The organism is Dyella sp., assembly GCF_035486915.1.
GTDB lineage: Bacteria > Pseudomonadota > Gammaproteobacteria > Xanthomonadales > Rhodanobacteraceae > Dyella_B.
In genome coordinates this window covers 1-42187 of record NZ_DATHMR010000105.1, presented here as the reverse complement: position 1 = coordinate 42187, position 42187 = coordinate 1, and the positions used below count along the sequence as shown (strand labels likewise).

The window sequence follows — 42187 nt, the reverse complement described above, 5'->3', positions numbered from 1 at the left end:
CTCCATGGCGATGGCCTTGAAGAAGTTGGCGTGACTGTCCATCCATGTTGTCACTTCGTAGGTTTGTCCAAGCGAATTGGCCAGTTCCAGGGCAATCGAGCGTGCATTGTCGAGATTGTCCAAGCTCAGGCGAATACCCGTAGGACCCATGATGCTTTTCAGCTTTTCGGCATTGCCGATGCTGATAAGACCCAGGCCAGAGTCGAACTCCTCCATGCCCATTTCGAAGATGCCGCTAACGGTAAACGCGCGGATTCGAGGTGTAGCGCCCGTGAGCGGGTTGGAGGTGACTTGCGGCACGACGAGGATAACGCGATCGCCAAGGCCAACACCTAATTGCAGCGCCAGATCCTTACCGAGAATGATGTTCCAGCCGTCGGAGTTCAGCGAATCGAACGATCCGTCCACCATGTGCTGGTTGATGTTGGAAACTTTCGGCTCTTGCGACGGATCGATACCGCGCACGATGGCGCCCGTGGATCGCTGCGCCTGCATGAACGTTTGAATCTCCACGTACGGCGCAGCCCCCTTCACATGAGGGTTGCCGTCAACTGCCTTCATGGCAAACTGCCAGTTCTGCAGGCTTTCGCCGCCGACGCTGGACACCGTGGCGTCCGAGATCGCACCAAGAATGCGCGAGCGCAGCTGGTAGTCGAAGCCATTCATCACCGACATCACCGTGATCAACGCCATCACGCTGATCGTGATGCAGATAATCGATACGGACGAAATGAAGGAGATGAACTGGTTGCGCCGTTTGGCGCGGGTGTAACGCAGGCCTACGAAAAGCTCGAGCGGTCGGAACATGGAGGATTCGCTTGTGGAATTCGGGTGACGGGCCGCCCGGATGCCCGATGATCAGCAATCATCGTGGAATCCCTGAGACCACGCCGAGCGCGCAGAGTGCCCGAAGCGCGGTAACCCGGCAACCGAGCGGTTACGCCACGCCTTCCCCCGCGGCCGCCTTCATGACCGCAAGACGCATGCGCAGGCGACGGCGGATATCCGCATCGCTGTTGTCGGGCATCAGCCAAAGGGTAAGTCTGCCATAGCGGGGGCTGCTAAGCCGCAGCAGAACCAGCGTGCCCATTACCTTGAAGGAGCGCAGCGACGCCGGTTCATCTGTGGCATCCACACCGCGCAAGGTCCAGCCGCTGGAATGGGCCCAACCGGCGGCACTCACGGGAGTGTGCAGTCGACGTAAGGCGCGCGTGCAAGCGATCGCGACAGCCAGAGCCACGACGACTTTCGCCCATGACGGCATGCCAGCTAAAGCCACCGCCAGAACGGCTATCGCACTGCCAGTAAGGAACAAACGGGCGGGCCAGCGCGAGGGCCGGTATTCAAAGCCGATGGCGGGCGCGGATGTCATCGATGATGGTTTGCCAGTCGGCTCGGGGTGCCTGGGCGTGTCCCATTACCCAATCCCACAGATCGGGGTCCTGCGCGTCGAGTAATTCTTCGAACGCCTGGCGTTGTGCCTCGTTGGCAACAGGAAAAGAGGTTTCAAGCCAACCGCCAAACAACGAATCGAGTTCGCGTGTACCGCGACGCGTGCGCCAGCGAAGACGTTTGATGCGATCGGCATCCATAAGAAACGCCTCAGTAAAAGCCCCTCTCCCGTTGGGAGAGGGGTTGGGGTGAGGGTACGAATCTTGAGACGACTGACAATCCACTCGTCGAGGGCGCACCCTCATCCGCCCTTCGGGCACCTTCTCCCGGAGGGAGAAGGGAAAAGCAGTTACGCCGAGCGGCGCTCCACGATCAACTTCTTGATCTCCGCAATCGCCTTGGCCGGATTCAAACCCTTCGGACACGTGCGAGCGCAGTTCATGATGGTGTGGCAGCGATACAGCTTGAACGGATCTTCCAGATCGTCCAGACGTGTCCCGGTGTCCTCATCGCGAGAATCGACGATCCAGCGATATGCCTGCAACAGAATGGCCGGGCCGAGGTAACGATCCCCGTTCCACCAGTAGCTTGGGCAGCTGGTCGAGCAGCACGCGCAAAGAATGCACTCGTACAAACCATCGAGCTTCTTGCGATCGTGCGGCGACTGCAAACGCTCACGATCCGGCGCAGCGCTTTGCGTGCGCAGCCATGGCTTGATCGATGCGAATTGTGCGTAAAAGTGCGTAAGGTCCGGCACAAGATCCTTCACCACCGGCATATGCGGCAGCGGATAGATCTTCACATCGCCCGCGGCGCATTCTTCAATGGCCCTGGTACAAGCGAGCGTATTGGTGCCATCGATGTTCATTGCGCACGAGCCGCAGATACCTTCGCGGCACGAACGACGCAGTGTCAGCGTCGGATCGATTTCGTTCTTGATCTTCAGCAAAGCGTCCAGAACCATCGGGCCGCAAGCGGCCAGATCGACTTCGTACGTGTCGATACGCGGGTTCTGGCCATCATCCGGCGACCAGCGATAGATGCGGAACGTACGCGGTTTCTTCGCGTCTTTCGCCGGAAAGTGCTTGCCCGGCTGGATCTTCGAATTCTTGGGTAGCGTGAACTCGGCCACGATTGCCTCTCCAGTCGGTAATGCTTAGTAGACGCGCTTCTTCGGCGGCACAACCTCGACATCTTTGGTCAAGGTGTACATGTGCACCGGGCGGAAATCGAAGCTGCTTTTGCCGTTATCGTCGACCTTGACGAGGGTATGCTTCATCCACTCGTGATCGTCGCGGTCCGGGAAATCTTCGCGTGCGTGCGCACCACGACTCTCATGGCGCTGTTCGGCGGACTGCATGGTCGCCACCGCCTGCGGAAGCAAGTTCGACAGCTCCAGCGTTTCGATCAGATCGGAGTTCCATACCATGGAACGGTCGCTGACCTTCACATCCTTGAACGAATCGTAGACTTCGCCGATCTTTTTGCTGCCTTCCTGCAGGGTTTCGCCGGTACGGAACACCGCAGCATCCTTCTGCATGGTGCGCTGCATGTCCATGCGAATCTGCGCCGTCGGCGTACTGCCATTGGCGTTACGCAGCGCATCGAAGCGCGAGAGCGCCTTGTCGAGCACGCTGGCGGGAAGATCTTTTTGCGACGAGCCCGGCTTGATGATCTCCGCGCAGCGATGTGCCACGGCGCGGCCGAAAACGACCAGATCGAGCAGCGAGTTGGAGCCCAGACGGTTGGCGCCATGCACCGAAACGCAGGCGGCTTCGCCGATGGCAAACAGACCCGGTACGACGGTGTCGACGTCGTCACCCTTCTTTTGCACCACTTCGCCGTGATAGTTGGTGGGAATACCGCCCATATTGTAGTGAACGGTTGGCAGAACGGGGATCGGTTCCTTCGTCACGTCAACGCCGGCAAAGATGCGTGCCGATTCGGCAATGCCCGGCAGGCGTTCGTGAATCACTTCGGCACCAAGGTGCATCAGGTTCAGATGCACATGGTCCTTCTGCTCGCCCACGCCACGGCCTTCGCGCACTTCGAGCGTGATGGCACGGCTGACGACGTCACGCGAAGCGAGGTCTTTCGCACTCGGCGCATAGCGCTCCATGAAGCGCTCGCCCTTGGAGTTGGTGAGATAACCACCTTCGCCACGCACGCCTTCGGTAATGAGCACGCCAGCGCCGTAAATACCCGTGGGATGGAACTGCACGAATTCCATGTCCTGCAGGGCAAGACCGGAGCGCAGCACCATGCCCCCACCGTCACCCGTGCAGGTATGGGCAGAGGTTGCGCTGAAGTAAGCACGGCCATAGCCACCCGTGGCCAGCACCACGGCCTGACCACGGAAGAAGTGCAGCGTACCCTCATTCATGTCGAGCGCGAGTACGCCGCGGCAAACACCCTCCTCATCGAAGATCAGATCGATGACGAAGTATTCGACAAAGAACGTGGCGTCATGCGCCAGCGCTTGCTGATAGAGCGTATGCAAAATCGCGTGACCCGTGCGGTCTGCCGCCGCGCAGGTACGTTGCGCCGTACCCTTGCCGTAATGCGTGGTCATGCCACCGAACGGACGCTGATAGATGCGGCCGTCGTCGGTGCGTGAAAACGGCACACCGTAGTGTTCCAGTTCGTAAATGGCCGGAATGGCTTCGCGACACATGTATTCGATGGCGTCCTGGTCACCCAACCAGTCCGAACCCTTGATCGTGTCGTAGAAATGAAAGCGCCAGTCGTCTTCGCCCATGTTGCCGAGCGCTGCGGCGACACCGCCCTGTGCGGCCACGGTGTGCGAGCGCGTCGGGAACACCTTGGTAATACAGGCGGCCTTCAGGCCCTTCTCGGCCAGACCGAACGTGGCACGCAGACCGGCACCACCGGCGCCGACCACGATGACGTCGTATTTGTGTTGTTGAATTTTATAGGCTTCCATAGGCCTCAGGCTCCCAATGCGATGCGCAGTACAGCCAGCGCGCCAGCCAGCACGCTCAGCACCGCGAGGAACTTAATTGCCACCATCAGGAAGATCTCCTTCCAGCGGGTGTGCACGTAATCTTCGATCACCACTTGCAGACCGAGCACGGCATGCCAGAACGCGGTGACGATAAAAGCTACCAGCAGAACGGCATTCCACGGCTTGGCGACGGTGGCGCGCGCTGTCGCGTAGTCGGCGTGCAACAGACCCAACACCAGGATGACGAACCACAATCCAAGAAGGATGAGACCGACAGCCGTGACGCGCTGCGTCCACCAGTGGCTCACACCGAACTGGGCCGAACCGAGCCCTCGCGCACGCTTGAGCGGGTTCTGCAAATCCTTGGGCAAATCTTTCGCATTCGTGCTCACGCGGCACCTCCGGCTGTCAGCACATAGGCCCAGACAAGCAGCGTCAGCACAATGCTGACGATGATGGAGAGCCAGCTGGAGCGCACAAATTGAGCGATGGCGTAACCGGCGCCGGCATCCTGGACCAAATGACGGATGCCGTTGCACAGGTGATAGAAGAGCGACCAGGTCCAGCCGATCATCAGGATCATGCCGAGCGGACTGCCCGTGCATACCTTGAACTGATTGAAGGCATCTTCGCCAGCGGCCAGCGAGAGCAAGCCCCACAGAACCATCAGCGTGCCCACCGCCAGGGCAATGCCGGTGGCACGATGCAAGATGGAAGTCACCATCTGCACTTGCCACTTATATATCTGTAGGTGCGGAGAAAGCGGTCGTTGCGTCTGTGCCATGGCGGCTATCCTGGGGTGGAATCGCTATGCCCACACCGCCACCTGTTCCCCTGCTGTCGCCGCGTCCACAACGCGGATCGCGCAGTGGATCAGAAGTCGATGCAGCGTCCGTTCTTCTCCCAATCGCCGTAGCGCGTGGGATCCGGTGCCGGTCGCCCGTCCTTTTCCTTTTCCTGCGATGGCGAAACAGGCGTGACAGCACGCTCCGTCTTGGCGGGATCAGAACCGGTTACGGGTTTGGAGGAAGTGTCGGGCATGGTTGGTATCGCTAAAAGCGTAATACTTGCGGCATAGCGGCACAACCAGTTGACGCGCGGTGCCAAGCGTTGCATGCCCTGGCGTGCGGCCTTGCACCATCGGCAAACCGACCCCATCTGCCCATACGCATGCCTACATCCAACCTCGCCCACGTTGTTTCGATCGAAGGCCCGGACGCCCTGGCCTTCGCGCACAACCAGTTCACCAGTCCGGTGACCAGCCTGTCGAATGGCCAATGGCAATTCAGCAGTTGGCTGGATGCACAGGGACGCGTGCGCGCACTCTTTCATCTCGCGCGATTGAGCGACGAGACGTTACTGCTCGTTTTACGTGGTGGCGACGCCCACGAATTTGCCGATGCATTGCGACGTTTCGTATTTCGTTCGCGCGTTACGCTGACAGCGAAAGAGGAAATGAAAATCGAACACGGCGCTGCGCTTCCGATGCATGTCGTCGATGCAGAAAACAATGTTTTTCGTTTCGGGTGTGGATCGCATTCCATGCACATTGGAAACGACGTTGCCGATGACGACACATGGCAAATCGCACAATTGCACGAAGGTTGGCCATGGCTTCCAAACAATGCATTGAACGAGTTGACGCCACCTTCTTTATCGCTGCATCGACTTGGCGCGATTGCACTCGATAAAGGCTGTTATCCAGGACAGGAAATTGTTGCGCGCTTGCATTATCGCGGCGGCAACAAGCGACACTTGCATCGCATCGAACTTTCAAAACACATGACTGATGGCACGCTATTGCAACGCGAAGATCGCGAATTTGTGCGATTGCTAACTGTTGTATCGCACAGTGAACGCATCGAATCACTTGCTGTCATAGCAGATGACGTTGCGCAAAACATCGCATCTCATTCAGAAAGCACAAGCGATAACGGTGTTGCGATAACACTGCTAAATGCTTGGCAAGACTGATAGTTACGATATTTATCGCATTGCCACGGCGTGATTGAAATGTGAACCAAACAGTGCGGGCACTTGCAAAGACAAAAATCCCCCACTAGATTTCGCCAAACTTTTTCCGGCACCCATCCAAGCCCGCAGGGTGCTGTTATACGCGACGAACCGGAGGGGTCCGGATCGGCGCGACCCGGCAGAAATTTTTGCCGGTGGACAATTCGCCGTATGCGCGAACACGCTGCAAGTAAGGGCTCATAGCCCGCAGCGTCAAAGCCAAATCAATGCCGACCGACATCGGACATGTCGGTCGATTTCGCTACGTTGTCGTAGCTAACCGTATGCATCACAAGTTTCGGTGCATGCGATTAATCCAGGTGGCACGGTCTGCCCGCCCGTCCACCGCAACTGCGCTTTGGCAAGCATGTTTTTGCCTCAAGCGTGACTGCAAGTTGGAGGCAGGTATGAAACTTTCCATGCTGTTGTGGCTGATGTCCGTACTGCCCCAACCGCTCGCAGACCAGACTTGTCTGGCGACCACCGTCTATCTGGAAGCACGTAGCCAGTCGACGATCGGTCAGATGGCCGTGGCAGAAGTTGCCATGCGTCGACGCGAACGCGGTCAATGGGGTGGCACGGTGTGCGATGTGGTGAAATCACCGCATCAATTTGCACTTACGACGACACCGCAATCCCAAGATGTCGACAATCTCCAGGCTTTCCAGAAAGCGTGGGACATTGCAGGTCAATCGATCATCAACTGGGGGCGCCCCGCTGACGAACGTCGCTTTTTTGTGCCGCGCGCCGATCACTTCGCCACCGTATCGGTATCGCCCGCGTGGTCGCGAAATCGCAACGCCATCACCATTGGCGATCACAAGTTCTACGCGATCAACTGACGGACTCAAGCAAAGCGCATAAAAAAGGCCCTCTTTCGAGGGCCTTTTATTTGGACGTCTAAACGGCTGATTCGAATCAGCGCGGATAAACCAGATTGTTGTTGATATAGACGTAGTCGCCAGGCCGCACCCCAGGATTTGGCATCTGGGTTACCGTTGCGTACTGGCCATTGTCCAGGCGAATCACAATCTGAAATGCCACCGAGGTGCCGCCCGGCTGGCTGTTTGCCGCACCAACCTGATTGCCGACCACGCCACCGACCACCGCGCCGCCAACGATAGCGGCCGTATTGCCGCGACCATGGCCAATTGTGCTGCCGAGGAGGCCGCCAGCCACTGCACCGATCACGGTGCCTACACCGCTGTTATTGGTGCCTTGTTGCTGCACATATACCTGCTGGACGCTCTGCACCACACCACATGTCGTGCAAACGTTCGGCGGCGGACCATATTGCGTCGAGCCACGGTAAGGCTGCGGCGTCTCGCATCCGGAAAGGGCCGCCAGTCCCACCATCAAACCTGCAAACAAACCCCACCTGATTGACTTGATTTTCACGACGACCTCCTGGTTGTTCGATTAATGCGCGTCCGGAACGGCGACACCGGTTTGGTCAACCTTGACCACGTTGCCTGGATCCTGATCCATGCGTGTAGTGCGCGTAACCCCGTTGTACACGTAAGTCACGTCATACGCGACGATATTACCGCCGGAATTTGCAACGGCGCTGCAACGATGTACGACAACGTTTTCGACCTTTTTATCCTGCTCGCTTTTCTCGATACGGTTGCCTGCGTAGCCGCCACCCACCGCACCGGCCGCGGTAGCGACCGCGTTACCCTTGCCGCCACCAACTAGGTGGCCAAGCAAGCCGCCTGCCACGGCACCGATGACCGTTCCTGCGATACGGTGCTTGTCTTTCGGGGGCACCTTCTTTTGAACCACTTCGTCGTGACAGACCTGTTGCGGAGCCGCAGCAGGATCGTTTACTGGCGTCACACTGACGACTTGCGCGAGCAACCCTTCATCGCCTGCCGGCGCCGCCTGCCCGCTGGCCACCACGCTGCTCGCCGCCGCAGCGGCTGCGGCACTGCTGCTGGCCGCGGCGCTACCCGTACCGTTATCGACCTGCTTGCTGCACGCCGTGATGCCCAAGGCGAACGTGGTGACAAGGCCAACGCAAAACGCATTCACCGCCAACTTGCCCATTTCTCAATCTCCTGCGCGAAAGCTATAGCGGCACAAGCCGCTTCCCCAAGGTATGTTATGCCGGTGAATTGAAACGCCGCACGGCTGAATAAGGGCTAGATCGATGACGGAACTGTCGATCGGCTCATAAGAAACGAGTACGGGATCCAACTTTTCACCATATCGCCATGCCACAGCTTGCTGACAGCCACGTACACCTGGACGATGCGCGCTTCGACGCCGACCGCGCCGCGGTTCTCCATCGCGCCCGCGCAGCCGGGGTAACGCTGCAAGTCGTGCCCGGCGTCGACGTGAAGAGCTGGGCGCGCATTCAAACGCTATGCACACCCGGCAGCGGACTTTTCCCGGCCTGGGGCCTGCACCCGATGTTCATGCATGTGCATCGCGACGAGGACCTAGCCACGCTATCGCAATGGCTCGAAGCGAAACGCCCCGTTGCCGTCGGAGAAATCGGCCTCGATTTCCATGAGAAAGATCACGACGCGGAACGGCAACGCGGCTACTTTCGCCAGCAACTGACGCTGGCGCGCGACTTTGACTTGCCAGTGATTCTTCATGCACGCGCAGCGATGGACGAAGTCACGACCACGCTGCGCCACTTGGGTGGCTTGCGCGGCGTCGTGCACAGTTTTTCCGGTAGCGAGCAGCAGGCCGAGCAGCTGTGGAGGATCGGCTTTCATCTGGGCATTGGCGGCCCGGTCACGTACGAGCGCGCTCAACGCCTGCGCAAGATCGTGGCGAAAATGCCCATTGAATACCTTCTGCTTGAGAGCGACGCGCCGGATCAACCGGGCGCCGCACATCGCGGTGAACGCAACGAGCCTTCCTATATCCCCGACGCGCTTCACTGCATCGCCACGCTTCGCGGCGAAGACCCTGCCAATGTCGCGGCAGCCACCACGGCAAACACGCGCCGCCTGTTCGGGATTAGCTGACTAGTCCATCAGTTTCGCGGGTAGACACTTGCCAAACGTGATATTTGCGTTGCACAATTTATTCCATCAGTGAAATATACACCGATGAAATGTCGCTAAGTTACGACCTACAGATGCTCGATGAGGGCATCGCGCGCGTCCGAAACATCATTCCGGAAATGCCGGAAGACGCCGCGCTGTGCCGCGTCATGTTGCTGATCAGCCAGCGCATGCATGAGCAGCTGGAAAACAAGCTCAAGCCTTTCAAGCTCAACGACAGCGAATTTCGCACGCTAATGATGTTGTTCTCGAAACCGGATGGTAGTTTCACACCCGGTGAACTTTGCGTATTCACCTCGCAAGGCGCGACCAACATGACGCGCATCGCCGATGCGCTGATCAAACGCGGCTTGATTACACGCGCACCCAGCGCCGAGGACAGGCGCCGCGTGTTGATGAAAATCACGGCGACGGGCAAGCGCTTCGTACTGAAGATGCTGCCCGAAATGTTCCCCAGCCTCCATCTTATTTTCGCTGGTTTCAGCGATGCAGACCGACGCAACCTGATGCGGCTTCTGCGCAAGCTTGCCTACAACCTCTGCCAACTCGAAAACGAAGCGGGTGATCCGCCATGAACGTCGTTTCGTCCCCCACCCTTTTACGGCTTCGGCCGCTGGCATTGCTGACGTTGTCTTTGACGATCGGTCTCGCCGGCTGCAATTTCATCCCTAAGAAAGTGCAGCACCCCGCGCTACGCGATGACGTACCGCTTGCCGGCTTGCATGTGCCCACTAAAGCGGGCTGGCCCGATTCCGATTGGTGGCGCGTGTACAACGATCCGCAGTTGGACAACCTCATCGCGATGGCAATGAAGCAGTCACCCGATCTCGCGCAAGCGCATTCGCGCGTACAGACGGCCGAGCAATCGGTGAAGGTGGCGGCCGCGCAAGCGGGTCTGAATATCAACGGCAATGCGCAGATCACGCGTCAGCGCATGAGCGATCACGGCCTGTTCCCGCCGTCCCTGCTCGGTTTCAACTGGTATAACCAGGCCGACCTAGGCATTCAGGCCGAATACGATTTCGATTGGTGGGGCAAGAAGCGCGAATCGATCGAGGCCGCGCTGGATCAGGCACATGCAGCCGAGGCGCAACGCAGTGCCGCAGCGCTGGAAATCCAGAATACCGTTGCCGATACCTATTTTGGCTGGCTTGCAGATGAAGCTCGCCTTCGTCTGGCACTTCAATCTGTCGCCCTCCAGCAACGCCTGCTGCAAATTGCCGAGCTGCGCGTAAAACAAGGCGTGGATTTGCCCGATACCTTCCAGCAGGCTCGCGCACAACTCGCCGGCACTCAGCAAATGGTGGTGACGCTGCAAGGTTCTATCGAGCTTCGCAAAGTGGTGCTCGCCGCGCTGGTTAACGTATCCCCCGCCGATCTTCCCGAGTTGCATCCGCATGCGTTGCCGAAAATCGAAGGCGCGTTGCCGGACAATGCACGCCTGGATTTGATAGCCCGTCGACCGGATATAGCAGCGAGCCGCTGGCAGGTCGAAGCTGCGCTCAAGCAAACCGATGTGGCGCGTGCCGAATTTTTCCCGGACGTCAGCATCAATGCGATGGCGGGGTTGTCCAGCACGAATCAGGGGGCACCGAAATTCCCCGGCTTGTCCGAGGGCAGCAGCGGCGATCTGGGCAACCTATTCGAGTGGGGCAGCCGCGTGTTCGGTATTACACCCGCCGTGCATCTTCCCATCTTTGAAGGCGGCCGCCTGAAAGCAAACTATGGTGCGAGCCGTGCACAGCTCGATGCAGCGATTGCGCAATACGATGTAACGGTGCGAGACGCCGCGCGTGATGTCGCCACGCAAGCCGTCACCGCACAACAGATTGCCGCACGCCGCACCAAGCAGGACACCGAAGTGCGCGCGAATAGCATGCTCGTTGCTACAGCGCACGCACGCGAGACTCGCGGCACCAAAGATGCACGCGAAAGCTTGGGCGCGGAATTGCAGTTGCTGCAGCAGCGCGATCAGGCGATCAGCCTGCACGCTCAGGCGCTGAGCACGGATCTGGCGCTAATCAAGGCGCTTGGTGGCGGCTATCGCTCCGATATCGATACGGTACCGCAGCCTGCCGCGCCTTCTTCCTCCTCCCCTACCGCTTCCACTTCGAATACCCCCGGAGCCCCCGCCCATGAGCGCTTCTGAGTCCTCCGTCGCCAAGGATGCCAAGGACAGCGGTCTCGCTGCCAAGGACCCCGCCAAGCGCAGCCGCGCTTTGTTCATTGTTGCTGCCGTTTTCGTGCTCGCAGGACTCACGTGGTTCCTGTTGTGGTTCTTCATTTTCTCGACGCGCGAAACCACTGATAACGCCTACGTTGGCGGTTACCAGGTTGCACTGTCGTCGCAGGTGTCCGGTACGGTTACGGCGATCATGACCGACGACACGCAGCACGTTGATGCAGGGCAAGTGCTGGTGAAACTCGATGGCACCGATGCGGATGTGCGCCTACGTCAAACCAGCAGCGCGCTTGCGCAAGCGGTGCGCCAGGTGCGCGAGCAGACGGATACCGTTACCGGCGCCGATGCCACCGTGGCGGCACGCGAAGTCGATGTGAGCAAGGCTGAAGCCGATCTGCAGCGACATATGCCACTCGTGGCCGCGCAGGCCGAATCGCCGGAAATCGTGCAGCACATGCGCGACAGCCTTGCACAGGCGCGTGCTGCGTTGGATCAGGCCAAAGCGCAGGCCAAGGCATCGCGTGCGTCGGTAGAAGGCACGGACATCGCCAACAATCCGTCGGTGTTGCAGGCACGCGCGAACTTTCGCGCCGCATGGGTCGCGGCACAACGCAATACGATCGTTGCACCCGTTACCGGTTACGTCGCGCAGCGCAGCGTACAGCTAGGTAGCAGCATCACGCCCGGTCAGCAGTTGATGACGATCATCCCGCTGCACAACCTGTGGATCGACGCGAACTTCAAGGAAAACCAGCTGCGTCACATTCGCATCGGCCAGCCGGTGAAGATCACGACGGATATCTACGGCAGCAGTGTCGAGTATCACGGCAAGGTGATTGGTCTCGGTGCAGGCACCGGCAGCGTCTTCTCTTTGCTGCCTGCGCAGAACGCGACAGGCAACTGGATCAAGGTCGTTCAACGCGTGCCCGTCCGCGTTGCGCTGAACAATGACGAGCTCGACAAGCATCCGCTACGCGTGGGCCTCTCGGCCGACGTCAAAGTCGACATCACCAACGACAATGGGCCTGTACTCGCTTCGGCGCCGCAACAACCGGTGGCACAAACCGATGTGTACGACCAAGTAGCGGCACAAGCTGACGCGGAAGCCGAAAAGATCATCCGCGCCAACCTCGGCAGTTCCGTTGACGCTTCCAAATAAATAAAACGAGTCCGGTGAGCCCGCATGGCCGTCACGCCCGATAACGCGGCACCCCCAAAGCCGCTGCACGGCACACCGCTGGTGTTGCTGACCATCGCAGTCGCGTTCAGCACCTTCATGGAGGTGCTGGACATGACCATCGTGAACGTCGCGGTGCCGCACATCTCCGGCAGCCTTGGCGTGAGCGCCAGCGAAGGTACGTGGACGATCAGTTCGTATTCGCTCGCCAGCGCGATCATGCAGCCACTCACCGGCTGGATTGCGCGGCGTTTTGGCGAAGTGCGCACGTTCTGCGTATCGGTCGCGCTGTTCGTCATCTTCTCGATGATGTGCGGCATGGCCACCAGCATGCCGATGCTGGTGATCGCTCGCCTGATGCAAGGCGCGGGCTCTGGCCCGATGGTGGCGCTTTCGCTGACGCTGCTGCTATCGAGTTATCCGAAAGAACGGCAAGGCATCGCACTCGCGCTATGGGCCATGACAGTAGTCGTCGCACCCATCTTCGGTCCGATTCTCGGCGGCTACATCACCGACAATCTTTCATGGCCCTGGATTTTCTACATCAACCTGCCGGTGGGCATCCTTGCCGCCATCATCACGTGGATGCTGCTGCACAAGCGCGAAACGAAGACGATGAAGGCGCCCATCGATGTGGTCGGTCTGTTCCTGCTCGTCGCCGGTGTGGGCTGCCTGCAGTTCATGCTGGACAACGGCAACGATCATGACTGGTTTGCATCGCCGCTGATCCTGACGCTCGGACTCACTGCGGTGGTATGCCTGGTCTTTCTGGTGGTGTGGGAGATCCATGCCAAACATCCGGTTGTGGACCTTACGCTGTTCAAGCAGCGCAATTTCACGATGGGGGTGATCAGCCTCTCGCTAGGTATGTTCGCCTTCTTCGGCATCAACGTGGTGTTTCCGCTGTGGTTGCAGACCACGCTGGGCTACACCGCAACCTGGGCAGGCTTGGCAAGTGCCCCCGTGGGGGTACTGGCATTCCTGCTGTCGCCGATTATTGGACGCAACATGCAGCGGTTCGACCTGCGCATGCTGGTGACATTCGCGTTCCTGATATTTGCGATCACGTCGTACTGGTTCTCGACCTTCGACAGCGCAGCGTCTTTTGCCACACTTATTGTGCCGCGCTTCGTAATGGGGTTGGCCATCCCCTGCTTCTTCATTCCACTGAATCAGATCTACCTGTCGGGGCTCCCTCCAACAGAGATCGCCAGCGCGTCAGGTCTTTCCAACTTCTTCCGTACGCTTGGCTCCAGCGTCTCGACGGCGGTCACTGTCACGCTGTGGCAGCACCGCGGTATCTATCACCACGCGACGCTGACCGAGTACGTCAGCTCCGCGCAACCTGGCGCCGCGCAATACATCCAGCAGCTGTCGCACATGAACATGGGCGCGAGCCAGCGGGTGGGCTTTATAGATCAAATCGTTACCCGCGAAGGCCTCACCCTGGCGGTGAACGACATCTTCTACATGTGCGCCATTTTGTTCATCTTGCTGATTCCGTTCATCTGGATGACCCGCCCGCCCTTCGGTTCGGCCGGCGGGGCCGCGGGACACTGAACGGAGCCGATTGCTGCACCCCGGGGTGCAGCATCGAAACGGCCCGCTGGCTGGTGCGGCGCAATACGTTCTGCTAGCGTGTGCCGCATGGCACAAGCAAACCGCATCATTAAAAAGTACCCGAACCGTCGACTCTACGACACGGAAATCTCCAGCTACATCACGCTGGAAGAGGTCCGTCAGCTGGTTCTGGATGGCGAACATTTCGAGGTCCGTGACGCCAAGTCCGGCGAGGACCTGACCCGCTCTGTCTTGCTGCAGATCATCTCTGAGCATGAGGAGAAAGGGCAGCCGATGCTGTCGCCCCAGCTCTTGAGTCAGATCATCCGTTTCTACGGTGACTCCTTGCAGGGATTCATGGGGCCGTATCTGGAGCGCAGCTTGCAGGTCTTCCTCGACCAGCAGCAGCAATTCCGCTCTCAGCTCAACAGCCTCATGGGCCAGACCCCATGGTCGCTGTTAAATGAGCTGACAGAGCGCAATCTGGATGCATGGAAATCGATGCAGCGCGGATTCCTCGACACTGCATCGCAAGCACAGCCCGCGAGTCAACCCACTCGTCCCGGCACCCCAGGCAAAAAGCCCGGTTAAATCGATTTAACCGTATTCCCGCTGCAGCACAGCACGTGTTGCCGCGCGGCATGCGTGGAAGGAATGATGTGATGACTTTGTCAACGTCCAACGCACGCGTCGCCGTGGTGACCGGTGGTATCGGTGGTATCGGCACGGAAATCTGCATGCGTCTGGCCGAGGCCGGACGGCAGGTGATTGCCGTGGATCTGGCCACGCGAAGCGACCGCATCGAAGCGTTCCGCGAGCATGTTTCCGCTTATAACGGCGCCATTCGGTTTGAGCCCTGCGACGTCAGCGACTTCAAAGCATGCGGCGGTCTGATCGAACACGTCGAGCGCAGCATTGGTCACGCGGACATCCTGATCAATGCCGCGGGCATCACGCGCGACACCAGTCTGCGCAAGATGGACCCGCAGCAATGGCACGATTTGATGCGCGTGAATCTGGATGGCGTATTCAATATGTGCCGTCACGTGGTCGACAGCATGACGACGCGTGGATTCGGCCGTATCGTCAATCTCAGCTCGGTGAATGGACAAACCGGTCAATTCGGGCAGACCAATTATTCAGCAGCCAAGGCCGGCGTACACGGTTTCAGCATGGCACTCGCTCGCGAAACCGCGCGCAAGGGCGTCACCGTGAATACGGTTTCGCCGGGCTACTGCGACACGCCGATGGTCGCCGCCGTCCCGCAGGACATTCGCCAGCAAATCATTTCGGACATTCCGGTGGGCCGCCTTGGCACACCGGCGGATATCGCCCGCGCCGTGGTGTTTCTGACCGCCGATGACGCTGGCTACATCACAGGCGCCAACCTGCCGGTAAACGGCGGGTATTTCATGAGCTTCTGAGAAATCGCTGCGGGCGTACTTGCGGTAAACGCCCAGTTGCGGAAAAGTGTCGTGCTTACCTCCACGGAATGCAGCATGACACGGCAATCCATCACTCTGATCGGCGGGGGCCTGGTAGGTGCTCTGCTCGCCCAGCTGCTCGCCAAGCGCGGATTTGCCGTGGAGGTTTTCGAAAAACGCCCCGATCCGCGTGTTGCGGGTTTTCTCGGTGGGCGCTCTATCAACCTCGCGCTGGCGGAGCGCGGCCTGCAAGCGTTGCGCACCGCCGGTCTGGCCGATGACGTGCTGCAGCGTGCCGTGATGATGCGCGGACGCATGGTGCACCCGCTCAACGTCACGCCGGGCTTGCAGCGCTACGGCGTCGATGACAGCGAAGTGATCTGGTCTGTCTCACGTGGCGGCCTCAACACCTTGCTGCTCGATGCTGCAGAAGCCGCTGGCGTGACATTTCACTTCGGTCAGTCGCTGGTTGACGCAGATCTCGATCAACGTCGCATCACGCTTGTCGATGAGAAAGGTGTAGAGCGCCATCACGACGCACCGATTCTGGTGGGTGCCGACGGCGCAGGCTCTGCACTACGTGCGGCGATGAACGATCACGCACCGCTGGGCATTCGTATCGAACCGCTCGGCCATGCGTATAAAGAACTGGAGATACCGCCAGCCGCCGGCGCCGACCGCTTTGCGATCGAACCCAATGCGCTGCATATCTGGCCGCGCGGCGGTTACATGTGCATCGCGCTGCCGAATACGGAAGGAAGCTTCACCGTCACGCTTTTTCTTCCGGCCCATGGCCCGCATCCGAGTTTCGATACGCTGCCCGACTCGGCCGCAGCATCCGCTTTTTTCCGCGAAGACTTCCCGGATCTGCTGCCGCAAATTCCGCACTTTGCCAAGGATTACGACGACCACCCGGTCGGCGCACTGTCCACGCTCTATCTCGATCGCTGGCACATCGATGACCGCGCTCTGTTAATCGGCGATGCCGCGCACGCCATCGTCCCCTTCCACGGGCAAGGCATGAATTGCGGCTTCGAAGACACGGTGGTGCTTGCCGATCTGCTTGCCGAATCCGGACGCGACGTGCGCGATGCCTTCGTCGAATTCCAACGCATTCGTCAGCCCAACGCGAACGCCATTGCGGCAATGGCGCTGGAAAACTACATCGAGATGCGCGACTCCGTGGCCGATCCGCATTACCTGGCCAAGCGCGAACTCGGCGCGCGTCTGGCCGAACGTGCGCCAAAGCACTTCATGGCGCGCTACCGCATGGTCACATTCACGCATCTTCCGTATGCGTATGTGTTCGAACGCGGCCGCGCGCAGGATACGCTGCTGGAACAATTGCTGCGCGGTTCGACGAGCGCCAACGACGTGGAACTCGACGCTGCCGTCAGCACGCTTGAAGCGACACTCCCTCCGCTACCGAAGCTACGCCATGGATGAAAAACTGATCGAGGCGTACCGGACCACCGATTACCGCGTCCGCCTGCCGCGCGGCGGCTGGATCAGCATCCACGTCGATGCTGCGCTTCCGGAGGAACTACTCCCGTGGACCGGCAAATACGCCTGGGCATTCATCACCGCGTGGAACCCGCACTCCGAAGTTCAGCCGCGCGCGCAGAACCATGCTGCGCAGCAATCATTGCTCATCGCCCTTCGCGAATTGCGGCAAACCGTCTGTGTCCGCCCCGGGATGGGTGTGGGTGAAAACTGGCGGGAACCGAGCTTTTTCGTGGTCGGCCCGGACCTTTTTGAAACCGACCGCTTTGCGCAGCAATTCCAGCAAAACGCCTATGTACACGGCCTGGGTACGAGCCCTGCCCGACTGCGCCTCACCGGTGGCAGCACGCCACATGGACAAGCCGGATAAGCATTGCCGACAATGCCGGGGATGACCGACGCCTCGCCAGCCAAGCCCCTGCTCCAAGCACGGGCGCTTACCTTCCATCGCCAGGACGAACCCGTGTTCGGCCCGCTGGATTTTTGTCTGGACGCCGGCGAACTCACGCTGATCGAAGGCGACAACGGCAGCGGCAAAACGACGTTGATGCGCATCCTCACCGGATTGCTGCGGCCAGAAGAAGGCGAACTTTATTGGCGCGGCGAACCGCTGACGTGGGATCGCTGCAGCGGCGAGGTCGTGTTCCTCGGCCACCAGCTGGGACTGAAAGCCGATCTGACGCCCCACGAAAACCTGCGCTTCGCCATCGGGCTGCACGGTCATCGCGAACACAGCCACATCGACGAAGCGTTGGCACGCGTTGGACTTGCCGGTTACGAAGACGAGCCGGTGCGCAAGCTGTCCGCCGGCCAGAAGAAGCGCGTTGCGCTTGCTCGTTTGCTGCTCATTCCTGCTGCACTGTGGTTGCTCGACGAACCGTACGCCAACCTCGATCGCACCGGCATCGAACTGGTCAATGGATTGCTCGAAGCCCACATCGCGCACGGTGGCGCCGCGCTGGTGACGAGCCACGGCGCGGTGCAATTCCACGGCGGCGAACCGCAGCGGATTCGCCTGCATGACTGACCGGCAACGTCCCGGACTCGGCCACGCCTGCATGGCTGTGTTACGGCGCGACCTCACCCTCGCATGGCGCCAGCGCGGCGACATGGCGTTGCCGGTGTTGTACGCACTGATCGTCACCTCGTTGTTTCCGTTCGCACTCGGTCCTGAAGATGCGCTGCTTCGGCGAATCGCCGGGGGTGCGGTGCTCGTGACGGTGCTGCTCGCCATGCTGCTCGCGCTCGACGCCATGTTCCGCAGCGATATCGAAGACGGCTCGCTCGAACAACTGATGCTCGCGCCACAACCGCTTGCACTGATGATGGGCATGAAGATCCTGGCGCATTGGATCGCCACCGCCGTGCCTCTGATCGTGATCGCCCCGCTGCTCGCCGGCATGCTGCATCTGCAGGCGACGGCGATGCCGGTGTTGCTGCTGGCCCTGCTCTTTGCCACCCCACTCCTGAGCCTGCTCGGCGGGGTGCTGGTGGCACTTACGGCCGGCACCCGGCGCTCTGGTATGCTCCTCGCCTTGATGCTGCTGCCGCTGTGTGTGCCGGTGGTGATCTTCGCCGCCGGGGCTCTGGCAGCCGCCCAGGAGGGGCTACCCTGGATCGCCCCTATCGCATGGCTGGGTGCAGCACTTGCCCTGGCTGTCGTGCTGGCACCGCTGGCCTGCGCCGCCGCACTCCGTATCGCGCTGGACTCTTAAAAACATGGCCAAGTGGATTCCCTTGTGGTTGCACAAGCTCAGCTCGCCGCCGGTGTTCTATGGCTTTGCGGGAAAGCTGCGGCCCTGGGCGATTGCGCTGGCGCTCATCCTCGGCGCGATCGCTCTTTATGGTGGCCTCGTCCTGGCGCCACCGGATTATCAGCAAGGCGACGATTACCGCATCATCTTCATCCATGTGCCGTGCGCATGGATGAGCCTTTTCATTTACGCCGTCATGGGTATCGCTGCGTTTATCGCACTGGTCTGGCGTATCAAGCTCGCTGAAATTGTCGCCATGGCATCGGCACCGATCGGTGCCGCGTTCACCTTCATCACGCTGGTCACCGGTTCGCTTTGGGGCGAGCGCATGTGGGGCACATGGTGGACGTGGGATGCGCGTCTTACTTCCGAACTCGTGCTGCTGTTTCTGTATCTGGGCGTGATCGGTCTTTACCACTCGTTTGAAGATCGCCGCCAGGGCGCGCGCACGGCCGCATTCCTTGCGCTGATCGGCATCGTCAACGTACCGATCGTGCATTTCTCGGTGAACTGGTGGAACACGTTGCATCAAGGCTCCACCATTCGTTTGCTTGGACCATCCACGATGGCATTTTCGATGATCTGGCCGCTGCTCACGATGATGGCGGCGACCAAGTTCTATTACATCGCTAGCCTCTTCGGCCGCACGCGCGCCGATCTCCTGTCACTGGAAAGTGGTAAGGATTGGGTGCGCGAGATCGTCGAGAAAGAGGTGCGAGGATGAGTGGCTCATTGCAATCGTTCTTGGCCATGGGCGGTTACGCCGCTTACGTGTGGCCTGCTTACGGGGTGTTCTTTGTCGTGCTGCTGATCGACTGGCTGGCGCCGCAATTCCGGCGTCGCCGAACGCTACGTGAATTGCGCGGGCGCATGGCACGACAAAACACCCGCCGAGAGCGCACTAACCAGAACTCCGCTACCTCTACCTGAGGGCGGCACAGCTTAACGAATCGCTCATGAATCCCACGCGCAAACGCAGGCTCACGATCATCCTCAGCATTCTCGGCGCCGCCATCGTGGCGTCTGCGCTGGTGGTCTATGCGTTGCAGCAGAACATGAATTACCTCTTCACCCCCAGCCAGGTGCAGGACGGCGACGCGACGCGCTACAAAAACTTCCGCCTTGGCGGCATGGTGAAAGCCGGCTCCATCCAGCGCAGCAACGATTCGCTCAAGGTCACCTTTACCGTGGTCGATGCAGGCGGGGTGATGCCCGTGGAATACACCGGCATTCTTCCGGATCTTTTCCGCGAGAACCAATCCGTCATCGCGACAGGCCACATGGACGGAGCGCGCTTTGTCGCGACAGAAGTGCTGGCCAAGCACGACGAAACCTATATGCCCAAAGAACTGAAAGACGCGATGGCGAAAGCGCATCAGGGCAAGCACATCGACGAATCGGCAGCGCAGGACAAGCCACAGCTATGACACCTGAATTGGGTCAACTTGCACTGATCCTTGCGCTGCTACTCGCGCTGGCGCAGAGCGTCCTTCCGCTAATCGGCGCATGGCGTGGCAACAACGCATTGATGGCTGTCGCACGACCCGCGGCGGCCGGACAGGCTGTATTCGTCGGCTTGGCATTCTTCATTCTCGTATGGGCGTTCCTGCATTTCGATTTCTCGGTGCAATACGTCGCCGACAACTCCAACCTGCAGTTGCCCTGGTATTACCGCATCGCCGCGGTGTGGGGCGCGCACGAAGGCTCGATGTTGTTGTGGGTATTGATCCTCAACGTATGGACCGTGGCGCTCGCGCTTTTCAGCAAGTCATTGCCCGATGTATTTGTCTCGCGCGTACTGGCCGTGCTCGGCATCATTTCCGTCGGATTCCTCTGCTTCATTCTTTTCACGTCCAACCCGTTCGGACGTTTGTTGCCCATGCCGCCGGATGGCGCGGATCTCAATCCGATCCTGCAAGACCCCGGCATGACGTTCCATCCGCCCGTGCTCTACATGGGTTACGTGGGTTTCTCTGTAGCCTTTGCGTTTTCGATTGCCGCGTTGCTCGGCGGTTCGATGGAGCAATCCTGGGTACGCTGGGCGCGTCCGTGGACGAACGCGGCGTGGGGGTTTCTGTCCTGCGGCATCGTGGCGGGAAGCTGGTGGGCGTACTCGGAACTAGGCTGGGGTGGCTGGTGGTTCTGGGACCCGGTTGAGAATGCCAGTTTCATGCCGTGGCTGGTTGGCGTAGCGTTGATTCACGCGCAAGCCGTCACGGAAAAGCGCGGCTCGCTGCGTGCGTGGACGATTTTGCTGTCGCTGTTTGCGTTCTCGCTTTCCTTGCTCGGCACCTTCCTGGTGCGCTCGGGCATTCTCACCTCGGTGCATGCCTTCGCTTCCGATCCGCGACGCGGCACCTACATTCTCTGTTTCCTTGCGTTGGTGGTAGGCGGATCGCTGCTGCTCTATGCGTTGCGCGCGCCCAAAGTTGCGGGCGGCAAAGCGTTTGCGCTGATCTCGCGCGAAAGCGCGATTCTGGTCGGCAACCTGATGTTCACCGTTGCGGCAGCGATGGTGTTGCTTGGTACGTTGTTCCCGTTGTTGGGCGATGCCTTGGATATAGGCAAGGTCTCGGTGGGGCCGCCCTACTTCGGCTTGCTGTTTCCGCTGCTGATGCTCCCGGTGATGTTGCTGCTGCCTTTCGGCCCGTTTCTGCGCTGGGGCAAAAGCGACACGTCGGTTCTTTCTCAAGTGCTGACTCGCGCAGGCATTGCCGCTGCGGCGTGTGCCGTTATTGCGGCGTTCTTCGTACACGGACAACTGAAGTCGATTGCAGGCGTCGCATGCGCCGCCTGGGTTGCCGTTGGAATCGTGCTTTACATGGCGAAACGCTGGCGCGAGATGCCGCGCGGGCGTCGTTATCCCGCTGAAATGGCTGGGATGCTTCTTGCGCATTTTGGCGTAGCACTCTTTGTGATCGGCGTGCTGCTTTCCGAATCCCTCAGCGTTACGCGCGATGTGCGCCTAAGTCCCGGACAAACCGCCACGGTGGGCGGCTACGAATTCCGTTTCGATGGCGTCACGCAAACGACCGGCCCGAATTGGGTCGCCGAACAAGGCGTGGTAACGGTGATGCGCAACGGTTCGCTTGTCGCCGACATGCACCCGCAGAAGCGCACGTATTCGCATGAACAAGTGCAAACGACATCGGCGGTCGATCCGGGCATTACACGCGACCTATACGTCGCGCTGGGTGAGCCGATGGATCCGAATCATGTCGAAGGTGCGTGGGCGTTGCGCCTCTACACCAAACCCTTTATTCGTTGGATCTGGGGTGGCGGTCTTTTCATGATGCTGGGTGGCTTTGTCAGCGCGGCGGATCGCCGTTTCCGCGTCAAGCGCGAGACGGAGGCTGCGCAAACGATCCTGACACCTGTGCGGGAATCGCAGGCATGAGCCGCCTCGTTCCTTTCTTCGCTTTTGTGCTGCTCGCGGCATTGCTTGGCTTTGGCATCTGGTGGAACAGTGCGCACGATCCGACCGCTGTTCCATCGCCGTTGATCAACAAGCCTGCGCCGGCCTTTGTGTTGCCGAAACTGGATGACCCCAGGCAGATGGTCAGCAAGGATTCGATGCTGGGCAAACCCTATCTGGTCAATGTGTTTGCCAGTTGGTGCTTTGCGTGCGGCGAAGAACATCCAGTGTTGATGGCGCAATCCAAACAGCTTGGCATTCCGGTCATCGGTTACGACTACAAGGATGAGGCCGCCGATGCAAAGGCATGGCTCGGCCAGCACGGCAATCCGTACGACGTGGTAATCACCGATCAATCCGGCCACACGGCCATCGACTTCGGTGTGTATGGCGCACCGGAAACGTTTCTTATCGATGGCAAGGGCGTGATTCGCTACAAGCGCATCGGGCCGCTTACGCCGGATGTCATCGCGCAACAGCTCATGCCTGCGATTGCGACACTGGAAAACGCGCCGTGATGATACGGCTCATCGCAAACTTCCTGACTGATTCCTCTCCCTTCGGGAGAGGGTGCCGGCAGGCGGGTGAGGGTTCGATCAGAGCGCGAAATCCGAGTTGTCCGAAAGATATGAGTGACCCGCTTCGAGCGCACCCTCACCCCCATCCCTCTCCCAAAGGGAGTGGGGTTAAGGTATGCAGCGCGCTCATCGCTTTAATGGCGTTGCTGATGATCACGAGCAGCATCGCCGCGGCACAAGCTATCGATCCTCTCCCGTTCCGCGATCACGCCGAAGAACTGCGCTTCCAACACCTTACCGGCGAACTGCGCTGCCTGGTCTGCCAGGATGAAAACCTCGCCGACTCCAACGCGGATTTCGCGCGCGACCTGCGCCATAAGGTGTTCGAGTTGATGCAGGAAGGTAAAAGCGATGCCGAGATCAAACAGTATCTGGTCGATCGCTACTCCGATTTCGTGTTGTACGACCCGCCGGTCAATACACATACCTGGCTGCTGTGGTTCGGACCGTTGTTGATCCTGATCGCGGGCGGCTTCGTTGTCGGATACACCATCCGCAAACGCAGCCATGCCGGAACACCCACCGCACCGACCGATAATGGGGACGATTGGTGAAGTTCGCTTTCTACATTGCCGCCGCAGTGATGATCGCTGTGGCGCTCGCGCTCCTGTTGATTCCCTTATTGCGACATGGCCGGCGAGCCGGCCGATCACGCGGCGTGTTTGTGCTGATGCTCGTCATCGCGCTGATTGTTCCGCTGGGGGTGGCGGGTGTGTACCGGCTAGTTGGGACGCCGTCCACGATCGATAATGTGCCCACGCAGGCGCAGGCGGGGATGGACATCCACAAAGCGCTCGACGAGTTACGTGCGCATCTGGTCGCCGCTCCCAAAGATGCACAGGGCTGGCTGCTGCTGGCGCAAGCCGAAACGGAGATGCAGCAGCCCGATCAAGCGCGCGATGCGTACGATCATGTGCTGCAGCTGACGCCCAACGACACCAATGCGATGGTTGGCTGGGCCGAGGCCGAGGCGGCGTCACGCACTGATCATCGCATCGAAGGCCGCGCTCGCGATCTGTTGCTGCAAGCGGTGAAGCTTGCTCCGAACAATCAACGCGGACTCTGGTTGCTGGGCATCAGCGATTTCCAGGAGGGCCAATACGCCGACGCCGCCGCAATATGGCGCTTGCTGCAACCACAATTGCAGCCGGGCTCCACCGTGGCGCAAGCCGTCGCACAGCAGATCGCACTGGCCGACGCGCGCGTAAATGGCAAGCCCGAGGGCACCAATGCCGCAGCGCAATCGGGCGGCACGCAAGGCCCCGCTTTGCGGGTGAACGTCTCTCTGGCACCAGCGCTCACGACCAAGCTCGCAGCGGGCGATACGCTCTTCGTCTACGCTCGGGCAGAAAACGGGCCGCCTATGCCAGTCGCCGTTGCACGCCTGGATGCAAGCAAGCTTCCAACGACGGTGACGCTCACCGACGCCATGAGCATGGTGCCGACGATGAAACTATCGTCTATGCCACAGGTTTTCGTCGGCGCTCGAATCAGCCATAGTGGACAGGCTATCGCGCAAATCGGCGACCTCGAAGGGAACGCGGGCGTCGTTGCGGTGGACAGCAAGAAACCCATCCGCATCGTGATCGACAAAGTGCATAACTAGGGAATGTTATGAGCGACGCACGCCAGTATTTCCAGCTGCCCACACCCTTCGCGATGAAGCGTGGTGGTTCGTTGCATGGCGCCCATGTCGCTTATGAAACGTGGGGTGCGCTGAGCGCGGCACGCGACAATGCGCTACTGATCCTCACCGGTCTGTCCCCGAGCGCACACGCGACGTCGAACGACATCGATCCATCGCCCGGCTGGTGGGAAGAGATGATCGGTCCGGGCAAAGCCATCGACACATCGCGCTGGTTCGTGATCTGCATGAATTCGCTCGGCAGCGACAAAGGTTCGACCTGCCCTGCTTCGATCGATCCAGCAACCGGCGAGCCTTATCGACTGACTTTCCCCGATCTTTCGCTGGAAGACGTGGCCCATGCTGCGCACGCGATGGTCAAGAGTCTGGGTATCGACAAACTCGCCTGCCTGATCGGCTGTTCCATGGGTGGCATGAGCGCGCTGGCTTACATGCTGCTGCACCCAGGCAGCGTGCGCGCGCACGTCAGCGTGGATACTGCCCCGCAAGCGCAACCCTTCGCCATCGCCATCCGCTCGTTGCAACGCGAAGCGATCCGTCTCGATCCGCACTGGAACGATGGACAGTACGACAACGAACGCTATCCCGATATCGGCATGAGCATCGCGCGCAAGCTCGGCGTGATCACTTATCGCTCTGCGATGGAATGGAACGGACGTTTCGCGCGCATCCGGCTCGATCCCGAACAGCGTGAAGATCAGCCGTTCGGTTTTGAATTTCAGGTCGAGTCGTATCTGGAAGGACATGCGCAACGTTTTGTGCGCACGTTCGATCCCAACAGTTATCTCTATCTTTCGCGCGCGAGCGACTGGTTCGACATTTCCGAATACGGAAACGGTAGCGTGCTCGAAGGTCTGAAGCGCATCCACATCGAGCAGGCGCTGGTGATTGGCGTCAGCACCGACATCCTGTTTCCGCTGGAGCAGCAGGAGCAGATTGCGGAGGGTTTGGAAGCAGCGGGCGCAAACGTGCAATTCGTGGCCCTGGACTCACCGCAAGGCCACGATGCCTTTCTGGTCGACATCGAAAACTACAGCCGCGCCATTGGCGGCTTCCTGTCGCTGCTCTAAAGCGCGATGGTTTCGAAATCCGCGAACATCGCCTCGGCTTCGGGCAGCTCACGCAACGGCACATAATCGCAGGCATTGCCAAAGCGCTCCCACAATTCCACCACGCGTGGGCTGGAGTGCGCCGCCTCAATCGCGCCGTCCTGCCATTCGAATACTTCGACCACGGTGCCGTCTTTGGCACGCATCGCCTGCGCCGGTCGATCCGTCACCAGCCCCAAGGCTTTCAGGCACGGCACGTGCTCGCGTACCAGCACGTCCAGCTCCGCTTCGTACCCCGGTTTCGGACGGTACGCTACAATCACCATTCTTCCCATGGACGCCCCCTTCGGGCCTGATCAGGCACCGATCAGAGTAGGCTAGCAGAGAAGCCTCATCTGGGCTTCAGCCGGTTCGTTTTTCAATAGGGTTGTGCGGCAACCCCCTGTATTCGCCCGAGACCACCATGCTCACCAAGGAATTTCCCGGCTGTCAGACGTTGATCCACGCGATCGACGAGGCGGTTGCTCAACCCACCACGCCCGCTATCACAGACAGCCTTCGTAACAGCCTCTGCAAGCTGATTCGCAACAAGGAAATCACCCTGCCCGACTGTGTGTTCGAAACTGCGGGGGACCGCTACGCCCGCCGCGAGCTTTATCACAGCGATGAGCATGGCTATTGCGTGGTCGCCATGACGTGGGGCCCCGGCCAAGGCACGCCGATCCACGATCACTGCGGTATGTGGTGCGTGGAAGGTGTGTGGACTGGAGCGCTGGAAGTCGTGCAGTACGAGCAGCTGGGTGCCGAAGGCGATCTCTACCGCTTCCAGCCCGTCGGCTCGATCCAGGCAGGCCCGGGTTCGGCAGGCAGCCTGATCCCGCCGCACGAGTACCACACGATCCGCAATCCCAGCGACGACACCGTGGCCGTGAGCCTGCACATCTACTCCGGCAACATGACCCACTGTGCGGTTTTCCAGCCCAAGGGCACGGATCACTGCTATGAGCGCTCCGACCGTCAACTGAGTCTCGACCCGGTCAATTGAACCCGGCATAATAGGCGTTCTATCTGGGCCGGTGTGGCGGAATGGTAGACGCGGTGGACTCAAAATCCACTGGCAGCGATGTCGTGTAGGTTCGAGTCCTATCACCGGTACCAACGAAGAAGCCAAGGCCGTGAAAAGCCTTGGTTTTTTAGTTTCTGGGGTTTGAATTACCCACGGTTCTCCCCACACGCATTCCGTGGTCAAGGGCAGACAGACGTACGCAAATCTCGCGAGTGCAAACAAAAGCCCCGACACAGAGTGCGGGGCTTTTGCATACAAGAGTTTCAATCAAGTCTTATTTGGCGACAGCTAAATGCCGCGGATCGACCAGCGTTGCATCTCGATCGACATGCTCGGTAGACGGTGTATCGGTTGTGGTGGAGCGCCCCGGACATCCACTGCATAACTCTTTTTCCTCAAAGCATGCACTTTGATTGCCCGCATTGCATTCTGCTTTCCATGTAGCACAAGGACCGCCCTGGCAAGGTGGCAGAGCACTCGCCGTTCCCGATTGGACGAAAGCACAGACTCCGAGCAGAATCGCGGCCATTGTGGCCGAAGAAGCGAGCTTCATAATTCATCCCTCCATTGGTTGATCACCCCGCGCAACGTTCTACGGCATCAACCAATGAAGCCGATGTGAAATACGCCACTCTTTTGACAAACAGCTGGCCGATTGCATCGCCTCAAGAGGCGGTTTGTGTAACCCAATGCCCGCGCGGGTGTCATGTTGTGAAGCGGCTTTACGCCTCGAGCATCGTGGGATAGCTGGCCTATCACCGGTACCGACAAAGCGCGATTCCTGCTTGCGAAAGCACACAGAGGATCGCCAAACAGATCGGCCCCGCTCGCCGGGGCTTTTTTGTGCCCCAATCGCAGCCGCATGAACACACGAATCACTGTCACGTAAACGCTTTCACCACGCGGTGGATGTATTAAGGTAGACCCAAAGGAAACGAGGGGGTTTTGCCAGAACATGATGGTGGTGCTCGCAATCGGGTTCATTCTTTTGCACGTGGTGCTCGTCATGCTTATTTCCGCGCACGCCATCGTGGTGTCGTACGCGTTTCTGATTGCAGCCCCGTCGCTTGCCTCCGCTATCGCGATGCGTCGCTGCATGATCGAGGGTTTTGCGCTCAGCCAGGGCTGGATTCTCGCCGCGCTCAGCCTGATCCTCTGGACGCTGGGTATGATTTTCAGCGCTCGTCAGGACCTCTTCCTGAGCAACAGCAATCAGGTGCCTGGCGATAGCATGTTGCTTTACATCCTTTTCGGGGTGCCTATTTCCTACGCGACGGCTGTTGTGGGGGTCTACAGCCGCAGCCACCTGCAGCGCGGCATTGATGCGGTGCTGGTCATATCGCTGGGTTATCTCTATTTCGCGCTGACGTTTTCGTGGGTCACCCTGCACGGTTCTCCCGATGAGTTTTCCACGCGCATGGTTGCGTTGATGTTTGACGTGGAAAACGCGTTTCTTGCAATCACAACGCTCATCCGCTTCTTCGCCGCGGACATGCTCAGGCAGCGTCATTTCTTCGGTACGTTGGCTGGCTTGACGTTGCTCTATGCCATCACTGCTGCGTATTACAACCACCATGTTGCGTTGGATGTTTCACCGAATATCGGAAGCGTGTACGACGCAGTTGTAGATGTCCCCTTTCTTGCCTTTGCCCTGATGACACTGCGCGAGCCCTCGCGCATACCCAAGGCGCTCAACCCATCGCCTCGCTTGGTGCGTTTCGTGCGCATTGGTAGCCCGCTGTTGCTTTCTCTGGCAGTGCTCACCATTTCCTTGCTGCTGCTGCACAGGCGATTCAATCTCGGCGTCGCCGGCATTCTCGTTGCGGTGCTTGGGTATGGCTTGCGCAGCATTCTTAGCCAGGTGCGACAGATCGAAATGGAAGACGAGCTAAGGAGTGATCGCACGGCGCTCGCGGAGCTCGCCCTGCGCGACGGTCTGACCGGAGTAGGCAACCGGCGCGCCTTCGAGGAGGCTCTCGAAAGGGAGTGGCGTGTCGCATTGCGGACACAGCAATCCATTTCATTGCTGCTCGTGGATATCGACTTCTTCAAGCAATACAACGATCGCTACGGACACCTCGCCGGCGACAACTGCATCCGCGAGATCGCCGCGGCATTGCACGCAGCGCTTCAACGCCCTGCCGATACGGTCGCGCGCTACGGCGGAGAGGAATTTGCAGTCATCTTGCCGGGCACGACTTCATCCGGCGCGCGCGAAGTGGCAACGCGCGTATGCAAACTCGTGCGCCAATTGAACATACCGCATGACAGCAGCCCGCACGGGCGTGCCACCGTCAGCGTAGGTACTTCAACGGTTACGCCCAGCGAAGGCGTTCTACCGCACGAACTGATCGCTGCGTCCGATCGTGCGCTCTACGAAGCTAAAAACAATGGCCGCAATCGCGTCGAACAAGGCACTCATGCCAATTAGCTGGACGGCGAACCCGAGTCGTCTGTGAGATACATGTGACCGTTGTCGGTGAAGTGGATGACGGACCGGCGCCCTCCTCGCAACTGCTTTGCCGTAATGACGGAAGACGCGAGCGCAGGTGCCATCTCCGCGATATCCAGAGGGCGATTGGCACGGCGTTTCTGTTTACCTGAGAAGCGCATGCGGTTGTATTGCGACCACGTGCCGATGGAAAGCGAGCTCACGAGCGCCACCATCACGACCAGCTTCAAATCGTCAACCGCATGCAGCGGATGCACCAAACCCAGCTGCTTGTAAGCATTCTGCATGCCTAGCAACCATGCGATGGCCGTAAGCACCGGCATCCATAGCGAAATCCAGAGTGTCCACGCCACCATGGTGATGAGTGCGAACGTCGCGCGTTGCAGCGGACGTTGGTTTTCGGGTTTTTCAATTATGAATTCAGCTTTCATCGCAAACCTCGGTCGGGACTTGTCCACACAGCGCGCGTGCCTTTGCGCTTGAAGATGGCTTTGGGTAGCGCACAAACCGATGTCGCGGTCGTCAGCATCCAATAGACCAGCGGATACCAGATCATCCAGTAGTAGTTGCGACCGATGCGTGCTTCATAGCGGCGGTCGATCAACAGACTGACCAGGAATTGCCCCATGCAGATCATGCCGAGCACCACGCCGTTCCATTCGGGCAGCAGCGTGTCGACACGAATCGCCTGCGGTAGATCGATGAATTTGCCGAGGAACCAGAGGATCACGATTGCCGCCATGTCGAACGACCACAGCAGGCTGACCATGTATTCGGCCGCAACCACCCACATGCGGCGCTGACGCCAGCGCAAGAGTTTCAGTCCGTAGCGCAGTAGCACCTCGGAACCGCCCTGCGCCCAACGCAGACGCTGTTTCCACAAGCCGCGAAGCGTCTCCGGCATCAGAATCCAGCACAACGCATTGGGTTCGTAGCGAATTTCCCAGTGACGCATCTGCAGGCGCCAGCTGACGTCGATATCTTCCGTCACCATGTCGGTGTTCCAGTAACCGACGTCGTGCAGCGCCGACTTGCGGAACGCGGCGATCACGCCCGACACCGTGAAGATGCGACCGTACACACGTTGCGCACGCTTGATCAGCCCGATGATCGACGAGAACTCGCCGACTTGCAGCTTGCCAAGCAGCGTCGAGCGATTGCGAATACGCGGATTGCCGGTCACGGCGCCTACGCGCGCGCTATCGAGCAGGTGCGAGACCAGCCAGTGCGTCGCGTAGGGATCGAGCAATGCATCGCCATCCACGCAAACCAGATAGTCCGCCTTGGAAGCCAGCGCTGCAGCGCGCAGACCCATTGCCTTGCCCTGATTGCTGGCAAGATGCAGTACGCGCAGCTCCGGATATTCCTTCATCAATTCGTCGAGCTGTTCGCCGGTGTCATCGGTCGAACCGTCGTTCACGGCAATGATTTCGAAATATGGATAGGTTTGCGCCGCCAAAAACGCAATCGTCTCGCGTACCTGTTCGCCTTCGTTGTGGCAGGGAACGATCAACGACACCATCGGATACGACGACAACGCCGGCGGCTTCACGCGCGAGGGTTCCTTGCGTTCCCAGCGCATGAAGTAGATCAGGCCGCCGCTCATCCAAACGAGCGACATCGCCAACGGATAGAAGAAGGCGAATTCAAGCAGAAGGTGGAGTGCATGACCGTTCATCGTCAGCGCGCCGGATATGGATAATCAGCGATGGAGATCGACGGACGAATCGATTCCAATCCTGGGTGGTTCTTGATGAAGTCGTCCGGGTAGTAGCCAACGTGGCGCACGCCATTGACTTCAAGCAGCTCGATGCGACTGGTCACGTCCGACTCGGCAACAGGTTGCTGCGTGCGCCAATCCTGCGTCGCCAATTCGAACAACGAGCGATCCATGGCGTCCGGCGCAGCCGCCTTTACACGCACAACGAGATCGCGATACCAGCTTGCGCGATCGGACTGCTTGTCCAGTTGCGGCATCGCCATGATGGCAGTCATGTCATAGCCGGCAAGGAAGGCCGGCAGACTTTGTGCGAACCAAGCTTCCGCTTCCGGCTGGAAGATCGGGCGCGTGTAAATGTTGCGCGCCGTCTTCACTTGCGGACGCCAGCGGCGGAAGCGATTGGTGAGTTCGTGTGTGAAGTCAATCAGCGCCTGCGTGCGCTGATTGGGACTCATCGTCGCCCACGGACCAAGATCGTCGGTGTCGCGGATATAAGCATCGTCGGAGAAGAGGATGCCTGCTGCATCGGCATGCATTGCCAGATCTTCGTAGGTATCGCCGATCCACTGGCGCACGCGCGGATCCCACGGCGCCAGACGGTAATGATCTCCGCCAGGCTTGGGTTCGCCGCCCAGGGACGGTAAGGTCGGGGCGTCAGGAAAGCGGAATGCCAGCATCGGCATCCACGCGTAGACACGCACGAAAGCGCGCGTACGTAGTTGCCATTCGACGCGCGAGAACAAATCGGCGCGCATCGGCAGATGGCGGCTTGGGAAGTACGTCGCTTCGGCAACGCCATCGCCTTTGGGATCTGCATACGCCTGCAACCACACCTGACTCGGATGCATGCGCTTGATGCGATCGAGCAGGATGGACAGATTGCGTTCCTGCTGTTTCGGATCGGGGTCGTAAACGTAGTCCAGATCGACCTGCACCGCGCGTACCGAATCGATACGCTGCTGATGGCGAATCACCCAACCCAGACGATTTGCCGAGATGTTCCCGCTTACAAGCAAACGCGGAATGGTGGCGTCGGTGTGAACATCCGGAAGCGCGTCGCCAAGACTGAAAGAAATCGGCATGCCCACTTCCGCCGCGATCTGCACCGCGATCTGGTTGTAAGCGCCGTACGGCCAGACAATCGCACGCGGGCGATGACCGGTTTCCTTGAATAATTCGTCCGAGCTGTGGCGAAGGTCGTCACGCAAGCGTGCCGCGTAGGCCTCCTGCGTCTCGTAGCTGGACGTGCTCATGTCGTAACGCAGACTCACGGCCGCAGGCATCTGGTTGTTCTGCGGATTGCCGGGAATGCCAAGATGCTGCCCCCACGAGTGCGAGGCGAACTCGACCAGGCCGGACTTCTGCATCTCACGTACCTGATCCCACGTCAGGAAACAGTCGCGCGCGCAATCGGCACCGTTGTAGGCCATCGTCTGGCCCTTGGGCATATCCATCCACGAACCCACCAGCGCCGCGACGGCGGGATAGTTGTATGCACGCAGCAACGGATACACGCGCGTGTAGAAACTCTCCAGACCATCGTCGAAGGTGAGCAACACAGCGTGATCGGGCAATGCCGGACCGCCCTTCGATGCCTTGACCACATCGTCAAGACTGACAACGTGATAACCGTTGCCCTTCAGCCAATCGAACTGGGCAATGAGGTGATCGGTGTTGGTTGCATCGGCATCGTGATAGCCCTCGTCGGGCACATCGTCGCGCACGTCGTGATACGCGAGCACGATAAATTTGGGCTGTGCGTACACCATCTCACCCGCATGCGCGAGTTGGGCGGTGGTAAGCAAAAGCAATGTCAGCAGAATCGCGCGCATCGTCACTCTCCCCAATGCATCGAGAGGTCGAGCACGACCCGTGACTCATATCTGCCGTCGTAAGGCTGGTAATGCCAAGCCACACCCCAGCCGAAACGCAGACCCGCACGCGGTTGATACGTCTGCCCGTAACGCGCGCTCACCAGCAATCCGGTCGAGTAGTTGCGCTCGGCGTATTCACCAACTGTCAGATCAACGCGCTCGGTCCAACTGCGGTCTTCGTACTGGTTGAGCGTGTTCTGGAACACGCTGGTCAGTGCGTAAGAGCGGTCTTCCGAAGGGTTGAAGTACGGACGGTCGACTTCGCTGTTGTGTGAGCCGCCAATTTCTACGCCACCATCCCATGTCAGGTTCTCCCCTTAATGTAAACGCTGGACGACATCGGCCAGCCAACCTTCACGCAAGTTGCCGTCGGTGAAACGATCGCGATACACCGCCAGACGCGCGGACGTCAGCTCACTAGCGCGCCATTGCACGGCCGTGCTGACGCTGTCGCCCGTAATTCCGTAGTACTGAGCGCGCAACGGAACGTCGTTGCTTGCGCTGCTCCAGTCCGTCGACCACGTCCACTGATCGTTGATGGACCAGTTGAAACCGGCCGCGAAATCCGTGCGGCGCACAAAGTTGTCGATCGCAGGCAACACCTGCGCGTACAGCTCAATACCGTGGAAAAAAGCCTGCAGGCCGATGCCGGCACGTTCGCGCGACACATTGCCTTCCGGCAGCGATGCCGAGGCATACTGTGCGAGCGCCACCACGCGCCAATGATTGTCGAGAAGCGGACTGGCCAGCGACGCCTGGGTTTCCTGATCGCGATCGCCGTAATCGGGACTGTTGCCCCAACCGTTATCGTGCGTGACATCGAACTGCCATCCGCTTTCGCGCTGCCATGCTGCTTGCGCATCTTGTACGCGACCGCTGCGACCGGCTTCCTGTTGCGCCTGCGCAAGATCGGCTTGGACGTCCGCGTAGTCGTACATCGCACGATGCGCATCGGCCTGATCCAGTGCGGCGGCCGCGTCGCGCTCGTCGTAGGTGTCGGCAATTTTCAATGCTTCCATCGCGCGGCGCGGCCAACCACGCGCAAGCTCTGCCATCGCTAGTTGGCGGCGAATGTCGGCGCTCGCGGGGGCCTCGGCGCTTAATGCGGCGAGATGGTTATAGGAATCCTGCAGATAACCGGCATCCTGCTCGATAGAGGCGGCGTTGGTGTCGGCATCCACCTTGCGCTGGTTTTCTTTCGCACCTTTGACATCACGTGGATGCCGCCACTTCGGTTCGCGTTGGTTGAGATCGTCGATCGTCTTGAGTGCGTCGTGCGCGCGGCCTGCTGCAAGATACGCGTACGCCAAACCGATGCGCGGATCGGTCTGGCTGGGATCGTAAGGGCCGGGATCGCGGCGAATGCTGTCTTCATAAAGCGGAATCGCATCGCGTGCGTCGTGCTCTTGCATCATCGCATCGGCGACGGCTTCCTCTGCGTAAGCCGGCAACTGCTCGTCGCGCTTTTTCATCGGCGCGTAGTTGGCGAGGACTTCTTCAGCGCGATCGGCTTGATCGAGCACAGCAAGCAAGTCCATGCGCGCACGCTCACGAATGTCCGCGGGTGCGTTGGGATCGTTGGCGAGTTTCCGGATGTCGGCCGCGGCTTTGTCGGCTTCGTCATAGGGACGATGCGGATTGACCGGCTCGCCGCGCGCCCAGCGCACTTCGTGGGCATCGTAGTCAGCAGTCAGGCGCATCTTTTGGGCCGCGTCCGGCAGGTTCGCAGCCAGCTCTTTGGCGCGCGCCGCTGCGCCCAGCTCGGAGAGGATCTGGATGTTGAGCTCGCGCGCTTCGAGGTTGTCCGGCCAGCGGGCCAGAACGTCCTGGGTGTAGGTGAGTGCCTCGATGCGATGCCCGGCGGCCCGCTCCTTGCGAGCCATGGCCAACAAGCTTGCGGCGTCGGTCACGGATTGGATCGCTGATTGACCCAATGCCGTACCGCCAATGCCGTATAGAGCCAAAAATACGAACAATGCGGTTTTTGCCTGCCTCGAGCGTTGCATGCGATTTTTTTGTTCATATTTCAATGACATGCACGTTCCTGCATCACCCGTGCATAGACATTTAGTTCGAGGTAGCCCCCTCGGTGGCGCATAACGAGAAGTCATGTAAAAGCCCTATCACCGGATGCCCACTTCTTGCACGAGGTCTGGCAAGAACTGCGCCATTTGTGACGCAGTTCTCATTTTCGCACCATGTTGCACCGCAATATGGCCGGATTGCCCCCCGTACCTCAACGCCGTTGCCCGAACAGCCTTGATAGGGGGCGTCCCATGGAGGTCAATCGGACGACTGGGTGTGGGAAAACTTTCTGCTAAGGCCGTCGGCGAGCTGCAGACCGCCGGTCTATCGGGCACGGATTGCCCGTACGCGTCCTATTGCGACAAAGAATGCCCCGCCACGCGAGGCGATCGGCGCTCCGGGCCAACGCGGGTCGAGCTTCAGCTCACCAGATGTTTTCGACGTAGCCCTGGCGGAACTGCCAGTTGACGATGCCCTGACGCCGCATCGGCCAGCCGCTGCTGGCGATCTTTGGACAAATGTTGTCCAGCTGGGCAGGAGTAATTCCCAGATTAGGGACCTTGAACTGCGCGTCATACGCCGCGTCAGGATGTTGCCTGACGTAGTCGCGAGCCTCTTTGACGTATGGGCCCACGCTGTTGGCGAATGCGCGAAGCCCCTGATCCGCCAGATCGGGATGCGTCTTTATGCACACGTCGATGATGGCTGCCAGTACATAAGTCGTACGCGGACCGGGTCGCAGCGTCGCGCTGCCAAACGCCGCGCCAAGCGGCAATACCGCAACCAGACCGAAGCAAAAACCAACGAGACGACAACGCATAGACGCCTCCTTCGAGCTAGACGAAGAACGAGCACCACTCCTATGCGTATACGCCGACGGCCGAAACCCGATGTAAAGAGACTGCGAATAAAGCGATGCGGCCTTCGCCAAAACGACAAGGCCTGCACGACGGCAGGCCCTGTCGAAGTTGATGCGCAACCGTTACGCGATCACGTGAGGTTTCACGACGTCTTGTTCGGTGCCGGTTGACGCAACCCGAAAAGAATCAGCAACACAGCGCCCACGCAGATACCGCTGTCGGCAACGTTGAACGTCGGGTAATACCAATCGCGGTAATAGACCTGGATGAAATCGGTGACCTGCGAAGCATGCAGGCGATCGATAAGATTGCCGAGCGCCCCGCCAATCACCATCGCAAGCGGCAACGCGGTACGCCATTCGCGTCGTGCCGTGCGCGCCAGCCAGATCATTAACGCGACGCTAATGACAACCGCCAATCCGACGAAGAACCAGCGCTGCCAACCGCCGCCTTGGGCGAGGAAGCTGAAGGCGGCACCGGTGTTGAAGGCGAGTGTCCAGTTAAGAAATCCGGGAATGACCGGATGCGGTACACCAGCCGGCTGCAACGCGGTCAATGCCCACCATTTGGAGAGCTGATCGAGCGCAATAACCAGCACGGACACCAGCAACCAGGGCAACGCATTGGGTTTGGTAGGCATCGGCGTTCTCAAAAGTTTTTTGATGAAAGCCCCTCTCCCCTTGGGAGAGGGTTGGGGTGAGGGTACGATCGAAGCGGGGCGATGAAGTCCACTGCAAGCAATCATCATTGCGCCCTGCCCGAACCCTCACCCCCAGCCCCTCTCCCAATGGGAGAGGGGAGCAAAGCGGCAGCTTAGAACCAGTGGCGGTTTTCGCCCGGCCCTTCCACATTACTGACACAGCGACTGCAAATCTCCGGGTGCGCAGGATTGCTACCCACATCCTCGCGCCGGTGCCAGCAGCGGATGCACTTTGCCGCCTCGCTCACAGTTGCCGTGACATATGCCTCGCCATCTTCCAGTGCTACGGCAACTGCGTCATCCGCCCGTGGCTGCAACGGTGCAAAGCTGAAATCGGAAGTAATGAAGAAGAAGCGCATTTCATCCGCTTTTGCAGCCTCGACGTAACGCGCAGTAATAGCGGCATCGGCATGCAATACAAGCTTCGCCTCAAGCGCCGCACCGATGCGTTCAGCCTTGCGCATATCTTCCAGGACGCGCGACGCAGTGTCGCGAATGGCCAACAGATCGGACCAGTAACGACGCTGCTCGGGAGAACTTTGCGTATGTGCCAGACCGTCATACCAAGTTTCGAACAACACGCTTTCGCTGCGCGCACCCGGCATGTGCTGCCAGATTTCTTCCGCGGTAAACGACAAGATGGGTGCCAACCAACGCACCAACGCCTCGAGGATGCGATACATCGCACTTTGCGCACTGCGGCGACCGAGACTTTCGATCGGCATCGTGTACAGACGATCCTTGGTGATATCCAGATACAGAGCGCCCATCTCGTTCGTGCAGAAGTTCTGCACGCGCTGGACGATTTCAGGGAAATCGTAGCGTTCGTAAGCAGCGATCACGGCCTGCTGCACTTCGTATGCCTGCCCCACCGCCCACTGATCGAGTAGCACACTGTTTTCGACCGGCACGAGATCCTTGGCCGGATCGAAACCATCCAAATTGCCGAGCAGAAAGCGTGCAGTGTTACGGATGCGGCGATACGCGTCGGCAACACGCTTGAGAATTTCGTCGGACACCGACATTTCGTTGCGGTAATCCGCTGCAGCCACCCACAGACGCAGGATGTCCGCACCGAGCGTATCCATCACCTTCTGCGGCGCGACGACGTTGCCTTGCGACTTGGACATTTTGCGTCCCTGCCCATCCACAGCAAAACCGTGCGTGAGCAGTTCTTTGTACGGTGGCTGACCGTCAAGCATCGACGCGGTGAGCAGCGACGAATGGAACCAGCCGCGATGCTGATCGGAACCTTCCAAATAGAGATCGGCCGGGAATGTCGACACGTCAACATGCGAACCACGCAGGACATGCCAGTGCGTCGTGCCCGAATCGAACCACACATCGAGCGTGTCGCGATTTTTCTCGTATTGCGCCGCTTCGTCCGCGGGGAGGAAATCGCTGGGCTCGATGCTCTGCCAAGCTTCGATGCCCTCTCGCTCGATGCGCTTGGCAACTTCTTCCAGCAATTCCGGTGTGCGCGGATGCAGCTCGCCGGTTTCGCGATGCACGAAGAACGCCATCGGCACGCCCCACTGACGCTGACGCGACAACGTCCAGTCCGGACGATTGGCGATCATCGCGTGCAGGCGTTGCTTACCCCACGCAGGAAAGAAGCGTGTCGCTTCGATACCTTCGAGCGCTGTCTCACGCAGCGTCTTGCCACCATCCTTGGGCACAACATCCATGCCCGCAAACCATTGCGAGGTGGCGCGATAGATGATCGGCGTCTTGTGGCGCCAACAATGCATATAGCTGTGCGTGTACTTATTCTGATGCAGTAGCGAACCGGCCTGATCCAGCGCTTCGACGATCTTCGGATTAGCCTTCCATATGAACATGCCGCCGAATAACGGCAGCGTGGAGGCATAGTGACCATCGCCCATCACCGGATTGATGATGTCCGCGTCCTTCATGCCGTGCGCCTTGCACGACAGGAAGTCTTCCACGCCGTAGGCAGGCGATGAGTGCACGATGCCGGTACCGGTATCGAGCGTCACGTAATCGCCGAAATACACCGGCGACAAGCGCGCATAACCCGGATCGACGTTGTAAAGCGGATGACGGAAGCGCAGTTCACCCAACGCGCTGCCCGGTACGGACGCGACGATATGGCCTTCCAGACCGTAAGTCTTCAGGCATTCTTCCACGCGCTCGGTGGCGAGAATCAGCAGCCCTTTGGACGTGTCGACGAGGCTGTAGCTGAATTCAGGATGCAGGTTGAGCGCCTGGTTGGCGGGAATCGTCCATGGCGTGGTCGTCCAGATCACGATCATGCCGTTGGGCTTGGGAAGTTTTTCCAAGCCGAATGCTTTGGCGACCGCCGCCGGATCGTCGAAGGCAAAACCCACGTCGATCGCGATGTCCGTCTTGTCTTCATATTCGACTTCCGCTTCGGCAAGCGCCGAACGGCAATCGAAGCACCAGTTCACCGGCTTCAGGCCGCGATAGACATACCCCTTGCGCAGCATCTCCGAGAGCGCGCGCAACTCCGACGCTTCGTTGGCGTGATCCATCGTGAGATAGGGTCGTTCCCAATCGCCAAGGACGCCCAAGCGCTTGAAATCTGAGCGCTGCGTCTGGATCTGCTCCAGCGCATACGCGCGTGCCTTGCGCTGCACTTCTGCAGCGGGAAGGTTCTTGCCGAACTGCTTCTCGACCTGGATCTCGATCGGCATGCCATGGCAATCCCAGCCCGGCACATACGGCGCGTGAAAGCCCGCGAGCACCTTCGACTTGACGACGATGTCCTTGAGAATCTTGTTGACCGCGTGGCCGATGTGGATCGCCCCATTGGCATACGGCGGACCGTCGTGCAGCAGGAAGATCGGACGTCCGGCAGTCTTTGCCTGGATCTGGTGATAACGACCCGCCTTTTCCCATTCGGCCAGCCAGCCCGGTTCGCGCTTGGGCAAATCCCCGCGCATCGGGAAGGTGGTTTGCGGCAGGTTGATGGTGCTCTTGTAGTCCTGGGTCATCGCTCGGGTGCCGTGCTGTGGGGTGCCATCACCGTGACGGCACCACCGGTCCTTACATCCCGCTTCGATAACCGAGTATCACCCGGAGCACCGAAGCGCCTACGTTCGCTCGCCGCGCGGCGGCAAGCGCTCGCGCTTCGGCGGGTGCTTCAAATAATAATGATCGCCACGGCCGCTGTTGCGGTCGTATCACGTAGAACGGGCAGGTTTTTCTTCGCCATGGGGCTCGCCTTCTACTCGCCGATCAGTACCGGGTTCATGCCCAGGATCTCCCGGGCCGAACGCGCATCATGATCCATTTGTACCTTTAATGGGGCCAATCCGTCGAATTTCATTTCGTCGCGGAGCTTGGCGACGAACTCCACTGCCATGCGTTGGCCGTACAAATTTCCGTCGAAATCGAACAGATGGACTTCCAGCAGCGGCTCGACGACCTCATTCACCGTGGGCCGCGTGCCCAGGCTGGCCACGGCGGGCCAACTGCATTCGCCCTCGCCCAGCCCCACCCGCACCGCAAAAATGCCGTGCACCGGGGTCACCCGGTCGCGCAGGTGGATGTTGGCGGTGGGATAGCCCAGGGTGCGACCGAGTTGTTGGCCATATTCCACCTTGCCTTCGATGACAAACGGACGCCCTAGCAAGGGAGCCACGGCGCCGAAATTACCGGCGGCGAGCAAGGCCCGCACGCGGCTGGCAGAGATACGCTCGCCATCAAGCAGCACTACGGGCATCGTGTGCGCGGCAAAACCGCGCCCAGCGCCAATGCGTTCCAGCATCGCGACATCGCCCGCGCGCTTGTGGCCGAAACGGAAGTCCGCCCCGACCCACACCTCGCGCACATTCAATCGTTCGATCAACACATGCTGGATGAAATCTTCCGCCGACATGGCAGTCAGCGCCTGGTTGAAGCGCAGCAGCAGTGTGTGCTGCATGCCCGACGCGGCAAACCCCAGCAATTTTTCACGCACGCTGGACAGCCGCGGCACCGGTTCCTTGGAAAAATACGCGCGCGGCAGCGGCTCAAAACTCACCACCACCGGCATGCAGCCGAGTGCCTGCGCGCGTTCGCGCACCTGATTGAGCAAGGCTTGGTGACCGCGATGCAGACCATCGAAAGCGCCGACCGCAATCACACTGCCGCCGGGGGCCACACACGGCCCCGCAACGTCCCGGGACAGTTTCATCATCGCGTCAGTATAGCGTTCAAGCGTGGTGCAATTCGCGTAGACGAAAGCCTGCGGCGAACAGGACCGCCACATACGTCGCACCGCCCGCGCCGACGAGGAACGCCAGCCGCCATACGCGCCCCATCACATGCATCTGCGTCCAGTCCGGCCAATACCAGCGACCGAGCAGCAACACGACCGTCATCGCCGCGCAACCGAGTGCCAGACGGATCAGGTGACGCCGCCATCCCGGCTGACGTTCATAGATTTTGGCCTGCCCCAACCAGCGCCACAGCAGCAGTAGATTGATGTAACTGGCAACAGCGCTCGCCATGCCCAGTGCTAGATGCAGTCCCGGCACTTTGGACAATCCCTCGAACAGCGGCTCCGCTTTCAATGTCGCTGGCGCCCACATCGCATAAAGCAGCGCAAGGAACAGGCCATTCAGCAACATGTTGCTGATCAACGCCGCGACACCGGCACGAACCGGCGTGCGCGTGTCTTTGCGCGCATAAAAAGCGGGCAGCAGCACTTTCACTTGTGCGTAGGCAGGCACGCCGAAACTCAGTGCCGTCACCGAAAGCGTCGCCATGCGCGTATCGAAGGGCGTGAATTGCCCGTTCTGGAATAGCGTGGCAACCAAGGGTTCGGCGAGCAACATCAAGCCGAACATGGCTGGCACCGCAATCAGCAGCGTCGTGCGCAATCCCCAATCGAGCGCTTTTGAAAAACCTTCGTGATCGGTCGCCACGTGATGACGCGACAGCGACGGAAGAATCACCGTACCCAGCGCGACACCAAACACGCCCAGCGGCAATTCCAGGAACCGATCCGCTTGCGACAACCATGTCTGCGAACCGGAAATCAGCAGCGATGCGATCACTGTGTCGAACAATAGATTGATCTGCGATACCGACGAGCCGAAGAGCGTCGGCACCATCTGCTTCATGATTCGGCGAACATCGGGATGACTCCAACCCCAACGCGGCCATGCGAGCAAGCCTAGCTTTCGCATGGCAGGCAGCTGAAAAAGCACCTGGAAAATGCCCGCCGCGAACACGGCCCAGCCCATCGCGAGAATCGGTGTTTGCAGGCGTTTGGACAACCACCACGCGCCAGCGATCATGCACAGGTTGAGAATCACTGGCGTGAGTGCGGGTAGTCCAAAGCGATGAAAGCTGTTGAGCACCCCACCCGATAGCGCAGTGAGCGACACGAACAACAAAAACGGAAATGTGAGCCGCAATAACTCGACGGTCAATGCAAACTTGTGCGGCTCATCGACAGCACCCGGCGTAAATATCGTCGCCACTTGCGGCGCGAACAGCACGCCGATAGCTGTGACCACCAGCAAGGTTCCACCCAGCGTGCCGGCGACACATGCCGTCAACCGCTTCAGGTCCTCATGGCTACCTTTCTCTTTGACTTCCGTAAAGACCGGCACGAAGGCGGTAGCGAATGAACCCTCCGCAAACATGCGGCGCATGAAGTTGGGAATGCGAAACGCCACCCAGAACGCGTCGGTGGCCACGTTGGCGCCAAAGACGTGACTGATCGAGATATCCCGCAGCAAACCAAGCACGCGCGACACCATCGTCATGCTGCTGAACGACAGCAGCCCGCGTAACATGCTTGGCGACTTCATGCCTCTCCCGACTTCTTCAAT

General features: G+C 59.6%; 42 protein-coding genes, 1 tRNA gene and 1 pseudogene. 24 read left to right on the top strand and 20 right to left on the bottom strand.

Features of this window, described 5'->3' with window-relative positions; all coding sequences use genetic code 11:
* The 8 genes from VK725_RS08670 to VK725_RS08635 form a co-directional block, all read right to left on the bottom strand.
* On the bottom strand, positions 1-807 hold an 807-nt coding region (locus VK725_RS08670; protein ID WP_325317661.1), incomplete at its 3' end, for an ABC transporter permease.
* Between the two features lie 130 nt (positions 808-937).
* Positions 938-1372, bottom strand: a complete 435-nt coding sequence (locus VK725_RS08665) for a protein YgfX (protein ID WP_325317660.1) — start codon at positions 1370-1372, stop codon at positions 938-940.
* Positions 1344-1592 carry a succinate dehydrogenase assembly factor 2 gene (locus VK725_RS08660; protein WP_325317659.1) on the bottom strand — a complete coding sequence of 83 codons (249 nt, stop codon included), beginning with the start codon at positions 1590-1592 and terminating at the stop codon, positions 1344-1346. The genes VK725_RS08665 and VK725_RS08660 overlap by 29 nt, the downstream gene beginning before the upstream one ends.
* A gap of 149 nt (positions 1593-1741) precedes the next feature.
* Positions 1742-2524, bottom strand: a complete 783-nt coding sequence (locus tag VK725_RS08655) for a succinate dehydrogenase iron-sulfur subunit (RefSeq protein WP_325317658.1) — start codon at positions 2522-2524, stop codon at positions 1742-1744.
* Between the two features lie 24 nt (positions 2525-2548).
* Positions 2549-4336, bottom strand: coding sequence for a succinate dehydrogenase flavoprotein subunit (gene sdhA / locus VK725_RS08650; RefSeq protein WP_325317657.1), 1788 nt, complete (start codon positions 4334-4336; stop codon positions 2549-2551).
* 5 nt (positions 4337-4341) lie between these two features.
* A complete protein-coding gene (gene sdhD / locus VK725_RS08645; RefSeq protein WP_325317656.1) occupies positions 4342-4749 on the bottom strand; it encodes a succinate dehydrogenase, hydrophobic membrane anchor protein in 408 nt (135 codons plus the stop codon).
* Positions 4746-5141: a succinate dehydrogenase, cytochrome b556 subunit gene (sdhC, locus tag VK725_RS08640; protein ID WP_325317655.1), complete on the bottom strand. Its 396-nt coding sequence runs from the start codon at positions 5139-5141 to the stop codon at positions 4746-4748. The genes sdhD and sdhC overlap by 4 nt, the downstream gene beginning before the upstream one ends.
* An 89-nt stretch (positions 5142-5230) precedes the next feature.
* Positions 5231-5398: a DUF1674 domain-containing protein gene (locus VK725_RS08635; protein ID WP_325317654.1), complete on the bottom strand. Its 168-nt coding sequence runs from the start codon at positions 5396-5398 to the stop codon at positions 5231-5233.
* Between the two features lie 129 nt (positions 5399-5527).
* Between VK725_RS08635 and VK725_RS08630 the strand changes: the two genes are divergently transcribed.
* Together VK725_RS08630 and VK725_RS08625 are read left to right on the top strand one after the other, a co-directional pair.
* The gene (locus VK725_RS08630) at positions 5528-6331 is read left to right on the top strand and encodes a folate-binding protein (protein WP_325317653.1); all 804 of its coding nucleotides are present in this window, start codon (positions 5528-5530) and stop codon (positions 6329-6331) included.
* 446 nt (positions 6332-6777) lie between these two features.
* Positions 6778-7212: a cell wall hydrolase gene (locus VK725_RS08625; RefSeq protein WP_325317652.1), complete on the top strand. Its 435-nt coding sequence runs from the start codon at positions 6778-6780 to the stop codon at positions 7210-7212.
* 76 nt (positions 7213-7288) lie between these two features.
* Here the strand turns inward: VK725_RS08625 and VK725_RS08620 are convergent, their stop codons facing one another.
* Positions 7289-7768, bottom strand: coding sequence for a glycine zipper 2TM domain-containing protein (locus VK725_RS08620; protein WP_126672857.1), 480 nt, complete (start codon positions 7766-7768; stop codon positions 7289-7291).
* Between the two features lie 21 nt (positions 7769-7789).
* Positions 7790-8419, bottom strand: coding sequence for a glycine zipper 2TM domain-containing protein (locus tag VK725_RS08615; protein WP_325317651.1), 630 nt, complete (start codon positions 8417-8419; stop codon positions 7790-7792).
* A 167-nt stretch (positions 8420-8586) separates the two neighbouring features.
* Here VK725_RS08615 and VK725_RS08610 point away from each other — a divergent pair, with 167 nt between their 5' ends.
* The 19 genes from VK725_RS08610 to metX all read left to right on the top strand — a co-directional run bounded on the left by VK725_RS08610 (position 8587) and on the right by metX (position 25701).
* Positions 8587-9354 carry a TatD family hydrolase gene (locus VK725_RS08610; RefSeq protein WP_325317650.1) on the top strand — a complete coding sequence of 256 codons (768 nt, stop codon included), beginning with the start codon at positions 8587-8589 and terminating at the stop codon, positions 9352-9354.
* An 89-nt stretch (positions 9355-9443) separates the two neighbouring features.
* Positions 9444-9968: a MarR family winged helix-turn-helix transcriptional regulator gene (locus VK725_RS08605; protein ID WP_325317649.1), complete on the top strand. Its 525-nt coding sequence runs from the start codon at positions 9444-9446 to the stop codon at positions 9966-9968.
* Positions 9965-11542, top strand: coding sequence for an efflux transporter outer membrane subunit (locus tag VK725_RS08600; protein WP_325317648.1), 1578 nt, complete (start codon positions 9965-9967; stop codon positions 11540-11542). The genes VK725_RS08605 and VK725_RS08600 overlap by 4 nt, the downstream gene beginning before the upstream one ends.
* Positions 11529-12734: an efflux RND transporter periplasmic adaptor subunit gene (locus tag VK725_RS08595; RefSeq protein WP_325317647.1), complete on the top strand. Its 1206-nt coding sequence runs from the start codon at positions 11529-11531 to the stop codon at positions 12732-12734. Before VK725_RS08600 ends, VK725_RS08595 begins: the two co-directional genes overlap by 14 nt.
* 24 nt (positions 12735-12758) lie before the next feature.
* Complete coding sequence (locus tag VK725_RS08590) at positions 12759-14312, top strand: DHA2 family efflux MFS transporter permease subunit (RefSeq protein ID WP_325317646.1); 1554 nt, start codon at positions 12759-12761, stop codon at positions 14310-14312.
* A gap of 87 nt (positions 14313-14399) precedes the next feature.
* Complete coding sequence (gene phaR / locus VK725_RS08585; RefSeq protein ID WP_325317645.1) at positions 14400-14903, top strand: polyhydroxyalkanoate synthesis repressor PhaR; 504 nt, start codon at positions 14400-14402, stop codon at positions 14901-14903.
* Positions 14904-14974: 71 nt separating this feature from the next.
* Entirely contained in the window at positions 14975-15736 is a 762-nt protein-coding gene (gene phbB / locus VK725_RS08580; protein ID WP_325317644.1) for an acetoacetyl-CoA reductase, read from the top strand.
* A 75-nt stretch (positions 15737-15811) separates the two neighbouring features.
* Positions 15812-17182, top strand: a complete 1371-nt coding sequence (locus VK725_RS08575; protein WP_325317643.1) for an NAD(P)/FAD-dependent oxidoreductase — start codon at positions 15812-15814, stop codon at positions 17180-17182.
* Positions 17175-17609 (top strand): DUF3293 domain-containing protein, encoded by a 435-nt coding sequence (locus VK725_RS08570; RefSeq protein ID WP_325317642.1) that lies wholly within the window; start codon positions 17175-17177, stop codon positions 17607-17609. Before VK725_RS08575 ends, VK725_RS08570 begins: the two co-directional genes overlap by 8 nt.
* A gap of 21 nt (positions 17610-17630) precedes the next feature.
* Positions 17631-18266, top strand: coding sequence for a cytochrome c biogenesis heme-transporting ATPase CcmA (gene ccmA, locus VK725_RS08565; protein WP_325317641.1), 636 nt, complete (start codon positions 17631-17633; stop codon positions 18264-18266).
* Positions 18259-18954 carry a heme exporter protein CcmB gene (gene ccmB / locus VK725_RS08560; RefSeq protein WP_325317640.1) on the top strand — a complete coding sequence of 232 codons (696 nt, stop codon included), beginning with the start codon at positions 18259-18261 and terminating at the stop codon, positions 18952-18954. Before ccmA ends, ccmB begins: the two co-directional genes overlap by 8 nt.
* Positions 18955-18958: 4 nt before the next feature.
* Entirely contained in the window at positions 18959-19717 is a 759-nt protein-coding gene (locus VK725_RS08555) for a heme ABC transporter permease (RefSeq protein ID WP_325317639.1), read from the top strand.
* Positions 19718-19725: 8 nt separating this feature from the next.
* On the top strand, positions 19726-19923 hold the full coding sequence (gene ccmD / locus VK725_RS08550) for a heme exporter protein CcmD (RefSeq protein WP_325317663.1): 198 nt from the start codon (positions 19726-19728) through the stop codon (positions 19921-19923).
* A gap of 26 nt (positions 19924-19949) precedes the next feature.
* Complete coding sequence (ccmE, locus tag VK725_RS08545) at positions 19950-20420, top strand: cytochrome c maturation protein CcmE (RefSeq protein WP_325317638.1); 471 nt, start codon at positions 19950-19952, stop codon at positions 20418-20420.
* Positions 20417-22390: a heme lyase CcmF/NrfE family subunit gene (locus tag VK725_RS08540; RefSeq protein WP_325317637.1), complete on the top strand. Its 1974-nt coding sequence runs from the start codon at positions 20417-20419 to the stop codon at positions 22388-22390. Before ccmE ends, VK725_RS08540 begins: the two co-directional genes overlap by 4 nt.
* Positions 22387-22926 carry a DsbE family thiol:disulfide interchange protein gene (locus VK725_RS08535; protein WP_325317636.1) on the top strand — a complete coding sequence of 180 codons (540 nt, stop codon included), beginning with the start codon at positions 22387-22389 and terminating at the stop codon, positions 22924-22926. Before VK725_RS08540 ends, VK725_RS08535 begins: the two co-directional genes overlap by 4 nt.
* 209 nt (positions 22927-23135) lie before the next feature.
* Complete coding sequence (locus VK725_RS08530) at positions 23136-23540, top strand: cytochrome c-type biogenesis protein (RefSeq protein WP_414648471.1); 405 nt, start codon at positions 23136-23138, stop codon at positions 23538-23540.
* Positions 23537-24592 (top strand): tetratricopeptide repeat protein, encoded by a 1056-nt coding sequence (locus VK725_RS08525; RefSeq protein ID WP_325317634.1) that lies wholly within the window; start codon positions 23537-23539, stop codon positions 24590-24592. The genes VK725_RS08530 and VK725_RS08525 overlap by 4 nt, the downstream gene beginning before the upstream one ends.
* Before the next feature lie 8 nt (positions 24593-24600).
* On the top strand, positions 24601-25701 hold the full coding sequence (gene metX / locus VK725_RS08520; protein WP_325317633.1) for a homoserine O-acetyltransferase MetX: 1101 nt from the start codon (positions 24601-24603) through the stop codon (positions 25699-25701).
* Here metX and VK725_RS08515 read toward each other — a convergent pair.
* The gene (locus VK725_RS08515; RefSeq protein ID WP_325317632.1) at positions 25698-26015 is read right to left on the bottom strand and encodes a hypothetical protein; all 318 of its coding nucleotides are present in this window, start codon (positions 26013-26015) and stop codon (positions 25698-25700) included. The two genes, metX and VK725_RS08515, sit on opposite strands and share 4 nt — an antisense overlap.
* Before the next feature lie 128 nt (positions 26016-26143).
* Between VK725_RS08515 and VK725_RS08510 the strand changes: the two genes are divergently transcribed.
* From VK725_RS08510 to VK725_RS08500, 3 genes are all read left to right on the top strand, one after another.
* Positions 26144-26725 (top strand): cysteine dioxygenase family protein, encoded by a 582-nt coding sequence (locus VK725_RS08510; protein WP_325317631.1) that lies wholly within the window; start codon positions 26144-26146, stop codon positions 26723-26725.
* Positions 26726-26752: 27 nt separating this feature from the next.
* Positions 26753-26838, top strand: a tRNA-Leu gene (locus tag VK725_RS08505).
* A gap of 863 nt (positions 26839-27701) precedes the next feature.
* Positions 27702-29177, top strand: coding sequence for a diguanylate cyclase (locus VK725_RS08500; protein WP_325317630.1), 1476 nt, complete (start codon positions 27702-27704; stop codon positions 29175-29177).
* Here the strand turns inward: VK725_RS08500 and pgaD are convergent.
* The 9 genes and pseudogenes from pgaD to murJ form a co-directional block, all read right to left on the bottom strand.
* Positions 29174-29629, bottom strand: a complete 456-nt coding sequence (gene pgaD / locus VK725_RS08495) for a poly-beta-1,6-N-acetyl-D-glucosamine biosynthesis protein PgaD (protein WP_325317629.1) — start codon at positions 29627-29629, stop codon at positions 29174-29176. The genes VK725_RS08500 and pgaD overlap by 4 nt on opposite strands.
* On the bottom strand, positions 29626-30876 hold the full coding sequence (gene pgaC / locus VK725_RS08490; RefSeq protein ID WP_325317628.1) for a poly-beta-1,6-N-acetyl-D-glucosamine synthase: 1251 nt from the start codon (positions 30874-30876) through the stop codon (positions 29626-29628). Before pgaC ends, pgaD begins: the two co-directional genes overlap by 4 nt.
* A 2-nt stretch (positions 30877-30878) precedes the next feature.
* A complete protein-coding gene (gene pgaB, locus VK725_RS08485) occupies positions 30879-32750 on the bottom strand; it encodes a poly-beta-1,6-N-acetyl-D-glucosamine N-deacetylase PgaB (protein ID WP_325317627.1) in 1872 nt (623 codons plus the stop codon).
* Between the two features lie 2 nt (positions 32751-32752).
* Positions 32753-34204, bottom strand: a pseudogene (locus VK725_RS08480) (tetratricopeptide repeat protein).
* 1037 nt (positions 34205-35241) lie between these two features.
* Entirely contained in the window at positions 35242-35637 is a 396-nt protein-coding gene (locus tag VK725_RS08475) for a hypothetical protein (RefSeq protein WP_325317626.1), read from the bottom strand.
* 182 nt (positions 35638-35819) lie between these two features.
* Positions 35820-36317 carry a signal peptidase II gene (gene lspA / locus VK725_RS08470; RefSeq protein ID WP_325317625.1) on the bottom strand — a complete coding sequence of 166 codons (498 nt, stop codon included), beginning with the start codon at positions 36315-36317 and terminating at the stop codon, positions 35820-35822.
* Positions 36318-36490: 173 nt separating this feature from the next.
* Positions 36491-39355 carry an isoleucine--tRNA ligase gene (ileS, locus tag VK725_RS08465; RefSeq protein WP_325317624.1) on the bottom strand — a complete coding sequence of 955 codons (2865 nt, stop codon included), beginning with the start codon at positions 39353-39355 and terminating at the stop codon, positions 36491-36493.
* A gap of 233 nt (positions 39356-39588) precedes the next feature.
* Positions 39589-40542: a bifunctional riboflavin kinase/FAD synthetase gene (locus VK725_RS08460; protein ID WP_325317623.1), complete on the bottom strand. Its 954-nt coding sequence runs from the start codon at positions 40540-40542 to the stop codon at positions 39589-39591.
* A gap of 16 nt (positions 40543-40558) precedes the next feature.
* Positions 40559-42151 (bottom strand): murein biosynthesis integral membrane protein MurJ, encoded by a 1593-nt coding sequence (gene murJ / locus VK725_RS08455; protein ID WP_325317662.1) that lies wholly within the window; start codon positions 42149-42151, stop codon positions 40559-40561.
* Positions 42152-42187 lie beyond the last annotated feature (36 nt).

Excerpts from the sequence above, each read along its gene's own strand:
- VK725_RS08665 (WP_325317660.1), bottom strand. The coding sequence starts at position 1,372 with ATGACATCCGCGCCCGCCATCGGCTTTGAATACCGGCCCTCGCGCTGG.
- VK725_RS08660 (WP_325317659.1), bottom strand. The coding sequence starts at position 1,592 with ATGGATGCCGATCGCATCAAACGTCTTCGCTGGCGCACGCGTCGCGGT.
- sdhA (WP_325317657.1), bottom strand. The coding sequence starts at position 4,336 with ATGGAAGCCTATAAAATTCAACAACACAAATACGACGTCATCGTGGTC.
- sdhC (WP_325317655.1), bottom strand. The coding sequence starts at position 5,141 with ATGGCACAGACGCAACGACCGCTTTCTCCGCACCTACAGATATATAAG.
- VK725_RS08635 (WP_325317654.1), bottom strand. The coding sequence starts at position 5,398 with ATGCCCGACACTTCCTCCAAACCCGTAACCGGTTCTGATCCCGCCAAG.
- VK725_RS08630 (WP_325317653.1), top strand. The coding sequence starts at position 5,528 with ATGCCTACATCCAACCTCGCCCACGTTGTTTCGATCGAAGGCCCGGAC.
- VK725_RS08625 (WP_325317652.1), top strand. The coding sequence starts at position 6,778 with ATGAAACTTTCCATGCTGTTGTGGCTGATGTCCGTACTGCCCCAACCG.
- VK725_RS08615 (WP_325317651.1), bottom strand. The coding sequence starts at position 8,419 with ATGGGCAAGTTGGCGGTGAATGCGTTTTGCGTTGGCCTTGTCACCACG.
- VK725_RS08610 (WP_325317650.1), top strand. The coding sequence starts at position 8,587 with ATGCCACAGCTTGCTGACAGCCACGTACACCTGGACGATGCGCGCTTC.
- VK725_RS08605 (WP_325317649.1), top strand. The coding sequence starts at position 9,444 with ATGTCGCTAAGTTACGACCTACAGATGCTCGATGAGGGCATCGCGCGC.
- VK725_RS08600 (WP_325317648.1), top strand. The coding sequence starts at position 9,965 with ATGAACGTCGTTTCGTCCCCCACCCTTTTACGGCTTCGGCCGCTGGCA.
- VK725_RS08595 (WP_325317647.1), top strand. The coding sequence starts at position 11,529 with ATGAGCGCTTCTGAGTCCTCCGTCGCCAAGGATGCCAAGGACAGCGGT.
- VK725_RS08590 (WP_325317646.1), top strand. The coding sequence starts at position 12,759 with ATGGCCGTCACGCCCGATAACGCGGCACCCCCAAAGCCGCTGCACGGC.
- phaR (WP_325317645.1), top strand. The coding sequence starts at position 14,400 with ATGGCACAAGCAAACCGCATCATTAAAAAGTACCCGAACCGTCGACTC.
- phbB (WP_325317644.1), top strand. The coding sequence starts at position 14,975 with ATGACTTTGTCAACGTCCAACGCACGCGTCGCCGTGGTGACCGGTGGT.
- VK725_RS08575 (WP_325317643.1), top strand. The coding sequence starts at position 15,812 with ATGACACGGCAATCCATCACTCTGATCGGCGGGGGCCTGGTAGGTGCT.
- VK725_RS08570 (WP_325317642.1), top strand. The coding sequence starts at position 17,175 with ATGGATGAAAAACTGATCGAGGCGTACCGGACCACCGATTACCGCGTC.
- ccmA (WP_325317641.1), top strand. The coding sequence starts at position 17,631 with ATGACCGACGCCTCGCCAGCCAAGCCCCTGCTCCAAGCACGGGCGCTT.
- ccmB (WP_325317640.1), top strand. The coding sequence starts at position 18,259 with ATGACTGACCGGCAACGTCCCGGACTCGGCCACGCCTGCATGGCTGTG.
- VK725_RS08555 (WP_325317639.1), top strand. The coding sequence starts at position 18,959 with ATGGCCAAGTGGATTCCCTTGTGGTTGCACAAGCTCAGCTCGCCGCCG.
- ccmE (WP_325317638.1), top strand. The coding sequence starts at position 19,950 with ATGAATCCCACGCGCAAACGCAGGCTCACGATCATCCTCAGCATTCTC.
- VK725_RS08540 (WP_325317637.1), top strand. The coding sequence starts at position 20,417 with ATGACACCTGAATTGGGTCAACTTGCACTGATCCTTGCGCTGCTACTC.
- VK725_RS08535 (WP_325317636.1), top strand. The coding sequence starts at position 22,387 with ATGAGCCGCCTCGTTCCTTTCTTCGCTTTTGTGCTGCTCGCGGCATTG.
- VK725_RS08530 (WP_414648471.1), top strand. The coding sequence starts at position 23,136 with ATGATCACGAGCAGCATCGCCGCGGCACAAGCTATCGATCCTCTCCCG.
- metX (WP_325317633.1), top strand. The coding sequence starts at position 24,601 with ATGAGCGACGCACGCCAGTATTTCCAGCTGCCCACACCCTTCGCGATG.
- VK725_RS08515 (WP_325317632.1), bottom strand. The coding sequence starts at position 26,015 with ATGGGAAGAATGGTGATTGTAGCGTACCGTCCGAAACCGGGGTACGAA.
- VK725_RS08510 (WP_325317631.1), top strand. The coding sequence starts at position 26,144 with ATGCTCACCAAGGAATTTCCCGGCTGTCAGACGTTGATCCACGCGATC.
- VK725_RS08500 (WP_325317630.1), top strand. The coding sequence starts at position 27,702 with ATGATGGTGGTGCTCGCAATCGGGTTCATTCTTTTGCACGTGGTGCTC.
- pgaD (WP_325317629.1), bottom strand. The coding sequence starts at position 29,629 with ATGAAAGCTGAATTCATAATTGAAAAACCCGAAAACCAACGTCCGCTG.
- pgaC (WP_325317628.1), bottom strand. The coding sequence starts at position 30,876 with ATGAACGGTCATGCACTCCACCTTCTGCTTGAATTCGCCTTCTTCTAT.
- pgaB (WP_325317627.1), bottom strand. The coding sequence starts at position 32,750 with ATGCGCGCGATTCTGCTGACATTGCTTTTGCTTACCACCGCCCAACTC.
- VK725_RS08475 (WP_325317626.1), bottom strand. The coding sequence starts at position 35,637 with ATGCGTTGTCGTCTCGTTGGTTTTTGCTTCGGTCTGGTTGCGGTATTG.
- lspA (WP_325317625.1), bottom strand. The coding sequence starts at position 36,317 with ATGCCTACCAAACCCAATGCGTTGCCCTGGTTGCTGGTGTCCGTGCTG.
- ileS (WP_325317624.1), bottom strand. The coding sequence starts at position 39,355 with ATGACCCAGGACTACAAGAGCACCATCAACCTGCCGCAAACCACCTTC.
- VK725_RS08460 (WP_325317623.1), bottom strand. The coding sequence starts at position 40,542 with ATGATGAAACTGTCCCGGGACGTTGCGGGGCCGTGTGTGGCCCCCGGC.
- murJ (WP_325317662.1), bottom strand. The coding sequence starts at position 42,151 with ATGTTACGCGGGCTGCTGTCGTTCAGCAGCATGACGATGGTGTCGCGC.